Annotated in this window: 53 protein-coding genes and 1 pseudogene (2 of these 54 only partly in view); 30 read left to right on the forward strand and 24 right to left on the reverse strand. The window is 71.6% G+C overall.

Annotated features, from left to right (window positions below):
* The 3 genes from D3A59_RS06185 to D3A59_RS06195 form a co-directional block, all read right to left on the reverse strand.
* A protein-coding gene (locus D3A59_RS06185) for a TIGR03013 family XrtA/PEP-CTERM system glycosyltransferase (protein WP_119154029.1) crosses the window boundary here: on the reverse strand, positions 1-700 show its beginning. 704 nt of this gene lie to the left of the window's left edge; 700 of the gene's 1,404 nt are visible here — the first part of the coding sequence; the start codon lies at positions 698-700; its stop codon lies off the left edge, out of view.
* Positions 701-1,038: 338 nt separating this feature from the next.
* On the reverse strand, positions 1,039-1,632 hold the full coding sequence (locus D3A59_RS06190; RefSeq protein ID WP_119154030.1) for a superoxide dismutase family protein: 594 nt from the start codon (positions 1,630-1,632) through the stop codon (positions 1,039-1,041).
* 189 nt (positions 1,633-1,821) lie between these two features.
* A complete protein-coding gene (locus D3A59_RS06195) occupies positions 1,822-4,581 on the reverse strand; it encodes an HAD-IC family P-type ATPase (RefSeq protein WP_119154031.1) in 2,760 nt (919 codons plus the stop codon).
* 269 nt (positions 4,582-4,850) lie between these two features.
* On the opposite strand from D3A59_RS06195, the gene D3A59_RS06200 reads away from it, so the two are divergent.
* The 8 genes from D3A59_RS06200 to D3A59_RS06235 all read left to right on the forward strand — a co-directional run bounded on the left by D3A59_RS06200 (position 4,851) and on the right by D3A59_RS06235 (position 13,492).
* Positions 4,851-5,246 (forward strand): hypothetical protein, encoded by a 396-nt coding sequence (locus D3A59_RS06200; protein ID WP_119154032.1) that lies wholly within the window; start codon positions 4,851-4,853, stop codon positions 5,244-5,246.
* Between the two features lie 191 nt (positions 5,247-5,437).
* Positions 5,438-5,677 carry a hypothetical protein gene (locus tag D3A59_RS06205; RefSeq protein WP_119154033.1) on the forward strand — a complete coding sequence of 80 codons (240 nt, stop codon included), beginning with the start codon at positions 5,438-5,440 and terminating at the stop codon, positions 5,675-5,677.
* 325 nt (positions 5,678-6,002) lie between these two features.
* Positions 6,003-7,043, forward strand: a complete 1,041-nt coding sequence (locus D3A59_RS06210; RefSeq protein WP_119154034.1) for an SPFH domain-containing protein — start codon at positions 6,003-6,005, stop codon at positions 7,041-7,043.
* Between the two features lie 4 nt (positions 7,044-7,047).
* Complete coding sequence (locus tag D3A59_RS06215; protein WP_119154035.1) at positions 7,048-8,727, forward strand: DUF4178 domain-containing protein; 1,680 nt, start codon at positions 7,048-7,050, stop codon at positions 8,725-8,727.
* A 40-nt stretch (positions 8,728-8,767) separates the two neighbouring features.
* Positions 8,768-8,989 carry a DUF350 domain-containing protein gene (locus tag D3A59_RS06220; protein WP_119154036.1) on the forward strand — a complete coding sequence of 74 codons (222 nt, stop codon included), beginning with the start codon at positions 8,768-8,770 and terminating at the stop codon, positions 8,987-8,989.
* 12 nt (positions 8,990-9,001) lie between these two features.
* Entirely contained in the window at positions 9,002-10,582 is a 1,581-nt protein-coding gene (locus D3A59_RS06225; RefSeq protein ID WP_119154037.1) for a polyamine aminopropyltransferase, read from the forward strand.
* Positions 10,564-12,201: an FAD-dependent oxidoreductase gene (locus D3A59_RS06230; RefSeq protein ID WP_119154038.1), complete on the forward strand. Its 1,638-nt coding sequence runs from the start codon at positions 10,564-10,566 to the stop codon at positions 12,199-12,201. Before D3A59_RS06225 ends, D3A59_RS06230 begins: the two co-directional genes overlap by 19 nt.
* A 157-nt stretch (positions 12,202-12,358) precedes the next feature.
* Positions 12,359-13,492: an ABC transporter substrate-binding protein gene (locus tag D3A59_RS06235; protein WP_119154039.1), complete on the forward strand. Its 1,134-nt coding sequence runs from the start codon at positions 12,359-12,361 to the stop codon at positions 13,490-13,492.
* 16 nt (positions 13,493-13,508) lie between these two features.
* Here the strand turns inward: D3A59_RS06235 and speD are convergent, their stop codons facing one another.
* A complete protein-coding gene (gene speD, locus D3A59_RS06240) occupies positions 13,509-13,913 on the reverse strand; it encodes an adenosylmethionine decarboxylase (protein WP_119154040.1) in 405 nt (134 codons plus the stop codon).
* Between the two features lie 53 nt (positions 13,914-13,966).
* Positions 13,967-15,457 (reverse strand): M48 family metalloprotease, encoded by a 1,491-nt coding sequence (locus D3A59_RS06245; RefSeq protein ID WP_119154041.1) that lies wholly within the window; start codon positions 15,455-15,457, stop codon positions 13,967-13,969.
* A gap of 135 nt (positions 15,458-15,592) precedes the next feature.
* Here D3A59_RS06245 and D3A59_RS06250 point away from each other — a divergent pair, with 135 nt between their 5' ends.
* Both D3A59_RS06250 and D3A59_RS06255 read left to right on the forward strand, forming a co-directional pair.
* Positions 15,593-16,192, forward strand: coding sequence for a putative pterin-binding protein (locus D3A59_RS06250; RefSeq protein WP_119154042.1), 600 nt, complete (start codon positions 15,593-15,595; stop codon positions 16,190-16,192).
* Positions 16,193-16,300: 108 nt separating this feature from the next.
* A complete protein-coding gene (locus tag D3A59_RS06255; RefSeq protein ID WP_119154043.1) occupies positions 16,301-17,272 on the forward strand; it encodes an aldo/keto reductase in 972 nt (323 codons plus the stop codon).
* 12 nt (positions 17,273-17,284) lie between these two features.
* Here D3A59_RS06255 and D3A59_RS06260 read toward each other — a convergent pair whose 3' ends face one another.
* On the reverse strand, positions 17,285-18,436 hold the full coding sequence (locus D3A59_RS06260) for a hypothetical protein (protein ID WP_157991413.1): 1,152 nt from the start codon (positions 18,434-18,436) through the stop codon (positions 17,285-17,287).
* Positions 18,437-18,633: 197 nt separating this feature from the next.
* Positions 18,634-20,268, reverse strand: a complete 1,635-nt coding sequence (locus D3A59_RS06265) for a tannase/feruloyl esterase family alpha/beta hydrolase (RefSeq protein WP_119154045.1) — start codon at positions 20,266-20,268, stop codon at positions 18,634-18,636.
* A 250-nt stretch (positions 20,269-20,518) separates the two neighbouring features.
* On the opposite strand from D3A59_RS06265, the gene D3A59_RS06270 reads away from it, so the two are divergent.
* Positions 20,519-21,625, forward strand: a complete 1,107-nt coding sequence (locus tag D3A59_RS06270) for an oxidoreductase (protein WP_119154046.1) — start codon at positions 20,519-20,521, stop codon at positions 21,623-21,625.
* Positions 21,626-21,706: 81 nt separating this feature from the next.
* Here D3A59_RS06270 and cydB read toward each other — a convergent pair whose 3' ends face one another.
* The gene (cydB, locus tag D3A59_RS06275) at positions 21,707-22,723 is read right to left on the reverse strand and encodes a cytochrome d ubiquinol oxidase subunit II (protein ID WP_119154047.1); all 1,017 of its coding nucleotides are present in this window, start codon (positions 22,721-22,723) and stop codon (positions 21,707-21,709) included.
* On the reverse strand, positions 22,720-24,114 hold the full coding sequence (locus D3A59_RS06280) for a cytochrome ubiquinol oxidase subunit I (RefSeq protein ID WP_119154048.1): 1,395 nt from the start codon (positions 24,112-24,114) through the stop codon (positions 22,720-22,722). Before D3A59_RS06280 ends, cydB begins: the two co-directional genes overlap by 4 nt.
* A gap of 312 nt (positions 24,115-24,426) precedes the next feature.
* On the opposite strand from D3A59_RS06280, the gene D3A59_RS06285 reads away from it, so the two are divergent.
* From D3A59_RS06285 to D3A59_RS06310, 6 genes and pseudogenes are all read left to right on the forward strand, one after another.
* Positions 24,427-24,999, forward strand: a complete 573-nt coding sequence (locus D3A59_RS06285) for a DNA-3-methyladenine glycosylase (protein WP_119154049.1) — start codon at positions 24,427-24,429, stop codon at positions 24,997-24,999.
* A gap of 539 nt (positions 25,000-25,538) precedes the next feature.
* Positions 25,539-26,459 carry a PGN_0703 family putative restriction endonuclease gene (locus D3A59_RS06290; protein ID WP_157991414.1) on the forward strand — a complete coding sequence of 307 codons (921 nt, stop codon included), beginning with the start codon at positions 25,539-25,541 and terminating at the stop codon, positions 26,457-26,459.
* Positions 26,460-26,802: 343 nt separating this feature from the next.
* Entirely contained in the window at positions 26,803-27,897 is a 1,095-nt protein-coding gene (locus tag D3A59_RS06295) for a hypothetical protein (RefSeq protein WP_119154051.1), read from the forward strand.
* Between the two features lie 46 nt (positions 27,898-27,943).
* Positions 27,944-28,294 carry a patatin-like phospholipase family protein gene (locus D3A59_RS06300; RefSeq protein ID WP_119154052.1) on the forward strand — a complete coding sequence of 117 codons (351 nt, stop codon included), beginning with the start codon at positions 27,944-27,946 and terminating at the stop codon, positions 28,292-28,294.
* Between the two features lie 12 nt (positions 28,295-28,306).
* Positions 28,307-29,249: pseudogene (locus tag D3A59_RS06305) on the forward strand (IS5 family transposase).
* A gap of 108 nt (positions 29,250-29,357) precedes the next feature.
* Positions 29,358-30,059 (forward strand): alpha/beta hydrolase, encoded by a 702-nt coding sequence (locus D3A59_RS06310; RefSeq protein ID WP_336470407.1) that lies wholly within the window; start codon positions 29,358-29,360, stop codon positions 30,057-30,059.
* A gap of 105 nt (positions 30,060-30,164) precedes the next feature.
* Here the strand turns inward: D3A59_RS06310 and D3A59_RS06315 are convergent, their stop codons facing one another.
* Positions 30,165-31,574: a sigma-54 interaction domain-containing protein gene (locus tag D3A59_RS06315; protein ID WP_205665129.1), complete on the reverse strand. Its 1,410-nt coding sequence runs from the start codon at positions 31,572-31,574 to the stop codon at positions 30,165-30,167.
* 193 nt (positions 31,575-31,767) lie between these two features.
* On the reverse strand, positions 31,768-32,040 hold the full coding sequence (locus D3A59_RS06320) for a hypothetical protein (protein ID WP_119154054.1): 273 nt from the start codon (positions 32,038-32,040) through the stop codon (positions 31,768-31,770).
* 164 nt (positions 32,041-32,204) lie between these two features.
* On the opposite strand from D3A59_RS06320, the gene D3A59_RS06325 reads away from it, so the two are divergent.
* Positions 32,205-33,056, forward strand: a complete 852-nt coding sequence (locus tag D3A59_RS06325) for an endonuclease/exonuclease/phosphatase family protein (RefSeq protein WP_119154055.1) — start codon at positions 32,205-32,207, stop codon at positions 33,054-33,056.
* 24 nt (positions 33,057-33,080) lie between these two features.
* Here the strand turns inward: D3A59_RS06325 and D3A59_RS06330 are convergent, their stop codons facing one another.
* The 3 genes from D3A59_RS06330 to D3A59_RS06340 all read right to left on the reverse strand — a co-directional run bounded on the left by D3A59_RS06330 (position 33,081) and on the right by D3A59_RS06340 (position 35,783).
* Positions 33,081-33,899: a GNAT family N-acetyltransferase gene (locus tag D3A59_RS06330; RefSeq protein WP_119154056.1), complete on the reverse strand. Its 819-nt coding sequence runs from the start codon at positions 33,897-33,899 to the stop codon at positions 33,081-33,083.
* Positions 33,900-33,975: 76 nt separating this feature from the next.
* On the reverse strand, positions 33,976-34,761 hold the full coding sequence (locus D3A59_RS06335) for an alpha/beta fold hydrolase (RefSeq protein ID WP_119154057.1): 786 nt from the start codon (positions 34,759-34,761) through the stop codon (positions 33,976-33,978).
* A complete protein-coding gene (locus tag D3A59_RS06340) occupies positions 34,758-35,783 on the reverse strand; it encodes a M14 family zinc carboxypeptidase (RefSeq protein ID WP_119154058.1) in 1,026 nt (341 codons plus the stop codon). The genes D3A59_RS06335 and D3A59_RS06340 overlap by 4 nt, the downstream gene beginning before the upstream one ends.
* A 216-nt stretch (positions 35,784-35,999) precedes the next feature.
* On the opposite strand from D3A59_RS06340, the gene fliK reads away from it, so the two are divergent.
* Together fliK and D3A59_RS06350 are read left to right on the forward strand one after the other, a co-directional pair.
* Entirely contained in the window at positions 36,000-37,007 is a 1,008-nt protein-coding gene (gene fliK / locus D3A59_RS06345; RefSeq protein ID WP_157991416.1) for a flagellar hook-length control protein FliK, read from the forward strand.
* Entirely contained in the window at positions 37,004-37,297 is a 294-nt protein-coding gene (locus D3A59_RS06350; RefSeq protein WP_119154060.1) for an EscU/YscU/HrcU family type III secretion system export apparatus switch protein, read from the forward strand. Before fliK ends, D3A59_RS06350 begins: the two co-directional genes overlap by 4 nt.
* Positions 37,298-37,346: 49 nt before the next feature.
* Here the strand turns inward: D3A59_RS06350 and D3A59_RS06355 are convergent, their stop codons facing one another.
* The 6 genes from D3A59_RS06355 to D3A59_RS06380 form a co-directional block, all read right to left on the reverse strand.
* The gene (locus tag D3A59_RS06355; RefSeq protein WP_119154061.1) at positions 37,347-37,835 is read right to left on the reverse strand and encodes a TRAP transporter small permease; all 489 of its coding nucleotides are present in this window, start codon (positions 37,833-37,835) and stop codon (positions 37,347-37,349) included.
* 202 nt (positions 37,836-38,037) lie between these two features.
* A complete protein-coding gene (locus D3A59_RS06360) occupies positions 38,038-39,000 on the reverse strand; it encodes an MBL fold metallo-hydrolase (RefSeq protein WP_119154062.1) in 963 nt (320 codons plus the stop codon).
* Entirely contained in the window at positions 38,997-39,197 is a 201-nt protein-coding gene (locus tag D3A59_RS06365; protein ID WP_119154063.1) for a DUF2783 domain-containing protein, read from the reverse strand. The genes D3A59_RS06360 and D3A59_RS06365 overlap by 4 nt, the downstream gene beginning before the upstream one ends.
* The gene (locus tag D3A59_RS06370) at positions 39,194-40,903 is read right to left on the reverse strand and encodes an FAD-dependent monooxygenase (protein WP_119154064.1); all 1,710 of its coding nucleotides are present in this window, start codon (positions 40,901-40,903) and stop codon (positions 39,194-39,196) included. Before D3A59_RS06370 ends, D3A59_RS06365 begins: the two co-directional genes overlap by 4 nt.
* On the reverse strand, positions 40,885-42,006 hold the full coding sequence (locus D3A59_RS06375) for an alpha/beta hydrolase (RefSeq protein WP_119154065.1): 1,122 nt from the start codon (positions 42,004-42,006) through the stop codon (positions 40,885-40,887). Before D3A59_RS06375 ends, D3A59_RS06370 begins: the two co-directional genes overlap by 19 nt.
* Positions 42,003-42,539, reverse strand: a complete 537-nt coding sequence (locus D3A59_RS06380; RefSeq protein ID WP_119154066.1) for a VOC family protein — start codon at positions 42,537-42,539, stop codon at positions 42,003-42,005. Before D3A59_RS06380 ends, D3A59_RS06375 begins: the two co-directional genes overlap by 4 nt.
* A 96-nt stretch (positions 42,540-42,635) precedes the next feature.
* Between D3A59_RS06380 and D3A59_RS06385 the strand changes: the two genes are divergently transcribed.
* Entirely contained in the window at positions 42,636-43,556 is a 921-nt protein-coding gene (locus D3A59_RS06385) for a LysR family transcriptional regulator (RefSeq protein WP_119154067.1), read from the forward strand.
* Positions 43,557-43,778: 222 nt separating this feature from the next.
* On the opposite strand, the gene D3A59_RS06390 is transcribed toward D3A59_RS06385, so the two are convergent.
* The gene (locus D3A59_RS06390; RefSeq protein WP_240635965.1) at positions 43,779-44,786 is read right to left on the reverse strand and encodes an endo alpha-1,4 polygalactosaminidase; all 1,008 of its coding nucleotides are present in this window, start codon (positions 44,784-44,786) and stop codon (positions 43,779-43,781) included.
* 525 nt (positions 44,787-45,311) lie between these two features.
* The gene (lhpI, locus tag D3A59_RS06395; RefSeq protein WP_119154068.1) at positions 45,312-46,262 is read right to left on the reverse strand and encodes a bifunctional Delta(1)-pyrroline-2-carboxylate/Delta(1)-piperideine-2-carboxylate reductase; all 951 of its coding nucleotides are present in this window, start codon (positions 46,260-46,262) and stop codon (positions 45,312-45,314) included.
* Between the two features lie 244 nt (positions 46,263-46,506).
* Here lhpI and D3A59_RS06400 point away from each other — a divergent pair, with 244 nt between their 5' ends.
* The 3 genes from D3A59_RS06400 to D3A59_RS06415 all read left to right on the forward strand — a co-directional run bounded on the left by D3A59_RS06400 (position 46,507) and on the right by D3A59_RS06415 (position 48,741).
* Positions 46,507-47,280 carry a ferredoxin--NADP reductase gene (locus tag D3A59_RS06400; RefSeq protein ID WP_119154069.1) on the forward strand — a complete coding sequence of 258 codons (774 nt, stop codon included), beginning with the start codon at positions 46,507-46,509 and terminating at the stop codon, positions 47,278-47,280.
* A 64-nt stretch (positions 47,281-47,344) separates the two neighbouring features.
* A complete protein-coding gene (locus D3A59_RS06405) occupies positions 47,345-47,539 on the forward strand; it encodes an oxidoreductase-like domain-containing protein (protein ID WP_119154070.1) in 195 nt (64 codons plus the stop codon).
* Between the two features lie 1,016 nt (positions 47,540-48,555).
* Positions 48,556-48,741, forward strand: a complete 186-nt coding sequence (locus D3A59_RS06415; RefSeq protein ID WP_119154072.1) for a CsbD family protein — start codon at positions 48,556-48,558, stop codon at positions 48,739-48,741.
* Between the two features lie 49 nt (positions 48,742-48,790).
* Here D3A59_RS06415 and D3A59_RS06420 read toward each other — a convergent pair whose 3' ends face one another.
* The gene (locus D3A59_RS06420) at positions 48,791-49,114 is read right to left on the reverse strand and encodes a hypothetical protein (RefSeq protein ID WP_119154073.1); all 324 of its coding nucleotides are present in this window, start codon (positions 49,112-49,114) and stop codon (positions 48,791-48,793) included.
* 178 nt (positions 49,115-49,292) lie between these two features.
* Entirely contained in the window at positions 49,293-49,634 is a 342-nt protein-coding gene (locus D3A59_RS06425) for a hypothetical protein (RefSeq protein WP_157991417.1), read from the reverse strand.
* A gap of 281 nt (positions 49,635-49,915) precedes the next feature.
* Here D3A59_RS06425 and D3A59_RS06430 point away from each other — a divergent pair, with 281 nt between their 5' ends.
* The 6 genes from D3A59_RS06430 to D3A59_RS06455 form a co-directional block, all read left to right on the forward strand.
* Entirely contained in the window at positions 49,916-50,857 is a 942-nt protein-coding gene (locus tag D3A59_RS06430; protein WP_119154075.1) for a LysR family transcriptional regulator, read from the forward strand.
* 174 nt (positions 50,858-51,031) lie between these two features.
* Complete coding sequence (locus D3A59_RS06435) at positions 51,032-51,517, forward strand: YidB family protein (protein WP_240635966.1); 486 nt, start codon at positions 51,032-51,034, stop codon at positions 51,515-51,517.
* 126 nt (positions 51,518-51,643) lie between these two features.
* The gene (locus D3A59_RS06440) at positions 51,644-52,834 is read left to right on the forward strand and encodes an MFS transporter (RefSeq protein WP_119154077.1); all 1,191 of its coding nucleotides are present in this window, start codon (positions 51,644-51,646) and stop codon (positions 52,832-52,834) included.
* Positions 52,835-53,265: 431 nt separating this feature from the next.
* Positions 53,266-54,354, forward strand: a complete 1,089-nt coding sequence (gene hppD, locus D3A59_RS06445; protein WP_119154078.1) for a 4-hydroxyphenylpyruvate dioxygenase — start codon at positions 53,266-53,268, stop codon at positions 54,352-54,354.
* Positions 54,355-54,550: 196 nt separating this feature from the next.
* Entirely contained in the window at positions 54,551-55,093 is a 543-nt protein-coding gene (locus D3A59_RS06450; protein ID WP_240635967.1) for a shikimate kinase, read from the forward strand.
* A gap of 140 nt (positions 55,094-55,233) precedes the next feature.
* Positions 55,234-55,302: the 5' end (the start) of a hemolysin family protein gene (locus D3A59_RS06455; RefSeq protein ID WP_119154079.1), read on the forward strand. 1,257 nt of this gene lie beyond the right edge of the window; the window shows 69 of its 1,326 coding nt (coding positions 1-69); its start codon is at positions 55,234-55,236; the stop codon falls past the right edge of the window.

Raw genomic sequence — 55,302 nt, forward strand, 5'->3', positions numbered from 1 at the left:
GGATGCGGCAGGTCAGCAGCTGGTCCATCGAGACCTGGCCGCCGCGGTGCTCGCGCGTCGCGACGATGATCTCGTCGATCTGGTTGCGCGCGACGATCTCGGTGATGGTCTGGCTGCGCGGGAACATGCGCGTCGCCGGCAGGCCCGGGTGGATTTCCTCCGAGGTCGGGTAGAAGCCCACCAGCTCGCGCTCGATGCGGTGCTGGGCCGCGAGGTCCTGCGCGACGCGATGCGCCTCGGGGCCGCTGCCGACGATCAGCACGCGCGGCGCGCCGACCGCGCGGCGGAAGGCGAACATGCCCACCCGCACCACGATCAGGCTCGCCAGCAGCAGCACGACCAACCCGAGCAGCCGGCCCGCGGAGACCTGCCCCGCCACCGAATGGAACAGCACGTAGGCGATGAAGGCGCCCACCATCAGCGCCAGCAGCGCGCGCCGCACGATGCTGCCGCGCTGCACCGGCACCGAGCTGGTGCGGTAGAGGCCCACGAACGAATAGAGCAGCAGCATCACGACGGCGAACTGCGTCGCCACCCAGATCATCCCGGCATCGAGCGCGAAATCCGCATCGTTGCCGGGCACGACCTGGAATGCCGACGCCACCGCGAGCGCCGCGACGAAGCACAGGACGCTGTCGGCGAAGAGCTCAAGCAGCGTCGAATATGAAACATGGTGCTGGAATAGCCTGAATGCCCGCACTCGTTACTCCCGAAAACGTTACCCTCCCGCCCCGTCTCTCATTGCGGGGTCTCTTTGTTCCGATGCAGTTTCTTCGGGATGAGAAGGGGCCCACATCCTGCAAACGAGTGGGATATCCCCCCATTTGCGGGCAGGCGAGCAGGTGCCAATCGCGACCTTTTCGGTTGCAATTGAAAACGCTTTGCCCGTTTTTTCGTTTTCGCGCCTGAATCCCCCGATCCGGTGGATCGGCATGAGGCACGCGCGAAAGCAGGCCCGCCCCGCTTTTCGCGGAACGGGCCTGCCGTCGAATAGGGTCAGGATTCAGCCCCGGGAAAAACCTCCCGGGGAATATCGGCTCAGCGTGGCGGCGGCACCGGGCTGGAAATCACGCCGCAGGCGATGCGGGGGCCGGAATTGCCGGCCGGCTGGCTGCGGTAATCGTCGGGCTGGGCATGGATCACCAGCGCGCGGTCGAGGACGCTGGTCTCGCCGCGGGAGAGCGTCAGGCCCGACAGCGTCACGCGCATCTCGGCATTGCCCTGCGCGTTGGCCTTCAGGTTCGGCAGGTCGCCGGCGTGGTGCTCCCCGCCCTGCGGGCCATGCGGCTTGCCGGTGGGGTTGAAGTGCCCGCCGGCGCTCGTCGCGTCGGGCGCCGAGCAGTCGCCGCGCTCGTGGACGTGGAAGCCGTGCTCGGCATTGGGCGTCAGGCCGGTGACGCGCACGTGCACCATCAGCTGCCCGCCCGCCTCGTGGAAGGTGGCGACGCCGCTGGCCTGGTTGCCCTGCGTCGGCGAGATCTTGGCCATCGCGCCGGGGCCGGGCATGCCGTGATGGCCGCCGTGCGCTCCCATCGGGCCGCCCGCGCCGGCCCTGCCGCCCTGCTGCATCGCGCAGCCGCCGAGTGCGACGGCAGCGGCGGCGGCGAGCACCGTGAAGTACCTGCGTGCCATGGAGGTCTCCTGTGTCAGTCCAGCGCCGATGCTAGGCGCGTGGCGCCGCCGCCTGCCGCTGGACCGGCACCGGAGGCGGGCACAGCGCGCGTTCGTGGCAGGCCCGCCTCATCGCTCACGGCTGGCGCCCCCGTCGCGCCTGCCCGGGCGGGTGTCCGGGCCGCGGCAGCGGGGGGCCGGCGGAGCTCCTCAGGCGGGCACCGCCCCGGCGCGCCGCAGCAGCAGCTTCTCGACCTCCAGCACCAGCAGCAGCGCGACGCCGACCAGGACGATCTGCACCCCCTGCACGAGGTCGAGCGCCCGGGTGTCGAAGAGCCGCTGCATGAAGGGCGCGTAGGTGAAGAGCAGCTGCAGCGCGAACACGGCGCCGACCGCGCGCAGCACGCGCGGCGTGCCCTTGACGCCCTGCAGCGTGAACGAGGGCGACTTCAGGTAGCGCACGCTGAACAGGTAGAACACCTCCATCGCCACCAGCGTGTTGACCGCCACCGTGCGCGCCTCCTCGATCGGGGCGCCGCGCACCAGCGCCAGCTCGTACATGCCGAAGATGCCGGCGAGGAACAGCGTCGAGACCAGCACGATGCGCCAGACGACGAAGCGCGACAGCATCGGCTCGCCCACCGGCCGCGGCGGGCGGCGCATCACGTCGGGCTCGGTCGGCTCGAAGGCGAGCACCATCGCCAGCGCGATCGAGCTGACCATGTTGACCCACAGGATCTGCGCCGGCAGGATCGGCAGCGCCACCCCGAGCAGCACCGCGAGCAGCAGGCACAGCGACTCGCCGCCGTTGACCGGCAGCAGGAAGGTCACCGCCTTGCGTAGGTTGTCGTAGACGGTGCGGCCCTCCTCCACCGCGTGCGCGATCGACGCGAAGTTGTCGTCGGCGAGCACCACGGCGCCCGCCTGCTTGGCCGCCTCGGTGCCCTTGAGCCCCATCGCGACGCCGACCTCGGCCTGCTTGAGCGCCGGCGCGTCGTTCACGCCGTCGCCGGTCATCGCGACGATCTCGCCGTTGGCCTGCATCGCGCGCACCAGCCGCAGCTTGTGCTCGGGGCTGGCGCGCGCGAACACGTCGGTCCCGGCGACGACGCGGCGCAGCGCGGCGTCGTCCATCGCCTCGATCTCCGGGCCGCTCACCGCGCGAAGGCGCTCGCTCAGCTCGAGCCGGGCGGCGATCGCGCTGGCGGTCGCGGCGTGGTCGCCGGTGATCATCTTGACGCGGATGCCCGCGGCGCGGCACCGCGCCACCGCCCGCACCGCCTCGTCGCGCGGCGGATCGATGATGCCCACCAGCCCGAGCAGCGTCAGGCCCTGCTGGACGTCCTCGTGCGCGAGCGGGCGGTCGCTCGCCGGCGGCGTGCCGCGCGCGAGCGCGAGGGTGCGGCGTCCTTGTGAACCCTGTATGTTGACCTGCTCGTGCCAGAAGGCCGCGTCGATCGGCTGCTCGCTGCCGTCAGGGCCGAGCTGCGCGCGGCACATCGCCAGCACCCGCTCCGGCGCCCCCTTGAGCAGCAGCAGCCGCGTGCCGTCGGCGCCGAGGTGCAGCGTCGCCATGTAGCGGTGCTCCGACTCGAAGGGGATCGCGTCGAGGCGCGGCAGCCGGCGCACGATCTCCGCCGGCTGCACGCCCGCCTTCATCGCCAGCGTCAGCAGCGCGCCCTCGGTCGGGTCGCCGGCGAGGCTCCAGCCGCTCTCGTCGCGCTGCAGGCTCGCGTCGTTGCACAGCGCCGCGGCCTCGGCCAGCGCGCGCGCCGCGGGCAGCCGCTGCGCCAGCCGCCCGCTGTCGAGCCGCTCGCCGCCGAGCACCAGCGCGCCCTCGGGCGCGTAGCCGCCGCCCTCCACGTCGAGCGTCGCCCCGGCGAGCACCACCTGCTGCACCGTCATCTCGTTGCGCGTGAGCGTGCCGGTCTTGTCGGAGCAGATCACCGTCACCGAGCCGAGCGTCTCGACCGCCGGCAGCCGCCGGATCACCGCGTGGCGGGCGGCCATGCGCTGCACGCCGATCGCCAGCGTGATCGTCATGATCGCAGGCAGCCCCTCGGGGATCGCCGCGACCGCCAGGCCCACCGCGGCCATGAACATGTCGGCGGCCGGAAAGCCCCGCACCAGCGTGCCGAAGCCGAACAGCAGCGCCGCGGCAGCGAGGATCACGCCGGTCAGGCTGCGCGCGACCCGCTCCATCTTGCGCAGCAGCGGCGTGCCGGCCTGCTCCACCGTCTCGAGCATGCGGCCGATGCGGCCGATCTCGGTGCGCGCGCCGGTGCCCACCACCAGGCCGCGCGCCTGTCCCTGCGTCACGTAGGTGCCCGCATAGCCCATGCACAGCCGGTCCCCGATCGCCGCGGCCGAGGCCACCGCGTCGATGTGCTTGCCCACCGGCATCGACTCGCCGGTCAGCGCGGACTCGTCGACGTGCAGGTTGCGCGCCTGCAGCAGCCGCACGTCGGCCGGCAGCCGGTCGCCCGAGGCGAGCAGCACGACGTCGCCGGGCACGAGGTGCGCGGCGTCGATCTCGATCGCGCGGCCGTCGCGCAGCACCACCGCGCGCGGCGCGAGCAGGTGGCGGATGGCCTGCAGCGCGCGCTCGGCCTTGCCCTCCTGGACGAAGCCGATGACCGCGTTGAGCAGCACCACCGCCACGATCACGCCGGTGTCGACCCAGTGCCCCATCAGCGCGGTGACGAGCGCCGCGGCGAGCAGCACGTAGATCAGCAGGTTGTGGAACTGCATCGCCAGCCGCCACAGCGGGTGCGGCGGCTTCGCCGTCGACAGCGCGTTCGGGCCGTGCAGCTCGAGCCGTCGCGCCGCCTCGGCGGCGCTCAGGCCCTCGATCGCCGCCTGCTGGGCCGCCAGGGCCTGCGGGACGGAATGGGCATGCCACGAGGGGGATGCCTCGCGGGAAGGCGGAGGGTCGGGCTCGGCGACGGGGGCGATCAGGCGGTCGTTCATGGCGGGCGGTGCGGTGGAATCCCCCGGCGGCACCGGCCCGCGGCCGGCGACCCGGGAGGGGCAGGACCATTCTCCCCACGGACTGCCGGGCCGCGAATTGACCACGATCAAGCGAGCCGGCGACTCGAGCGCGCCCGCGGCCCCGCGCCGCTCGAGCCGCGCCCCGGCCCTCCTGCCCCGCGCCTTGATGCGCGGCAAGGCCTGCGCTGCCCCGAGCCGGGCCGGCTATGCTGCGGCTTCCGCCCCTGCCTTGCCGAGACCCTGCCGCCATGAACGACGCGCTGCTGTTCCACGACTCCGAAGTCCGGCTCGCGTTCGCGGACGGGGACACGCTGCGCGTGCAGTTCTCGGCGGCCCACGTGGAGCGGCGCGAGGCCGGGCCCCGCGCCGGGGCGCCGGTGCTCGGCTATGCAAGGACGCTGGAGCTGGCCTTCGCGCGGGCGGCGTGGACCGGCGCGCTGCACGAATGCGTCGGCCGGCTGGTGCAGGGCCGGCTGTCGGCTGCGGGCGCGGCGCACGCGCGGCTGCCGCTGCCTTTCGACGCCCCGGGGCCGGTGCGCTGCGAACTCGCCTTCCACAACGGCACGCTGCTCGAGGTCGAGGCGGGTGCGGTGTCCTGCCGCTTCACCGGCGACCCGCGCTTCGTCGAGTCCTACGCCTGCTGAGCCAGCGCCGCGGCGGCTGCCCGTCCCCTCGCCCCGGGAAAGTGCGCGCCGCCGCGCCGACGCAGCCCCTTGCGTCCGTGGCCGCGCCCCATGTCCCGCCTGCCCTCAGGGAGATGGACGTGTACGTGTTTGCCGCACGATCGTTCGTTCGATACAAAGAGACATCGTTTTCACGCCCGACCACGATTCCCATGCAAGCGCAGATCACCGGCAAGATGGTTCCGAACCCCGCCGCGGCCCTGCCGAGCCTCGACGAACTGCGGGGCGCGCCGCGGGAAATCATCCTGCAGTGCCTGGACACCCTCGGGAGGCTGGGCGAGCAGGGCATCCGTCCCCCGGACGGCTACCTGTTCGCGCTCAGCCGCGAGATCGTGCGACCGCGGGCCGGGGCCGACGCGGCCGGGCCGGGCGACGGGGACCGCACGGCGTGAGAGGGGCACTGCATCCAGGTGCACAGGCGCCGCTCAGCGCAGCAGGTAGACCCAGGCAACCAGGGCGACATCGGTCAGGACGAGCAGTGCGATCGAGATCTTGAGGTTCATGCCGCGCAGTGTCGGCGCGGACGGGGCCGGCTGGCAGTGACGGATTTCTCTCGCCGCGCGGCAGGCTCGTCACCGATCGTGACGCCGCTGTCAGACTTGATTCGCGCTGTAAGACCGCGCCCTCCTTCGCGTGCTGCCGTGCTGAGGAACGAGGCCGGCCCCCCGGCTTCAGTATGATCGGCGCGGCCGAAACATACCGATACACGGAGGGGGCATGGGACTGGGCGATTTCATCAGGAAGCAGTTCGTCGATGTCATCCAGTGGACCGAGGACGGCGACGACGGCGTGCTCGCCTGGCGCTTCCCGGTGAGCGGGCAGGAGATCCAGCACGGCGCCGCGCTGACGGTGCGCGAGTCGCAGCTGGCGGTGTTCGTCGACGAGGGCCGCATCGCCGACGTGTTCGGACCCGGCATGTACCGGCTCACGACGCAGACGCTGCCGGTGCTGACCTACCTGAAGAACTGGGACAAGTTCTTCCAGTCGCCCTTCAAGAGCGACGTCTACTTCTTCAGCACGCGCCAGCAGCTCGACCGCCGCTGGGGCACCAGCCAGCCGGTGACGGTGCGCGACCGCGACTTCGGCGCGGTGCGGCTGCGCGCCTTCGGCAACTACGCCTTCCGCGTCGAGGACGCGCGCCGCTTCCACACCGCGGTCTCCGGCACGCGCGAGCGCTACACCGCCGAGGACCTCGACGGCCAGCTGCGCGCCCTGATGCTGCAGCACCTCTCCGACGCGGTGGCATCCAGCGGCGTGCCCTTCCTCGACCTCGCCGCCAACCAGGTGATGTTCGCCGCCCGGCTGCGCGAGGCCGCCGCGCCCGCCTTCGCCGCGCTCGGCCTGCGGCTCGAGCTCGTCACGGTGCAGAACGTGTCGCTGCCCGAGGAGCTGCAGAAGGTGCTCGACCAGAGGATCGGCATGGGCATGGTCGGCCAGGACATGGGCCGCTTCATGCAGTACCAGACCGCGCAGGCCATTCCCGCGCTGGCCGCGCAGGGCGGCTCCGGCAGCGGCATCGCCGGCGACGCGATGGGGCTGGGCGCGGGCATCGCGCTCGGCCAGGTGCTCGCGCAGCAGCTCGGCCAGGGCCTGCAGGGCACGATGCCGTCGCTGGCCGCGGCGGCGCCCGTCGCGACGCTGGCGCCCGCGGACGTGATCGCGACGCTCGAGCGGCTCGGCGAGCTCAAGGCCAAGGGCATCCTCACCGAGGAGGAGTTCTCGGCCAAGAAGGCGGAGCTGCTGAAGAAGCTGGTCTGAGGCCTTGGCGTCCTCCCCCGCCCCGCAGCGCGCCTGGCGCGCGCTGTGCCCGAACTGCGGCGCGCCGGTCGAGTTCCGCTCGGCCGCGTCGGCGAGCGCCGTCTGCGGCTTCTGCCGCAGCACGCTGCTGCGCGACGGCGAGGCGCTGCGCCGCATCGGCACCGGCGGCGAGCTGTTCGAGGACCACTCGCCGCTGCGGCTCGGCGCGAGCGGCCGCTACCAGGGCGCCGGCTTCATGCTCGTGGGCCGCATGCAGTACGCCGGCGAGAGCGGCGGCTGGAACGAGTGGCACGCGCTGTTCGACTCCGGGCGCTCGGGCTGGCTCTGCGAGGACAACGGCAGCCACGTCTTCGCCTTCGACATGCCCGCGCCCGCCGGCCTGCCGCCCCCGGCGCGGCTCGCCGCCGGCCAGCGCCGCACGCTCGACGGCCGCTCCTGGAGCGTGGCCTCGGTGGTGCAGGCCACGCTGCGTGCCGCCGAGGGCGAGTTGCCGCGCCCGCCGCGCGCCGGCGAGCGCTTCGCGGTGGCGGAGCTGCGCGGCCCTGACGGCGAAGTCGCCACGATCGACTACGGCGACCCGCAGAAGCCGTCGTGGTCGGTCGGCCGGGCGGTGCGGCTGGAGGAGCTGGGGATGCAGGGGCTGGCCGCGGAGGCGGCCGCTCGCGAGCTCGGCGCGCGCGGCATCGAATGCCCCGGCTGCGGCGCCTCTCTCGAGGTGTCGCTCGCGAGCACGCGCACGATCGCCTGCCGGCACTGCGCTGCCGTGGTCGACCTCTCGAAGGGCGTCGGCGCCGACCTCGCTCATTACGCGCAGGCCCGCGGCGGCGGCGACGCGCCCGAGCCGCTGCTGCCGCTGGGCAGCACCGGGCTGCTCGCGCTCGGCACCCGCGCCCCGCTGCCCTGGCAGGTGGTCGGCTACCTCGAGCGCTGCGAGCCCTCGGTCGAGTCGGGCGAGGAACAGTCCTTCTGGCGAGAGTACCTGCTCTACAACCGCAAGGAGGGCTTCGCCTTCCTGGTCGAGGCCGAGGACGGCTGGAGCTGGGTGCGGCCGCTGACCGGCGCCCCCGAGGGCCGGGACCCGCGGGTCTCCTACCAGGGCGTCGACTACCGCAGGCGCTGCAGCTACGGCGCCCGCACCACCTACGTGCTCGGCGAGTTCTACTGGAAGGTGGAGCGCGGCCAGCGCGGCTTCAACACGGACTACGCGGGCGTCGGCCGCGAGCACGCACGCAAGCGCCTCAACCGCGAGCAGCGCGGCGGCGAGGTGGTCTGGTCGGGCGGCGAGACGCTCGACTCGGCAACGGTCGCCCGGGCCTTCCGCCTCGACCCCTCGAAGCTCGCCGCGTTCAGCCGCGACGTCGCGCCGCACGGCGCCTTCCGCAGCATGCCGGGCGGGCACCTGTCCTGGGCGCTGCTGCTCGCGTCGGTCCTCGTGATCGGCATGGTCGCCTGGGCACGTGCCGACCGCCCCGACTGCGGGCCGCTCGAACTGGAGGCGCGGCGTGCCGGCTCCGCCTACCGCCACTGCGTCGCCAACGGGCACGGCAGCGCCTGCGAGCCGCAGCGCCTGCAGCTCGGCGAGGCCAGCGTCGCGCACCAGCGCTGCCTCGACGCGCAGTCCCGCAGCGGCGGCGGCTCCGGCGGCAGCTGGAACAGCGGCGGCTCCTGGGGCGGCCACAAATGAACCCTTGCTCGACACTCAACCCGCTTCAGGAGGTTTTCCCATGATGGGCATCGAATGGCTCCGGCCGGAGGTCTTCTTCGGCTCCATCCTGTACGCGCTGGTCGGCGTGCTGGTGTTCTGGATCAGCTTCATCGTCATCGACCGCCTCACGCCCTACGACCTGTGGGCCGAGATCTGCGAGAAGCGCAACACGGCGCTGGCGATCGTCGTCGGCGCGATGTGCCTCGGCATCGCGCTCATCGTCGCCGCGGCGATCCACTGAGGCGCCGCCCCCTTGCAGTCCGCCCCCCCGAACCCGGCCGCGGCCGCGCCGGCGGCGGCGCGCATCGCGCCCGCCGAGCTCGCGCTGCTGGCCTCGGTCTTCGTCATCGCCGCCTGCGGCCTGGTCTACGAGCTCGCCGCCGGCGCGCTCGCGAGCTACCTGCTTGGCGACTCGGTGCTGCAGTTCTCCACCGTGATCGGCACCTACCTGTTCGCGATGGGGCTGGGCTCCTGGCTGTCGCGCTACGTCGAGCACCAGCTCGTCGCGCAGTTCCTGCGCATCGAGCTGCTGGTCGGCCTCGTCGGCGGGCTGATGCCCGCGGCGCTGTTCGTCTCGCACAGCCTGCTGCCGCCGCTCGCACAGGGGCCGTTCCGCACGCTGCTGTACGCGCTGGTGCTGCTCGTCGGCGCGCTCGTCGGCCTGGAGATCCCGCTGGTGATGCGCATCCTCAAGCGCCACTTCAGCGAGCGCTACGCGCTGCGCGACCTCGTGTCGCAGGTGCTGACCTTCGACTACCTCGGCGCGCTCGCCGTCGCGCTCGCCTTCCCGCTGCTGCTGGTGCCGCAGCTCGGGCTGATCCGCACCGGCGCGTTCTTCGGCCTGCTCAACGCCGCGGTGGCGGCCTGGGCGCTGTGGCTGTTCCGCGGCGAGCTGCGCCGCCCGCGCGCCTGGGCGCTGGCCTGCGCGGGCGTCGTCGCCTGCCTCGGCGCGGCGATGGCCGGGGCCGAGCGGCTCACCACCTGGAGCGAGGACCGCTTCTACGGCGACCGCGCGATCCTCAGCGAGAGCAGCCCCTACCAGCGCATCGTCGTCACCTCGGGGCCGGCGGGCGTGCGGCTCTTCCTCAACGGCAACCTGCAGTTCCACTCGCGCGACGAGTACCGCTACCACGAGGCGCTGGTGCACCCGGCGATGGCCGCGCACGGCGCGCCGCGGCGCGTGCTGGTGCTCGGCGGCGGCGACGGCCTCGCGGTGCGCGAGATCCTGAAGTACCCCGGTGTCGAGCGCGTCACGCTGGTGGACCTCGACGCGAACGTCACGCGCCTGTTCGCCGCTCAGCCGCTGCTGCGCGAGCTCAACGGCGACGCGCTGCGCTCGCCGAAGGTCGAGGTGGTCAACGCCGACGCCTTCCAGTGGCTCGAACAGCCGCACGAGCCCTGGGACGTGATCGTCATCGACTTCCCCGACCCGAGCAACTTCTCGCTCGGCAAGCTCTACACCACCACCTTCTACCAGCGCGTCGACCAGCGGCTCGCCGCCGGCGGCTACCTGGTGGTGCAGACCAGCTCGCCGCTGATCGCGCGGCGCAGCTTCTGGACCGTGGCGGCGACGCTCGAGGCGGTGGGCCTCGCCGTCACGCCCTACCACGCCCATGTCCCGAGCTTCGGCGAATGGGGCTTCATCGTCGCCGGCCGCCGGCCCTGGCGCATGCCCGACGCGCTGCCCGCGGGCCTGCGCTTCCTCACGCTCGAGGGGCTGCCCGCGCTGCTGCACTTCCCGCCCGACATGGCGCGGCTGCCCGCGGAGCCGAACCGGCTGTCGAACCAGGTGCTGGTGCACACCTTCGAGCGCGAATGGGGCGCGCTGCATTGAGGGCGGGCCTGACGCGCCGCGCGCTGCTCGGCGCCGGTGCCGCGGCGCTCGCGCTCGGCCCGGCGGGCTGCGGCCGCCCGCCGGCGTCCTTCGACGGCGGCTGGGTCGGCGCGGCCGCCTCGCGCGGCCACCGGCTGCGCGAGGCCGGCCGCATCGTGCCCGCCGCGGCGGCACCCCCGCGACGCGCCTCGGTGCTGGTGATCGGCGCCGGCATCGCCGGGCTCGCGGCGGCGCGCGAACTGGCGCGGCGCGGCATCGACGACGTGCGGCTGCTGGAGCTCGAGGACGCACCGGGCGGCAACAGCCGCGGCCACGCGGTCGGCGGCCTCGCCTGCCCGCTCGGCGCGCACTACCTGCCGCTGCCGGGCCCGCACGCGCACGAGGTGACCGGGCTGCTCGACTCGCTCGGCCTGTGCCGCGAGGAGGCCGGGCGCACGGTCTGGGACGAGCGCCACCTCTGCCACAGTCCGCAGGAGCGCCTCTTCATCGACGGCGCCTGGGTCGAGGGGCTGCTGCCGCCGGCCGAGCCGGGCTCGACGACCCAGGCGCAGTACCGGCGCTTCGCCGCCGCGGTGCGGCAGGCCTCGCGCGAGGCCGGCTTCGCGATGCCGACGCAGCGCGCCGGCTGGAGCGCCGCGCATGCCGCGCTCGACGCCCTCACCTTCGGGCAGTGGCTGCAGGCGCAGGGCCTCGACGACGCGCGGCTGCTCTGGTACCTCGACCACTGCTGCCGCGACGACTACGGCGCCGGCATCGACGTGGTGTCCGCCTGGGCCGGGCTGCACTACTTCGCGAGCCGCCACGGCTTCCACGCGCCCGGCGACGAGGACGCCGCGCGCGAGCCGGTGCTCACCTGGCCCGAGGGCAACGGCTGGCTCGCCGAGCGCCTGGCCGCGCCGCTGCGCGAGCGGCTGCACACCGGCCGCACCGTGCTCGGCGTCGAGGAGTCGCGCCACGGCGTCACGGTGCGCGCCTGGGACGAGCGGCTCGGGCGGCCCGAGACGTGGCAGGCCGGCCACGTGGTGCTGGCGGTGCCGCTGTTCGTCGCCGCGCGGCTGCTGGAGCGGCCGCCCGCCGCGCTGGTCGAAGCCGTGCGGGCGCAGCGGCATGCGCCGTGGCTGGTGGCCAACCTGCGGCTCGACGAGCCGCTGGCCGTCGTGCCCGGCGGCGCGCCGCCCTCCTGGGACAACGTCGCCTTCGGCGGCGACGCGCGTGCGCTCGGCTACGTCGACGCGATGCACCAGGCCCTGCGCCCGCACCCCGGCCCGACGGTGCTGACGGCGTACTGGGCGCTGCCGCAGGCGCAGCGCGCCGCGCTGCTGCAGCGGCCGTGGCGCGACTGGGCCGAGGCGGTGATCGCCGACCTCGCGCCGCTGCACCCGGACCTGCCGGCGAAGGTGCGCCGCGCCGAGCTGATGCGCTGGGGCCACGCGATGAGCATCCCGCTGCCCGGTGTGCGCGGCAGCGCCGCGCTGCGCGCGCTCGGCGAGACCGGCACCCGGGTGCGCTTCGCGCATGCCGACCTGTCGGGCTACTCGGTGTTCGAGGAGGCCTACACCCGGGGCATGCAGGCCGGCGCCGCGGTGGCGGCACGGCTCGGGGCGGCCCGCAGAGCTTGACGATCGTCAAGCTCGGGAGCGATGCGGTGCGGCCACGCGAATGCCCCAGGAGCCGAGCAGAAAACCCCAGCAAGTCACGCCGCCGTCAAATCGCGTTCATAGCGATTTCATGTTTGTTGCTTAATGTAACTCCGTCGTCTTCACGCCGGAGCCCTCGATGAGAACCCGTTATTTCCGCCATCTTTTTGCCGTGTCCGCATTCGCACTGACAGCGATTACCTCCGCGCAGGCCAGCGAGATCGTGATCGGGCAATGCGCGCCGCTTTCCGGCTCGCTGCGCGCGACCGGCAAGGAAATCGTGGCGGGCGCGCGGGCCTATTTCGAATTGGTCAATGCCGAGGGCGGCATCGCCGGGCGCAAGATCCGGCACGTCGTGAAGGACGACCTGTACGACACCGCCGAGACCGTGCGCCTGACGCAGCAGCTGATCGACAACGAGCGGGCCGTGGGCCTGATCGGCTACGCGGGCACCGGCAACGTGGCCGAGTTGCTGCGCCAGGGCGTGCTGTCGAGCCGGCGCGTGCCGCTGGTCGCGCCCTTCACCGGGGGGGAGCCGCTCAGGAAGCCCTACAACCCCTACGTCTTCCACATCCGCGCGAGCTACGCGGACGAGGTCGAACGCTTGGTGGAGCAGTTCACGCTGATCGGCCTGAAGAAGATCGCCGTCTTCTACCAGAACGACGCCTTCGGCTCGACGGTGCTGTCGAGCGTGGAGAGCGCGCTCGCGCGCCGCGAGCTGAGCCTGGTGGCGCGCGGCAGCTACGAGAAGGGCAGCGAGGACGTGGGCGCGGCGGTGGCGGCGATTTCCAGGGGCGCCCCCCAGGCGGTGCTGATGGTCGCGGTAATGCGGCCGGCCGCGGCCTTCGTGCGCGAATATCGCAAGCTGCATCCGGGAACGCAGATTTCCGGCCTGTCCGTCATCAGCGGCTCCGAATTCCACGCCGTGGCCGGCACCGATTCGGCACGCGGCATCGGCATCACGCAGGTGGTTCCCTCGCCCTTCAACGGCTCGCTGAAGGTGGTGCAGGAATATCGCGAGGCGATGCGCCGCCACGCGCCCGGCATGCCCTTCTCCCATGCGAGTTTCGAGAGCTACCTGGGCGCGCGCGTGATGGTCGAGGGCTTGCGGCGCATCAAGGGCGAAATCAACTCCGCAGCGCTGCTGAAGGCGCTGGAGGGCGTGGACGTCGACCTGGGGGGGCACCACGTCCGCTTCGGTCCGGGTGATCGCGTCGGCTCGAAGTTCGTCGAGGTCACGCTGCTGCGCGACGACGGCGCGATGATCCGGTAAGGCCGCGCCGCCGCGCTCAGGCCCCGGGCAGCCCGACCGGGGCCTGCAGCCGCCCGCGCTGCAGCCGCTGCCGCTCGACCCGACCGGGCCGCAAGGCCGCCACCAGCGCGTCGAGCAGCGCCTGCGCGCGGGCGCGGTTGTCGGTGCTGAAGTTGCAGACGTAGACGTCGAGCGTCACGCCGCGCAGCTCCGGCCAGGTGTGCACCGCCAGGTGCGACTCCGCGAGCAGCACGACGCCGGTCACGCCCGACGGCGCCCCGGGCTCGGCGGGCGCGAAGCGGTGGAACAGCTCGCCCACCGGGTGCAGGCCCGCCGCCTCGACCTCGCGCAGGCACAGCGCCCGCAGCAGCGCGGCGTCGCTCATCGCCGCGTGGTCGCTCGGGCAGCCATGGAGGTCGGCGGTGAGGTGCAGGCCGTGCATGGGCCGCGATTATCCCGGCCGCCGGCGCCCCGCCCGCGCCTCCCGGCAGCGGCTCACTGCACGATCTTCACCAGCTGCCCCGGTCTGGGCTCGCCGCTCGCGTAGACGCCGTTGAGCAGCCGCAGCTGCTGCAGCGCGTTCTCGTCCAGCGCCGACTGGCGCGCCAGCTGCTCGAAGCCGCCGCGCGGATAGGGCACGGTGCGAAGCGTCCACGGCCTTGCGGCGCTGCGGTCGGCCGCGCTCATCGGCCGGAAGGACGCCAGCGCCTCCTGCAGCCGCGGCGCCGCCTGCTGCAGCGCGGCGCGGTCGCGCGCGGCCTGCAGGAACAGGTAGGGACGGTTCCCCGGCCCGGTGACGACGGTGGCATCGACCGGCTGGGCGGCGCCCTGCGCGTTGCGGCGCACGCCGACGAAGCGCGTCGCCGGCATGCCGTTGACCGAGAAGCGCTCTGTGCGGCCCTGCTCGGGCTGGAGGACCTTGCGCAGGATCTCCTCGTGGCTGCGGCCCGCGTCGGGGGGCACCGGCCGCATCACGAGGCCAGCGCTGCCCTCGGGGCTCGCGACCAGCAGCGCGTCGGGCGCGTTGCGGATGCGCCAGCCCGCCGGCGCGGTCAGCGCGAAGCCGAGCGGCTCGTGATAGAAGTTGCGGCCCCGCGTCAGGCCCTGCTCCCGGCTCTCGCCGAAGGGCAGGCCGTCGATCATCCGCAGGTAGCGCGCGCGGCCCTCGTCCTGCGCGTAGCTGCCCTGGTAGCGGCTCGCGATCTCGGTGATCTCGTCGAGGCGCTGCTCGTTGCTCGGGTGCGAGGCGAGCCAGCTTCCCGCGTCGCCGCGCGGCTCGCGCCCCTGCGCGCGTGCGAGGTCGGCGGCGTAGCGCTCCTGGTCCTGCAGCACGCGGATCACGTCGATCATGTTCTTCGGGTCGTAGCCGGCGCGCGCGAGGTACTCGGCGGCGAGCTGGTCCGACTGCAGCTCCTGCCCGCGGCCGTAGGACGCCACGTAGCCCGCCGCCACGCCCTGCGAGACCTGCGACGCGAGGTCGGCCGCGCCGCTCACGCCGCGCCCCTCGAGCACCGCGCCGAGGATCGTGGCCGCCAGCACGCCGAGCCCGGCGGTCTGCTGGCGCGTGGCGCGCTGCGAGCCGTGGCGCGCGGTGACATGGCCGATCTCGTGCGCGATCACGCCGGCGAGGTCGGCCTCGCTCTCCATGTAGGCCATCAGCCCGCGCGTGACGTAGACGTAGCCGCCGGGCAGCGCGAAGGCGTTGACCTCGGGGCTGTCGAGCACCGTGAAATGCCACTTCAGCTCGCTGCGGTGCGAGTGCCTGGCGAGGCGCTGGCCGAGCTCGTCGACGTAGGCCTGCAGCTTCGGGTCCTTGTACTCGCCGTACTCCGCGAGGATCTGCGGATGCGCCTTGCGGCCCTCGGCGATCTCGGTCTGCACGTCCATCACCGTGCGCTCGGCCTCGCCGGTCACGGGGTTCTCGACGGTGGCGCAGCCGCCGAGCACGGCCACGGACAGGGACAGGGACAGCAGCAGGCGACGCATGACGGACCTCGATCAGGAACGGGACGGGAGCGCCCCGGACGCGGCAGCTTCCATGCCCGGCCCCCGGGAGCGTGCCGCACCGGCGCGGCACGGGCGCTATGCTGCCATCAGGCAATCCGCAGGGATGAACCCGCGATGAACAGGAGACGACAGCTCGCCGCGCTCGCCGCGCTCGCCGCGCTCGGCACGGCCACGGCTTGCGCGCGCGCCGCCGCGCCGCAGCCCGCCCGGCAGCCCGGCCCGGCGCTGCTGACGCTCAGCGGTGCGGTCGAGCGCACCAACCGCGGTGCGCTCGACCCGGCACTGGACCAGCTGATGGTCAAGCACCAGGTGAGCTTCGGGAAGGCCCGCACGCTCGACACCGCGGCACTGGCGGCGATGCCGGCCGTGACGATCCGCCCGACCCTCGAATACGACCGCAAGCCGCACACGCTCGCCGGCCCGCTGCTCGCCGACGTGCTGCAGGCGGCCGGCGCGCCGCAGCAGCCCTCGACGACGCTGCTGCTGCGCGCGATCGACGGCTACGCGGTGGCGCTGCCGCTGATGCAGGCGCGCCGGCAGCGCTTCATCGTCGCCACGCATCTCGACGGCCGCCCGCTCCCCCTCGGCGGGCTCGGGCCGCTGTGGGCGGTCTACGATGCGGACCGGGTGCCCGAGATGGCGGCCCGCCCGGTCGAGGAGCGATTCGCGCAATGTCCCTGGGGCCTCTACCACATCGAGGTGCGCAGCGACTGAGCGACGAGCCCGCCCGGGCACGAGCGCTGCCCCGGATCCGGAACCGGGAGGCGTGCCCGCGGGTCGCCCCCGGAGCATCGCAGCCCCCTCCCGCAGACCGACCTGGCCATGACGATTCCCGCCTCCTTTCGCCCCCTGCCGGACGGGCGCCCCGAAAGCCCGGCCCGCGCGGTGCTGCTGCGCGGCTGCGCGGCCGCCGTCGGCGCCGCGCTGCTGCCGGGCCCGGCCGCGGGGCGAAGCACCACAGAGAGGACGACCATGCAGCAACGAAGGATTCCGTCGAGCGGCCGGCTGCTGCCGGTGATCGGCTGCGGCACCTGGCAGACCTTCGACGTCGGCCGCGATGCGGCCGCGCAGGCGCAGCGCGCGGAGGTGCTGCGCGTGCTGTTCGAGAGCGGCGGCTCGGTGATCGACAGCTCGCCGATGTACGGCTCGTCCGAGGAGGTCGTCGGCACGCTGCTCGCGGCAGCCGGCAGCCGCGAGCGCGCCTTCCTCGCCACCAAGGTCTGGACCCGCGGGCGCGAGGCCGGCATCGCCCAGATGGAGCGCTCGATGGCGCTGCTGCGCACGCCGCACATCGAGCTGATGCAGATCCACAACCTCGTGAACTGGCGCGCGCACCTGCCGACGCTGCGGGCCTGGAAGCGCGAGGGCCGCATCGGCCACCTCGGCATCACGCACTACACGCCCTCGGCGCACGACGAGCTGGCCGCGTTGATCGAGTCCGAGCCGCTGGACTTCGTGCAGCTCGACTACGCGATCAACGACCGCGCCGCCGAGGCGCGGCTGCTGCCGCTCGCGGCCGGGCGCGGCGTGGCGGTGCTGGTCAACCAGCCCTTCGGCGGCGGCGGCCTGCTGCGCTCGCTGCTCGGGCGGCCGCTGCCGGCTTGGGCCGGCGGGATCGGCTGCACGAGCTGGGCGCAGCTGCTGCTGAAGTTCGTGCTCTCGCACCCGGCGGTGACCTGCGTCATTCCCGGCACCGCACGCCCGGAGCACATGCGCGAGAACGCGCTCGCCGGCAGCGGCGAGATCCCGGAGCGCGCGTTCTGGCAGCCGCGGCTCGCGAGCCTGGGCTTCTGAGCGGCGGCGGCCTCAGGCGCGCGGTCTCAGCAGGACCGGCCCGCGGTTGGAGATCGCCGCGATGGTGCCGTCGTTCGCAATCGCGGTCGCGCGCAGGACCACCAGGCCCTCGGGCGCATCGATCAGGTCCCGGTTCAGGTCGACGAAGCCCTGCTGCGCCGACCAGGTGAAGGCGCGGTCGGCCTGCGCGCCGCTCGAGGAGTAGCCGACCACCTGCCCGCGGTCGTTCAGCGCGATCACGCGCGCGCTGCGGCCCTCCGGCACCTCGATGAAGCGGAAGCCCGCGCCGCCCGGGCCCCAGATGAAGGGCCGGTCGCGCACCCCGCCGCCCGCGGGCTCGATCGCGTAGCCGGCGATCTGGCCCTCCTCGTTGATCTCGACCAGGCTCCAGCCGGGGAAGGACGCCGTCGTCAGGTCCTCGATCGTGCCGGAGGCGCTGCGGAAGAAGGGCGTGACGCCGCCCGACGCATTGCGGCGCACCCCGGCGATCTCGCCGCGCTCGTTGATGCTCGTCGCGTCGAGCTGCTGCCCCTCCGGCTCGAGGCGGACCACCGGCTCGGTCGGCGACCAGATCGCCGAGCCGTTGACCGTGCGGCCGACCACCTGGTTGCGGTCGTTCAGGTCGTTGAGGTCGAGGATGCCCGCCTCCTGGAACAGGTTGCGCGTGGGCTGGTTCGGCAGGGCGACCAGGCCGGCCCGCCCCGTGCCGGGCAGCAGCGCGATGCCGCCCACCGTGCCGCCGACGTTCACCGCCAGCGCCTGCGACTCGGCGGTGGTGAGGTCGGTGAAGACGCGCGTGAGGACGCCGTCCTGCCAGGTGAAGGCGCGCGGCGTGTTGCCCGCGTCCCAGTAGACGCCGGCCACGCGCCCGGACTCGTTCACGGCCCGCGGCGACACCTCCATGCCCTGCGGCGCGGTGATGTTGCGGACCTGGTTGCCGTCGTAGTGGAAGGCGCGCAGCTCGTCCGCGGAGAGCTGCATGTAGCCCGCGACCTGCCCGCGCTCGTTGATCGCTCGGGGGAAGATCCAGCCTTCGGTGCCCGCCACGCCGAGCACCTGCACCGCGTAGCGGCTGGGCGTCGTCAGGCGGATGCCGCCACCGTCGCCCCCGCCGCCTCCGCCGCAGCCGGAGAGCGCCAGCAGCGACAGGCCGGCGAACGACACCAGGAAATTCCGCCGAGCTTCTCGGTGGGGAGCGTTTTTCGGGTGAACCATGGACGAGTCTCCTTGAGATCGTGTCAAGGTAGTTTCTCGTCGCGTGTACCGGCACCCCCCGGGAAAAGGGGCCCTTCACCGGCGGGATTGAAAGCGAAGTTTTCGCCTTCGTAACCGCCGGTGCCGGCCCTCCCCCGAGGGCACGCTCAGGGCTGGCGGCACTCGAAGTTCGCCGCGTCCTCGATGCTGCCGCTGCCCTTGTAGTGGGCATAGGCCGGGTAGGCGCACAGCGGGCGGGTGCGGCCCGGGAAGACTCTCGTGCCGCTGGCGACGATCTGCTGCGGCGCCCCCCCCTTCTCGACCCAGTCCACCAGCGCGCCGAGGCCGTCCCAGACGTCGGTCCCGGCACCGCCCGAGCAGTGCCCCATGCCGGGGATCAGGAACAGCCGCGCGAGGTCCTGCGTCGGGCCGTGGGCCGTCTGCAGCCGCTGGTAGTAGTCCACCACCTCGTGGGGCGAGAAGATCGGGTCGGCCATGCCGTGGGCGAGCAGCAGCTTGCCGCCGCGGGCCTTGAAGCCGGCGAGCTGCACGTCGTCGCCGGTGTTGTAGATCGACGCATAGGCGTCCAGGCGCGCCGGGTCGGTGTCGAAATTGAAATCGAAGATGCTGAAGCCGGGATCGGGCGGCGTGAGGAACTCGTTGGCCAGCGCGTCGTTCATCAGCACCACATGGCGCGAATTGGGCGTCGAGGTGGTCGACGTGCCCAGGCGCCAGGCACGCCAGTCGTTGTCCGGATGCCCGACGCCCGGGTCCCAGGGCCAGGAGAAGTAGAGCGGCTGGCCGGCCGAGTTGCGCGGGCCCGCGAAGCTGCGGCGCAACGCGCCGACCTGGGCCGGGCTGAGGCAGCTGTCGTTCTTCGCCCCGGAGCACTGCAGCACGCCGGGGTCGAAGCCGCAGGCCGCGGGCCGGGAGACGAGGCCGTCGTTCGCCCCGTCCTGCGCGTCGCAGGCCGACAGGATGCCGTCGCGCAGCAGCTGCAGGTCGCCGTTCGTCAGCGCCTGGCTCAGCACCGGGCGGCCGTCGGCGCCCGCCGGCGCGATATCCCTGAAGGTGATGCTGTCCCAGGCCGCGGCGATCGTCGCGCCCTTGGCGACACGCATCGCCGGGGCCATCGCGAGGATGCCGTCGAAGTAGCCGGGGAAGCGCTGCGAGAACATCATCCCCTGGCGCCCGCCGCCGGAGCAGCCCACGAAGTAGCTGCGGTCGGCAGGCCTGCGGTAGTACTGGCTGATCAGCTCCTTCGCCGTCACCGCCACCTTGTCATAGCTGTTGTAGGCGTGGTCGATGCGCGCGAGCGGATCGGCGCCGAAGGAGGCCGTCGTGCCCTGGTGGCCGGCGTCGGTGGTCACCACCGCGAAGCCGCGGTTGAGCGCGTAGCGCGGCGTGGCCTGCGGGCCGACGGCGGGACGGACCACGCCGTCGTTGCCGCCGCCGCCCTGGAACAGGAACCTGCCGTTCCAGTTCTGCGCCGGCATGCGCAACTCAAAGCCGATCGCGTAGGGCTTGCCGTCCACGCCGGTGCGCGGGTTCATGGTGCCGCTGACGCGGCAATGCTCGACCAGCATCTCGCCGCTGGTGACGCCGGGGGGGCGCTGCGTGTTCGCCGCGATGGTCTCGGTGGTCAGCGTCGTGGCGGGCAGCGCCATCCTGGCGATCGCCGCGCAGTCGAGCGCCTGGGCGGTCTCGGTCGGGCCGTCGCTGCCGCCGCAGGCGGACAGCGCCGCGACGGCACCGGCGACGAGCATGCCGCCGGCGCCGCGCTGGAGAGTCTGTCGGGACATCTGGGGTCTCCTCGGGTCTCGTTGGAATTGCGCCTCGGCGCACGCCTGGGCACCCCCGCATCGTCACGGGGGACAAGCCCGGCGTCAGTCATCCGAGAGGACGACCTGCCCCCGGGGAGTGCAGCCGCCGCGCATGCTGCGGGGTATCCCGATTGCTCGCTGCGGACGAGGCCCTTCCCGCCCCGGTCCCGCTGCGGACGGGCCGAGCGCGGAGGCGGCATTCCCAACCCACGACGCGCAGGAGACCGACATGAGCACGGACCCGAACCTGAACACCGATCTCCTCTACCAGCCGATCACGCTCGGCGCGGTGCGGCTCGACAACCGCATCGCGGTCGCGCCGATGACGCGCACCAGCGCCCACCCGGACGGCCGCGCCACCGACGAGATGGCGCGCTACTACGAGCGCTTCGCCGAGGGCGGCTTCGCGCTGCTGATCACCGAGGGCACCTACCCGGACGAGGCCTGGAGCCAGGGCTACCTGGACCAGCCCGGCATCGCCAACGACGAGCAGGCCGCCGCCTGGCGCCCGGTGGTCGAGCGCGTGCACGGCGCGGGCGCGCGCATCGTGATGCAGCTGATGCACGCGGGCGCGCAGACGCAGGGCAACCGTTTCAAGACCGACACGGTCGGGCCCTCGGCGGTCGCGCCGCGCGGCGAGCAGCTCGGCATCTACCGCGGCAGCGGCCCCTTCCCGACGCCGCGCGCGATGTCGGCGCAGGAGATCCGCGAGGTGATCGCGCTGTTCTCGCGCGCGGCCGAGCGCGCCCGCGACGCCGGCTTCGACGGCGTCGAGGTGCACGGCGCCAACGGCTACCTGCTCGACCAGTTCCTCACCGACTACATGAACGTGCGCACCGACGACTACGGTGGCTCCACCGGGAACCGCGTGCGGCTCGCCGCCGAGGTCTGCGCCGCGGTGCGCCGTGCCGTCGGCCCCGACTTCGTCGTCGGCGTGCGCGTCTCGCAGGGCAAGGTCTCGGACTACACGTACAAGTGGGCCGGCCGCGAGGACGACGCGCGCATCATCTTCGGCGCGCTGGCGCAGGCCGGGGTGGACTACATCCACACCACCGAGCACCACGCCAGCGAGCCCGCGTGGGAGGGCGGGCAGTCGCTCGCGCACTACGCGAAGCAGTTCGGCGGCGGCGTGCCGGTGATGGCCAACGGCGGCCTCGGCAGCCCGAAGATCGCGGTGCGGCTGCTCGAGTCGGGCTGCGCCGACCTCGTGTCGATCGGCAAGTCCGCGCTCGCCAACCGCGCCTGGCCGAAGCAGGTGCGCGAGCGCCGCCCGCTCGAGAACTTTGACGCGCAGCTGCTGCAGCCGCTCGCGAACGTCAAGGACGTGGAGCTCTGAGCGCCGCCGGGGCCCGCGCCCGGCCCCGTCTCCTGCATGCACGAGGTGCGACCGCAGGGCGCCACCGCGCCCCGCGCGGCTTCAGTGGTAGCCCTCGGCGTGCGGTCCCACCTTGGCGCGGAAGACCCAGAACACGCCGACCGTGTAGGCGAGGATCAGCGGCAGCAGGATCGCCGCGCCGATCAGGAAGAACATCTGCGACGAGGGGTGCGCGGCGCCCTCCCACAGCGTGACGGTGGGCGGCACGATGTAGGGCGCGTTCGACATCACCAGCCCGAAGAAGGCGAGCAGGAAGATCAGCACCGCCGACACGAAGGGCAGCAGCGTGCGGCCGCGGCGGATGCTGCGCCAGCACAACCAGGCCAGCAGCAGCGTCGCCAGCGGCACCTGCGACAGGAAGTAGAAGTTCGGCACGCTGAACCAGCGCTCGGCGATGCGCGGGATCTGCAGCGGCGTCCACACGCTCACCACCCCGATGAAGAACAGCAGCGCGAAGAGCAGCGGCGTCGCCAGCCGCCGCGCGTGCTCCGCGACGTCGCCCGTGGTCTTGAGCATCAGCCAGGTCGCGCCGAGCAGCCCGTAGCCCACCACCAGCGCCAGCCCGCACACCAGGCTGAAGGGCGTGAGCCAGTCGAAGGAGCCGCCGGCGTACTGGCCATTCTCGATGCGGATCTCCTGCAGCAGCGCGCCGAGCACCAGTCCCTGCGCGAAGGCCGCGAGGATCGAGCCGACCGTGAACGACCAGTCCCACTTGCGCTCGCGCGGCTTGGCCACCCAGCGGAACTCGAAGGCCACGCCGCGGAAGATCAGCGCCAGCAGCATGATCAGCACCGGCAGGTAGACCGCCGGCATGATCAGCGCGAAGGCGAAGGGAAACCCCGCCCACAGCGTGATGCCGCCGTAGACCAGCCAGGTCTCGTTGCCGTCCCAGAAGGGGGCGACCGAGTTCATCGCCTGGTCGCGCTCGACCTCGGTCTTGAAGAAGGGGAAGAGGATGCCGATGCCGAGGTCGAAGCCGTCGAGCACCACGTAGAGCACGACGGCGACCGCGAGCACCAGGATCAGCAGGATCGGCAGCGTGTAGGAAACGTCGCTCATGTCGGGTCTCCGGTCGTCTCCTGGGCAGCCGACAGCGGCCGGTTCGGCAGGGCCTCGGTGTCCTTCTTCGGGTACTTCGGCCCCTTCTTCAGCAGGCGGTAGATGTAGAGGATGCCCACCGAGAACACGACGCAGTAGACCAGCACGAACAGTGCCAGCGAGGTCGCGACGGTGCCGGCGGAGATCGGCGAGATGGCGTCGCGGGTGCGCAGCACCCCGTAGACGATCCAGGGCTGGCGCCCGACCTCGGTGACGATCCAGCCGGCGATGATGGCGATGAAGCCGAGCGGCCAGAACTGTCCCACCGCCTTCAGGTACCAGCGCGTCGTGAAGAGCTTGCCGCGCCACCACAGGAAGGCGCCGGTGAAGCCGGTGGCGATCAGCAGCAGCCCGATGCCCACCATGATGCGGAAGCTGAAGAACACCGGCGCCACCGGCGGGCGCTCGTCGCGCGGGAAGTCGCGCAGCCCCTTGAACAGCCCTTCCCACTCGTGCGTGATGATGAGCGCGCCGAGATTGGGGATGCCGATCTGCATGCGGTTGCGCTCGGCCTCCTCGTCGGGCCAGGCGAACAGGATCAGGTCGGCGGGCTCGTTGCCCTCCCAGTGCGCCTCGATCGCCGCGACCTTGGCGGGCTGGTGCTGCTGCGTGTTGAGGCCGTGCAGGTCGCCGACGATCAGCTGCGCCGGCGCGAGCAGCGCCAGCATGCCGAGCCCCATGTGCACCATCGTGCGCGCCTCGCGCTCGAATACGCCCGCCAGCACGTAACGCGCACCGGTCGCCAGCACCACCAGCGAGGTGGTGAGGTAGGTGGCGATCATCATGTGCGTGAAGCGGTAGGGGAAGCTCGGGTTGAAGATGATCTCGTACCAGCTCACCGGGTAGGTGATGCCGTCGCGCAGCTCGAAGCCCGCCGGCGTGTGCATCCAGCTGTTGGCCGCGAGGATCCAGAAGCCCGAGATCGCGGTGCCGAGCGCGACCATGATGGAGGCCAGCGTGTGCAGCCACGGCGGCACGCGGTTCCAGCCGAACAGCATCAGGCCGAGGAAGCTCGCCTCGAGGAAGAAGGCGGTCAGCACCTCGTAGCTGAACAGCGGCCCGATCGTGTTGCCGACCACCTGCGCGAAGCGGCTCCAGTTGGTGCCGATCTGGTACTCCATCACGATGCCCGAGACCACGCCCATCGCGAAGGACACCGCGAAGACCTTGGTCCAGAAGCGCGCGAGCGTGTGGTAGTGCTGCTCGCCGGTGCGCAGCCAGATCACCTCCAGCGTCGCGATGAAGGCCGACAGCCCGATCGAGAAGGCCGGGAAGATGATGTGGAAGGCGACGGTGAATCCGAACTGGATGCGCGCGAAGAGCGCGGCCTCGATGCCGGCGAAGGTGTCCATCACGTTCCTCTTGCTCGGGTGGGATGCGAAAGGGCCGCCAGCCTCGCCCGCCGCGCGGGCGCACAGGGCACGGGTCCGCGGGCGCGGCCCGGCCGCGAGGGATGTGAAAGCCTCGCTTCAGCGTGGCAGGAAATGCATGGACGGAAGCGGTGCGGCATTCGGACCCCGGTGCGACGAGCTCGACACCGGCAGACGGGAGCATTTTTCCTGCCCGCTACGGGCGGCGACGCGACGTTCCCGCCCCGCCGGACGCGGACCGCCGCTTGCCTGCGATGCGGTGTCCGCCTCGCCCGGGGAGCCACCCCGCCGTCCATGAAGCCATCGCCGACGACCACCGCACTCGACTTCTCCGCGCCGTCCTGGGAGGTGGCTCGCCGCCTGATCGGGGCGACGCTGCTGGTGGACGGCGTGGGCGGGCGCATCGTCGAGACCGAGGCCTACGACCGCGAGGACCCGGCCTCGCACAGCCATGCGGGGCCGACGCCGCGCAACGCCTCGATGTTCGGCCCGCCGGGGCATGCCTACGTCTACCGCTCCTACGGCATCCACTGGTGCCTGAACCTGGTCTGCCGCGAGGAGGGACATGGCGCCGGGGTGCTGATCCGCGCGCTCGAGCCCACGCAGGGGCTGGACGCCATGCGCGCGCGACGCGGCGTCGAGGACCCGCGGCTGCTGTGCTCGGGCCCGGGTCGGCTGGGACAGGCGCTTGCCATCACGCGCGCGCACGACGGCCTGCCGCTGGACCGCCCGCCCTTCCTCGTGCTGCCGGCCGAGACGCCCGCCGACGTCGTCGTCGGCCCGCGCATCGGCATCTCGAAGGCGGTGGACCTGCCGTGGAGATTCGGGCTCGCGGGCTCGAGGTTCGTGAGCCGGGCGTTTCGCTGAGACCGGGGGAGGATGGCCGGGCAGGCGCGCCGGGCGCCGCCTGCCGGGGACGCTCATTCGCCGCCGGGTCATTTGACGTCGGCGCGAGGCGCATCGTCATTTCATTACGCAAATGCCGAGGCCAAGCCAGAACAGAAGACATGAATACCCATGCCGACAGCAATTGATGTGCGACGACAAAACAGAACAAGGATGCCGCTTAGTAATCAACACGCCACGCTTACCCGCCCTTTGCCGCGCCCCAAGGCGGGAAGGCCGGCCCGATGCAGGCAAGACAAGGTCGGAGTTGCCAAGACAGGATCCCGGGGAGCCGGGTGTGTTAGGCTGCAAAAGCATTCTCGCCAGAAATCAAAAGGGTTGCACTCGGGTCTCCGGCCCAGACGTCCATCCGGTGCAGAATGCTGAAGCTCTGGCGGTTTCCCATTTTCGCGAGCAAAGCGTGAATTCGGTCGACCTATCCGGGCACACCGTGCCAAGGTCTTGCGCGTCACCGAACCGAATCCTGCCTCCTCACAAAACACCAATCGACGAGTTTCCCCATGAATCTCAAAGAAATTATCGGCGCAATTTCCACCTCCGACACCGCCAGAATCAAGAGAGCCAGAATCCACCAAGGATGGTGGCGAGCCTTCGTCCTGAAACAGGATCCCGGGAAACATCCACGTGACAAGGCAGCCACGATATGCAGCACGCTGCCCGATCAAACCGCAGGCACCTGCAACTTCATCACGGAAGAAATCGGAAGACTCGCCGAAAGCACGGCGCTAGAACACAACAACTTTAAGAACTCGGCCGGAATCATGGAGATCAATCGCCTTAAAACCAACCTCCTTTCCAGCCAACCGCTGTGCTTCAATTTCTTCGGCCTTCTGGCACTCGACCACGAACTCGGACTAAGAACTGCGCAACATTTCTTCCCGGAAATAACCGGATTCTCGGGGGTCAGGTTCGAGTATGCACCATCACCAAGGCAGATCTACACCAACGACAATTCGGCGTTCGACGTTGCCCTCGAGGTCTCCATTGAGGATGAACGCGGCTTGATTGGGATTGAGTGCAAATACACCGAACCATTTTCCCCGGAAGAATACCGGTCGCCTCGGTACGAAGAAATATACAACTCCAGCAGCAACTTCATCGCGAGCTATGATGTTCTGACACAAAGCAAGTTCAACCAACTCTTCAGGAATCAGCTGATAGCCGAGTCGCTGCTGCAAGCCGGCGACTATCAGTTCACCAGAACAGCTCTTTTTTGCTCCCCTGAGGACGTGGAAGCAAAAAATACCGGCACGGCGTTCGGATCAATGATAAAGAGCGGCTTCAAGATCATCGATTTCTTCGAGTACATCACCGCCTTGCAGAAAATGGACCTCGATCCGTCTCAGCGCAAAAACACAATGATGCTGTGGGCCAGATACATGGCACACGAACTGAGTCAGGCAGCATCGACGGAATATTAAGACGAACACGGGTTTTCAAATGACCAAGGCCACCCGTGGTGCCTTCCGCAGTCGACTCGGACCGGACCAGGAGGGACAGCACGCTTGAAAATGGCGGGCTCCCTCGCCGGACATGCCCCGTGTGGCGCCCCTGTCATCTCGGCGAGGTCATCGCCGACGCCGGCATTGGCCGCCCGCCTCCCCAGGGAAGTGAAACGGTGAAGCCCGCAACCCGGGTATGCCACCTGCGGCAGCCACTGCCGCAATGCCTACAAGGCTGCGCCGGCTCGACCGGACTGCAGACATCTCAGTTGCCAGGCAAGCGAAAGAACACGCCTCATCCCAGTCCGAACGGAATCCCGACATGTCCTTGCTCCATGCTCTTCGCCTGAAGCCCTACTCGACGGCGATCGGCATCCACGTCTCGCCGCAGGCAGCCGGCTTCCTGGATCGCCTGTCGTCGCGGCAGTACCTGCAGGCCGACGTCGAAGTCCAGGCGGCCGCCCCGGTGGTCCGGGACGAGATCGTGCAGGGGCTGGCCGCGTCGGAGAAGGGACTCTACCTGGCCGTCGAGTGGGTCAAGCACAACGCCTTGTCGCCCTACCCGAACCTGTGCCTCGGCGCCTGCCTGATGGTGCGGGCCTTCAGGAACCCCCACCTCCTGGACGAAATCGCATCGGCCGACACCTTGCCGAAGCCGGCGCACGATTCGCTGAAGAAATCCCGCGACGCCTTCGCGCGGGCGATGCTGCGCGGCCCGGAGCTTCCCGATCCCCATGCCTGGATGGTCTGGCTCGAGTTGCTCGCCCGGGCGCCCAAGGAAGAGCTTTACAGGCAGTATGCAGCTGCCGTTTCCAAGGATTATCTGCACTGGCCCGCGCACCGGAACTACTTCTTCACGACGACGGAACGCCACGGAGGAAGCAGGGACGAGATGCTTTCCTTCGTCCGCGAGGCCACCACGCACACGCCGCCCGGCGCACCCATCCACATCCTCACGGCCTGCGCCCACAACGAGCTCTTCCACTCCGCCGCCCGGAAGTCCGGCCTCAAGCCGGCCGGCGCGCTCATGAAGCGCAAGGATTTCGCGGCCTCGGTCTCGAACGCATTCCGCCTCTGGCTCGCCGGCCCGCCCGAGAAAGCCGCGAGCCTGGTCAAGCAACACAGCGAAAACGTGGCGTTCTACGGGCTCAACCAGTTCGCGGCAGCCGCCTACCTTGCCGGCGCCATCCCGGAGGCGCGGTTCGCGATCGAGGCCCTGGAGGGCCGGATCGACCGCTTCCCCTGGGCCTGGATGGCGCAGGATTCCAGGGAATCCGCGAATCCGGCCTTTGCCTTCGACCGCATCTGCCGGGAGCTGGACATCGACCCGCGGAAATACCTGAACCGTCGCCCGCGGACCGATCCTGCGGCCAAAGCGGCCCGCTCCCCCGGGAGCCGCAATTGGGCCGGCAGATGATCCGGTCCGCCGCTGACAGAAGGACTCTCACCGGAAAGGTTCGCCCATGAAGAAGATTCTCAGCATCGACGGCGGCGGAATACGCGGCCTCATTCCAGCGCTCGTGCTCGCGGAGATCGAAAGCAGGTTGAACCGGCGCGCCGCCGAATGCTTCGACCTGATCGCCGGCACCTCCACCGGCGGCATCCTGGCGCTCGGCCTCGCGAAGGACGACGGCCGGGGCAAGCCGCAGTACGCCGCGAGCGAGCTCGCGAAGATCTATCACGAGCATGGACCGGAGATCTTCTCCAGGTCGCTCATGAGAAAGATCCTCACCCTCGACGGGATGATCAACGAGATGTACAGCCGGCTTTGTTGCACAAATGGCAGCGAGGGCGCCGGGCGGGGCGTGGCTTGACAGCGAGAGGGCGTGACGAAGCAAGACGACAAGGCGGCGCGCCGCTACAAGACAACGAACTGGGCTCAGTACAACGCGGCGCTGAAGGCGCGGGGCTCGCTGCTGGTGTGGCTCGACCGGGACATGCAGTGGCTGGCCGAGCCGTCGGGCAAGCGAGGGCGTAGCCGAACGTTCTCGGAGGCGGCCATCCAGTTCTGCCTGAGCGTGAAGTGCCTGTTCGGCCTGGCGCTGCGTCAGAGCATCGGCATGGTGAGCAGCCTGCTCAAACTCGCGGGCCTGGACAGGCCTGGACTGGCCGGTGCCGGACTTCAGCACGCTGAGCCGGCGACAGAAGGACCTGCAGGTCCAAATCGGCTACCGGGCCAGTCCGGCGTTGCACCTGCTGGTGGACAGCACCGGCGTGAAGATGCTCGGCGAGGGGGAATGGAAGCGCAAGAAACACGGAGCCGACTACGCCCGGCGCTGGCTGAAGGTACATATGGGCATCGATGCGCAGACCCTGGAGATCCGCGCCATCGAGGTCACAGACAGCTCGGCGGGAGACGCGCCGATGCTGCCCGCGCTGCTGCAGCAGATCGACGGAGCCATTACCAGTGTCAGCGGCGACGGCGCCTACGACACACGCGGCTGCCATGAAGCGATTGCGCAGCGCCAGGCCGCAGCCGTGATCCCCACGCGCAGTAACGCGCGGTTGTGGAAGAAGCTGACGGCGGGTGCACTGGCCCGCAACGAGACGATGCGCGCGATCCAGCGCCTGGGGCGCAGCATCTGGAAAACCTGGAGCGGCTACCACCGCCGCAGCCTCGTGGAGACCAAGATGCGCTGCCTCAAGTTGCTGGGCGAGCGCGTCATGGCCCGAACCTTCGATCGCCAGGTGGCCGAGTTGCAGGTGCGCGCCGCACTGCTCAACCGCTTCACCCAGCTCGGCCGGCCGAAAACGGTGGTCGTGGCATAACTCCGTCCGGGGTCAGGGGAATCTCGCTCTCAATCTATTTGCGCAACAAAGCCGGTCAAGCCCAACCTGATCGCCTTCCTGCCCGAGAAGCCCAACGGCACCGCGCTGATCGCCGCGCCCGGCGGTGCCTACCTGCGCGAGGTGCTCGACAAGGAGGCGGTGGAGGTCGCGCGGCTCTATGCGCAGCAGGGCATCACGGTGTTCGTCCTGACCTACCGGCTCCCCGGGGAAGGTCACGAGAACGGCAAGGACGTGACCCTGCAGGACGCGCAACGCGCGGTCCGCGTGGTCCGCGCCCATGCGAAGGAATGGGGTCTGGACGAGAACCGCATCGGCTTCATGGGCTTCTCCGCCGGCGGGCACATGGCCTCGATGCTGGGCGCGAAGTTCGCGCAGGAGGTCTACAGGCCACAGGATGCCGCGGACCGGCTCAGCGCCCGGCCCGATTACCTGATGCTGCTCTACCCGGTGGTGTCGATGCAGGACGGCGTGACCCACGCCGACACGAAGAAGGCCCTGCTCGGCAGCAACCCGGGCAAGGCGCTGGAGGATCAGTATTCGGCCGACCTGCACGTCACCCGCAGTGCCCCGCCGACCCTCCTCATCCTCGCGGACGACGACACGGACGTGGTGCCCGAGAACTCGATCCGTTATTACCAGGCGCTCAAGCGTGCCGGCGTCCCTGCCGAGATGCATATCTTCGCGCAGGGAAAACATGGCTTCGCCGTGAAATTCACGAAGGGCCTGCCGGTCGCGGTCTGGCCGGAAACCGGGCTGTCCTGGATGAAGGCCGTCAAGATGATGCGGTGATTGCCGAGGCGCCCCCCGGTGGTTCCGCGGCCGGTCCGGACGGCTCGGGGGCATTCGCTTTCGTTCGGCGAGGCGGGGGCGGCGCGGGTTTGCGCCGTCGAAACCTCAAGCCCTGAACGCGGCCAGCTTCTCGTAGAGCGTCGCGCGCGAGATGCCGAGCAACCGGGCCGCGGCCAGCTTGTTGCCGCCGGTGACGCGCAGCGCCGCGTCGATCGACTCCCGCTCCAGTTCCGCGATCGCCTCGGGCAGCGGGCGCAACGGCCGGGCGGTTGCGCACTGGCCCTGCGGCGCTGCGGCGGGCGGCTCGGGCTCGGCTTGCGGCGGCCGCGTCCGCTCGTCGGCCTCCGGCAGCACCGCGGCGAAATGCTCGGCGCCCAGGCGCAGCTCGTCCGTCAGCATCGACGCCTGCTCCAGCACGTTGCGCAGCTCGCGGATGTTGCCGCGCCAAGGATGGCGGCGCAGCACCCGCAGGGCCTCGGGCGTGACCTCGCGGTGCGGCATGCCGCTGCGGCGCGCGATGTCGTCCTCGAGCGCCTCGACGAGCACGTCGAGGTCGGCGAGCCGCTCGCGCAGCGCCGGCAGCCGGATCGGCACGACGTTGAGCCGGTAGTACAGGTCCTCGCGGAAGCGGCCCTCGGCGACGAGCCGCGGCAGGTCGCAGCTCGTCGCGGCGATCACGCGCACGTCGGCCTTGATGACCTGGTTGGAGCCGAGCGGCTCGAACTCCTGCTCCTGCAGCACGCGCAGGAGCTTCGCCTGCATCGCCAGCGGCATGTCGCCGATCTCGTCGAGGAAGAGCGTGCCGCCGTCGGCGAGCCGGAGCTTGCCGTCGCGGCCGCGCCGCTCGGCGCCGGTGTAGGCGCCGGGCGCGACGCCGAAGAACTCGGCCTCCAGCAGCGTGTCGGGCACCGCGGCGATGTTGACGCCGACGAAGGCCCGCGCCGCGCGCGGCGACGCGGCGTGGATCGCGTGCGCGAGCAGCTCCTTGCCGGTGCCGGTCTCGCCGAGCAGCAGCACGGTGCTGTCGGTCTGCGCGACGCGCCGCGCCTGGCGCTTGACCTCCAGCACCTGCGGGCTCGAGCCGATGATGCTCGCGAAGGTGTGCTTCGGGCGGCGCTGCGCGGCGAGTTGCTGGCGCGCGTCGTCGAGCTCGCGCTGCAGCCGCGCGAACTTCTTCATCAGCGGCTGCATCGTGCTCTCGGGATGCGCCATCAGCACCAGGCCGAGCGCGCCGATCACCTCGCCCGCCTCGTCGCGCAGCGGGATGCGGCTGACGAGGAAGGTGCCGGCGCGGTTGGTCAGCAGGTCGACGAGGATCGCCCGCCCGGTCTCGATCACGTCGCGCATCAGCGTGTTGGGCACCACCTCGTCGATCGAGTGGCCGACGAAGTCGCATTCGCGCTCGAAGCCGAGCGCGGGCAGGAAGCGCTTGTAGCCGTCGCTGATCCACACCACGCATCCGGCCCGGTCCACCACCAGCATGCCCTCGGCGGTCTCGGCGAAGAGCTGGAACATCGAGCGTGCGGTGAGCTCGAGCACGCTGCGCGCGTCGCGCGGCAGGTCCGGCGCACGCACGAAATCGTCGAGGAGGGGGGTCTCGGCTTGCACGCAACGATGGTATCGCCGACCCACCACCGCATGAAACCAGCAGGCACGCTTGTTACAGGGCCTCCGGCATCGGGACCGGGCGCGCGGAAGGGCCGGTCGTCTACGGGGCGGGCGGCGGCAGGCGCCGCGCCTTCCTGCGGGACTGGCACTGCCAGTAGCCGGCAGCCATCGGGCTGTCGGCCGGCACCAGCCGCTTCTCGCCGCAGGCGGCGCAGCGCGGCCGCTCCCAGGCCTGCGACAGCGGCAGCCCGTAGTGGCCGCAGGCGGCGCACACCAGCGTTTTCGGCCGCCCGTCCTTCGGCGTCCAGAAGAGGGCCCAGCTCACGGCACCCGACATGCCGAGCCTGGCCAGATCGTCCAGCCCATCCTGCATGCAAGCCTCGTTCGGTTAGCTTCGTAAGCGAACGATAGCGAATCGCGGCCCGTCGGCGAACGGGAAGTCGCGCCTCGTCCCCCATCCGGTGGGGGAGGGCGGAAGCGCACGGGAGGCGGCCCGCCTGTGGCGGCGGGGGCGTCGGCGGTGCACACTCGGCGTCCATGAAGCTCATGACTTGGAACATCCAGTGGGCGCGCGGCGCGGACGGCCGGGTCGATCCGGCACGCATCGTCGCCGAGGCGCGCCGCATCGCGGACTTCGACCTGCTCTGCCTGCAGGAGGTCTCGGCCGGCTACCCGGAGCTGCCCGGCAGTGACGGCGCCGACCAGTTCGCCGCGTTCGCGGCGCTGCTGCCCGGCTACGCCGCGGTGGAGGGCGTCGCGGTCGACACCCTGCATCCGGGCGGGGGGCGGCGGCGCTTCGGCAACATGATCCTGTCGCGCCTGCCGGTGCTGCAGGTGCTGCGCCACCACCTGCCCTGGCCGGCCGACCCCGGCGTGCGGAGCATGGCGCGCCTCGCGCTCGAGGCGACCGTGGACTCGCCCTTCGGGCCGCTGCGCGTGACGACCACGCACCTGGAGTATTTCTCGGCCCGGCAGCGCCTGGCGCAGACGCTGCGCCTGCGCGAGCTGCACCGCGAGGCCGTGGCCCAGGCGCGCAGCGCGCGTCCCGGCAGTGCCGCCGAGGGCCCGTTCGAGCCGGTGCCGCGCGGCCTGCCCTGCGTGCTCGCGGGCGACTTCAACTTCCGCCCCGACGCGCCGGAGCGCGGCCGGCTGCTGCAGCCCTTCGACGACGGCACGCCGCGCCTGCACGACGCCTGGGAGCTGCGCCATGGCGATCGCGCGCATGCGCCGACCGTCGGGCTGCACGACAAGGCGCAGTGGCCGGGCGAGCCCTTCGCCTGCGACTTCGTGTTCGTCAGCGAGGACCTGGCGCCGCGCGTGCGCGGGCTGAGCGTGGACGACGCGAGCCGGGCCTCGGACCACCAGCCGCTGCTGCTCGAGCTCGGCTGAGCCGGGCCTCCGGGCGGCGGCGCCTCAGGCGCCCACGAAGCGGCGGCGGTAGGCCGGCGGCAGGTCCTGCATGCGCAGCATCATCGGCAGGTCCGCGGTGTTGAAGTCCGGGTCCCAGGCGGGCGCGCCGAGCACGCGGCCGCCGCACTTGAGGTAGCCGCGGATCAGCGGCGGCGGCTCCGCCGGCAGGTCGCCGCGCAGGTCCTCGAGGGGCAGCGGCAGGCGCGGGCGCACGCCGTACTCGATCGGGGCGAGATGGGTGTGGCGCAGCCGGTTCCACAGGCTCGCCGCCCAGTGCCCGCCGTCGTGCAGCGGCATGCTGGCGCAGCCGATCACGTGCCGGAAGCCGTTGCGCTCGACGAACTCGGCCAGCATCGACCACAGCAGCATGATCGCGCCGCCGGTGCGCCAGCCGGGATCGATGCACGAGCGGCCCAGCTCGACCATGCCGGCGCGCAGCGAGCGCAGCCGCACCAGGTCGAACTCCAGGTCGGTGTAGAAGCCGCCCACCAGCCGCGCGGCGCTCGGCGTGAGCACCCGGTAGGTGCCGACCACGCGCGCCGGCTCGTCCCCGGCGGGCAGCGTGCGCACCAGCAGGTGCTCGCAGTAGCGGTCGAACAGGTCCGCGTCGTGCCCCGGCGGCGTGCCGGCCGGCGGGCGCAGCCGCGCGCCCATCTCCTCGGCGAAGACGCGGAAGCGCAACTGCTGCGCCAGCGCCACCTCGTCCTCGTGCCGGGCCCAGACGGCCTCGAGCCGGGGCGGCGCGACGGGGCGCGTGTCGAGGAAGCGGGCTGCCGCGGGGCCGCCGGCACGGAGGGAAGGGGCGAGGTGGGGCTGTTCCATGCGCCCATGCTCGTGCGCGTCCGTGATGGCGCGGTGAAACAACGATGACGGATCGGTGACCGCGCCGGCCTCGGCCTCATCCGGCCCGCAGGCCGCCCGGGCTGATCGCGTCGTCCGTCCCGAGCTCCGCCCACCAGCCCGCGATGCGCTCCGCGACCCAGGGGCCGTCGTCGAGCGGCAGGTCGTGCCCGGCGGCGGGATGCTGGCAAAGCGCCAGGCCCCAGCGGGCGGCGAGCGTCTCGGAGCAGCGCGGGTCGACCAGCCTGTCCCCGAGCGAGCCGAGGACCAGCATCGGCACGGCGGGCGGCGCGGGCGGCGCGCGGAAGCGGGCCGCCGCGACGAGCTGGCGCAGCGCATTCAGGCGCGAGACGGGCCGCTCGCGCCGCAGCGCCGCCCACTGCCCGACCACCGACGGATCGGCGAGGCGGCTGGTCAGCCCCAGGATCTCCGCCTCGCGCGCGTGCGGCTCGTGCCCGGCCAGCACCCTCAGCAGCGCGGGGTAGCTCGACGGGCGCAGGCGCTGGTGGAAGGGGTTGAAGGGCCGCAGGCTGGTGTTGATCAGCACGCAGCCGGCCAGCTCCCGCGGGTGGGCGGCGGCCCAGGACACCGCCACCATCGCGCCGAGCGACATCGCGACCAGCGCGCAGGGGCCGTCCTCGCGCAGCGCCCGCAGCCGCTCACGGCAGTGCGACACCATGTCCTCCACGCGCCAGGGGCTCGCCTGGCGGTGCAGCGTGCCGTTGCCCGGCAGGTCGAGGCAGACGATGCGCCGCGGCCGCAGCCGGCGCTCGAGCTGCTGCGGGAACGCCCCCCAGTGGCCCGCCTCGCGCGTCAGCCCGCGCAGCAGCACCCAGGTGCTCATGCCGCGCCGCCCCCGTACCAACGGGCCAGCGCGAGCCGGCGCTGCCGCTCCCGCTCGGCGCCGAGCGGCTGCCAGGCCTCGTGGCTGCAGGCCGCGCGCCCGACGAAGTCCAGCCAGCCGAGGTGGCGGCGCAGCACGCGCGCCTCGCGGTGCTCGACCAGCGGGTTGAACAGGCCCTCGGCGCTCAGCAGCTGGCGCGGGTTCTTCTTCACCCACAGCCAGGAGCCCATCTCCAGCGTGAGCGGCAGGTGCACGCGCCGCGGGTCGGCGCAGGCCTGCCGGTACAGGTGGTCCCAGAGGTCGCCGTGCGTCAGGTACTGGCGGCTCTGCGGCTCGAACAGGTAGCGGTGGTGCGGCTGGCTGCGGTCCTGGATCTCGCACAGCGCGTGCATCTCCGCCAGGTGCGGGATCGGCACGCGCGTGTGCGCATAGGGGAACCAGATCCGGTCGCGCAGCCCGAAGCCCGAATGGCAGTCCACCGCGACGCTGAAGCGGTGGCTCAGCAGCTCCTGCTCGACCACGCGGCACAGCGCCTGGCTCTCGGGCTGCATCGGGGCGCGGCGCGGGCCGCGGTACCAGGGCAGGCGGCGGCTCAGGCGCTGGCCGCCGACCAGGAAGGCGACACGCTCGCCGGAGTCCACCGGCGCGTTGCGCATCAGGTCCACGCCCTGCGGGTTGCAGCGCGTGCCGCGCCACAGGCCGCCGGGGTTGACCACCGGCATGAAGACCATGCGCATGCGCTCGAGCTGGCGCTGCAGCGTCGCGTCCCAGTGCAGCCGCGCCAGCACGCTGCGCAGGAAGCCGAGCACCACCGCCGCGCCGATGCGCTCGAGCCCGTGCACGCCGCCGAAGTAGCCTGCCGCCGGCGCATCGGGCGCGGGGTTGCCGAGCGTGATCGCGTACACCGGCAGCCGGCGCCCGTGCGCCTCGACCTCGCAGAGCACGCGCGCGCGCGGCGCGCCGTCGGCGCTGTCGACGAGGCGCTCGAGTTCGACGAGTTCGGCGGGGTCGCGACGGTGCATGCGGGGTCCTGCGGGCGGGGGGCGGGGTCGGGAATCCCGCAGCGAAGCAAGTCGCCGGCCCGTTGCCGCCGGCGGGGTGCGGCTGGGGAGACGATGGACGCTGCCCGGGCCTTCCCGCAGAATCGGCCGGGTTCGGCGGCAATTTCTGCCGTCCCCGCATCCCCGCGTCCCCGCGCGGCGCACCGGCCGGCACGGAGCGCCGGGCCCGAAAAGACCATGCCCCTTCTCCCCGGACTTCCCGGTCGCCCCCCGGGCACGCCCGCCGTCTCGCCGCAGGAGCGCGTGCTCGCGGCCGAGTCGCGCCTGCGTTTCGACCGCCTGCCGCTCGGCGCCGCGCTGCAGGGGGAGGTGGTGCGCCGGCTCGGCGACGGCAGCTCGCTCGTGCGCGTCGCCGACGTCGTGGTCCGCATGCGCCTGCCCGAGGGGGCTGGGGCCGGCGACACGCTGCCGATGAGGCTGCTTTCACGCGCACCCCAGCTCGCCTTCGGGATCGGCAGCGCGAGCATCGCGGCGCTCGTCGTGTCGGCGCAGCAGGCGCTCCTGGCCGGGACCCCGGCGCCGCTGCCGGCCGGCGCGCAGCTCAGCGAGGGCGCGAAGCTGGTGCAGGCGGCGCTGCGGCATGCCGGGACCTCGGCCGTTCCGATCGGCGCCGCGGCCGCGCTGGTCGATTCGCCGCAGGCGCCGCCCGGGGAGCTGGCGCAGGCGCTGCAGGGGCGGCTCGCGCGCAGCGGCCTGTTCTACGAGTCCCATGTCGCGCGCTGGGCGCAGGGCCGCTACCCGCTGCCCGAGCTGCGGCAGGAGCCGCAGGCGCAGTCGCCGCCGCTGACGCCCGCGAACGCCGAGGCGCAGCCGGCCGCGCTGGAGCGCATCGCGGCGCAGCTCGCCGTGCTCGAGCAGGGGCGGCTGGCCTGGCAGGGCGAGGCCTGGCCGGGGCAGCAGATGCACTGGTCGGTCGCGCGGGACGAGGAGGAGCGCGAGGCGGCGCGCGAGGGCGGGGCCGAGCCCGTCTGGCAGAGCCGTCTGCGGATCGCGCTGCCGCGGCTGGGCGAGATCGACGCGTCGCTGCAGCTCGCCGGCGGTCGGCTGCGGCTGCTCATCGACGCGGGGCAGGCCGATGCGGCCGAGCTGCTGCGCGGCAGCGCCGGCGAGCTGGCCGAGGCGCTGCGCGAGGCCGGCATCCCGCTCGATCACCTGGCGATCCGGCGGGCGGGGGACGGGCCATGAACCGGGCCGACAAGCCGCCGCGGGCGGTGGCGATCGCCTACGAGGCCGGCTCCAGGGCGCCGACGGTGGTGGCCGAGGGCCAGGGCGAGATCGCCGAGCGCATCATCGCGACCGCGAAGGCGCACGGCATCGCGATCCACGAGTCGCGGGAGCTGGTCGCGCTGCTGATGCAGGTGGATCTCGACGACCACATCCCGGAAGCGCTCTACCTCGCGGTCGCCGAGCTGCTGGCCCACCTGTACCGGCTCGAGCAGGGCCTGGACGAGCAGCGGCGGCCGCCGGCGCGTTGAGGCGCGGCCGGCCTGCGGCGGGCGCGGCGTACCCGGCAGGGCGCCGCCCTCACTCGGCGGTGTCGATCGTGCCGGGCTTGTCGTGGCGTGCCGCCTGGCACAGCGCGATCACCAGCGTGAGCGCCAGCCCGGGGGCCAGCACCGCGTAGGTGATCCACATCGGCAGGCCGAGGATCATCGTCGTCTCTGAGGCCTCGCGCACCGAGACCGCGCCGACCGCGGTGCGCCAGGCCAGCAGCGCCATCATCAGCGACAGCAGCGTGTAGCCGAGCATGTCGAGCTTGCGCTGCACGCCCTCGGACGCCCGGGCGGTGAAGAAGTCGACGATGATGTTGCCGCCGCGCAGCTGGCACCAGGGCAGGCACAGCGAGATGCACAGCGCGATGCCGAACTGCGTCAGCTCGATGTCGCCGGGGATGGGCGTCATGAACAGCGCGCGGCCGATCACGCTGGCCACCGTCATCAGCGCGACGAGGCCGGCGCAGAAGACGCCGAGCAGCGCGAACCAGCGCGCGAGCGTACGGAGCACGGAGAACATCTCATGACCTCCCGGGGCAGCCCGTGAAGGCGCCCCTTGTACGAAGCTTGTACGAACCCTGCACGAAGCGCAAGCCGCTGCCGCGCAGCGGACCTGCGGCGGCCTTGTCTGCCGCTGCCCCGCCAGGCAAGCAGATCGCGTGCCTCCTGCGGCCCCTGGCAGCCGCGCTCCCACCTCCGGCCTGCGGCAGGCTGTTCGTCGCTCAGCCGCGCAGCGTCTCCCACAGCTCGCGGTCGCGCTCGGCGGTCCAGACCACCGGGTGCTCGATGCCGCGCAGCTCGTCCCAGGCGCGCGAGACGTCGAAGGGCAGCACGTGCTGGAACACCGGCCAGTCGCCGAAGCGCGGCTTCATCGCGGCCTCGGCGCGCTCGTAGGCCTGGCGCAGGCTGCAGCCCTCGGCCTGCGCCGCGCGCACCGTCTCGACCAGGGTCGACAGGAAGGCCTTCGTCAGGTCCACCGCCTCGGCGGCCGCAGCCTCGTTCGTGAGCGCCGCGCCCCGGCCGGGCACCAGCACGCGCGGCTTCAGCGCCCTGACCGCGTCGAGCGTGCCGAGCCAGTCGCCCAGGTAGGCGTCGCCGGCGTAGACGCCGCAGCGGTTCTCGACCACGTCGCCCGAGAACAGCACGCCGCAGTCGGGCAGCCAGCAGACGGTGTCGCCCATCGAGTGGCCCCGGCCGAGGCACAGCAGCCGCAGCTCGCGCGTGCCGAGCCAGAAGCTCATCTCGCGCTCGAAGGTGACCTGCGGCACCGTCAGCCCCGGCACCTCCTCGACGCCCTGGAACAGGCGGGGGAAGCGCCCGACCTCGGAGTCGAAGTCGGCCTGGCCGCGCGTCCGGATCCAGTCGTGCGTGCCGCGGCTGGCGAAGACGGCCTGCACGTCCTTGAACGCGCTCGCGCCCATCACCCGCACCGCGTGGTAGTGCGTCAGGAAGATGAACCTGACCGGCTTGTCGGTGACGGTGGCGATGTCGGCGAGGAACTGGCGCGCCATGCGCGGCGTCGGGCGCGTGTCGATCGCGACCACGTACTCGTCGCCGACGACGAAGCCGCAGTTCGGGTCGAACTCGCTGATGTAGCCGTAGACGTTCGCCGCGAGCTCGACGATGCGGGGCTTCTGTTCCTTCACGTCGCTGGCGGAGGCGAACGAAACGGTGCTGCTGCTCATGGGGTGGGGTCCTGTGCGGCCGCGCGGGCCGCGTCGATGCATCGGAGAAGGGTGGCCTGATCGCCGAGCTGGTTGGCCAGCAGCAGCACCAGGCGCGCGTTCAGGTCGGCGCTGGCGGCCTCGTCGAGGCCCTCGTGGGCGCTGACCCAGGCGTGGTAGAAGCCGTCGGGGTCGGGGATGTTGGGGTGCGTCTTCATCGTTCGGCGTGTCCTGCGGAGGCGGGCATCGCGGTGCGCAGCGCGGTAACCGCCGCTTCGACCGTGGCGTCGGGGATCAGCGCGGCGCGGTAGGCGTCGGGGCGGATCAGGCAGAAGCTGCCGGGCCCGGCCTCGAGGTGGCGCGCGAGCGTGCCGGCGCGGTCGAGCAGCGTCGGCAGCGCGGGGTCGCCGTCGCAGGCGTACAGGCAGACCGGCAGGCCCTCGAGTTGCGCGCGCAGCCGCGCCACCGCGCCGGCCGGCGGCGAGAACCAGATGCCGACGAAGCGGGTGTCCTCGCGCAGCAGGTCCATCAGGCTGCGCCGCGTGCCGTTGGCGAAGGTGAGCGGCAGGTTCTGCACCGTGCGGCCGCCCTGCGGCAGGCAGGGGGCCGGCGGGTAGGCGTTGGCCACCGACATGCGGCCGGTGTTGACGAGCGGTCGCGCGAACTCGTGGCGGCGAGCAAGGTCCACCACCGCGCGGCGCAGCCGGTGCTCGGCCGGCGAGCGCGGCGCGAGGAAGCGCGCCGAGCGGCTCGTGACCTGCAGGTTCTCGACTGCGGCCGGCCGGCGCTCGGCGTGGTAGCTGTCGAGCAGTGCGTCGCCCGCGTGGCCCCTCAGCACCAGCGCGAGCTTCCAGCCGAGGTTGGCCGCGTCCTGGATGCCGGTGTTGCCGCCGCGCGCGCCGAAGGGGCTCACGACGTGGGCCGCGTCGCCGATGAAGAAGAGCCGGCCGTGGCGGAACTCGTCGAGCAGGTGGTCGCGGTACTGGTAGGGGCCGATCCAGACGAACTCGAAGTCCACGTCCTCGCCGAGCTGTGCGCGCAGCCGGCTGCCGGCGACCTCCGGGCGGCTGATCGTCTCCGGGTCGGCGTCCTCGGCCATCTGGTAGTCGATGCGCCAGACGCCGTCGCCCATCAGGTGCTGCCACACGCCGCGGCCCTCGTTGAAGGGCGCGTCCACCCAGGTCCAGCGCTCCACCGGCAGCGGCTTCGTGAAGCGCACGTCGGTGATGCACCAGCGGTCGGTGCTGCGCGAGGCGTGCGCGTCGAGCCCGAGCGCGGTGCGGATCGGGCTGTTCGCGCCGGTGGCGTCGATCAGGTAGTCCGCCTCCAGCACGTAGTCGCCCGCCGGCGTCTCGACCGACACGCGCACGTGCTCGCCTCGCGGCTCGACGCTCGTGACGCGGTTCTTCCAGCGCAGGTCCGCGGTGCCGATCTCGCGGATGCGGTCCACCAGGAACCACTCGACGTAGAACTGCTGCAGGTTGATGAAGGGCGGCTGCGCCGAGACGCTGTTCGCCTGCAGGTTGAAGCTGTAGACCTCGCTGTCGCCGGAGAAGGTGCGCCCGACCGACCAGGTGACGCCCTTGTCGCGCACGCGCTCGTAGATGCCCAGGCGCTCGAAGATCTCGAGGCTCTTCTGCGCGTAGCAGATGCCGCGCGAGGAGGCGCCGCGCACGCCCACCGTGTCGTCCTCGTCGAGCAGCACGGCCGGGATGCCGCGCTGCGCGAGGTCGCAGGCGAGCGTCAGCCCCGAGGGGCCGGCGCCGACGATCACCACCGGGTAGCGCCTCGGCCCGCCCCCGTCCAGGTCCGGCGGCGGCACGAAGTCCCAGCGGGGCAGCTCGTAGGGCGGTGCGAAGCGGTAGGTCGATGCCACGGCTCGGGTCTCCTGTTCTTCCTCGGCGCTCACAGCGCCCGCGCCCATTCGGCAATCCGGTCCGCTGCCTGCCCGACGAGGCGCGGCTGGCCGGCGAGGTAGTGGTTGCCGCCGGGAATGTCCACGTTGCGGATGCGCTCGCCGCCGGCCGCGAGCCATGCGTCGCGCGTGCTCGGGAAGGTGGACTGGTCGCCGGTGTAGGTCAGCAGCAGTGCCGGCACGCTCGTGCGCGCCAGGTTGCTCGGCCCGTCGGCCTGCGAGGCAGAGGACCACTGCGACAGGAAGGCCGTCAGCGAGGTGGTGCGGCCCATCGAGTTGGCCGCGTAGTTCACCGCGCGTGCGTCGCCCCAGACGCTGCCCGGCGCACGGTCGTTCGCGTCGAGCGACAGGTCCAGGCAGCGCGGGTCGGCGTGCGTACGGTAGACCGTGAAGGCCTGGTCGCGCGGCGCGCCGGGCGTGGCGCGTAGCTGGCGCAGCCGGCCCCACACCCAGGCCTCGATGCGATCGCGGCGCGCGCGCTGCGCGGCCTGGAAGCGGGCGAGGAAGTCGGCGGAGTAGGGCGGGCCGTTGTCCGGGTGGTACATGTCCAGCGCCGGGTCGGCCGACAGCGCGTCGTGCTCGTCGATCACCGACGGGTCCACCCATTGCAGGAACAGCTTCGAGCGGCCCTCGTGCGCGGCGCACAAGGCCAGGCCGTCCACCGGCGGCAGGTCCTCGGGCACGAGGTGGGTCGGGTCGCCGTCGACCAGGTGCGTCGCGGTGAGGCGCTCGGCCTGCGCCTGGTAGAAGCTGGAGAGCGCGGCGCCGCCCGAGTTGCCGATCAGCACCACGCGCTCGTAGCCCTGCGCGCGCAGGAACTTCACGCCCGCGCCCAGGTCCTGGATCACGCGCTCCATCAGCAGCACCGTGTCGTTGCCGACGTAGCGCGAGTTGAGCCCCATGCAGGCGACGCCGCGCGCGGCCAGCGGCTGGATCAGGTAGTGACCCATGAAGTTGCTGGTCGGGTGCATCACGATCGCCGCCACCCGCTTCGGGCCGGCCGGCTCGGCCCAGGCGCCGTAGATGCGCGGGCGCAGCATCTGCAGGCCGGACTGGCTCTCCATCGCCGCGCCGGGCTTCACGTCGATGACGGCGAGCTTCAGTTCGCTCATCGCGCCGCCTCCGCCGCCTGCTGCAGGCGTGCGCGCTTCTCGCGCGTCCAGTCCTGCACGTCCTGGTGCGCCTTCGCCGCGAGGCGCTGCATCTCGGACTCGGGCACCGTCGGCGTGGTCAGTTCCAGCCGGATGCCGTTCGGGTCGAAGAAGTAGATCGACTCGATGATGTGGTGGTCGGTGATGCCGAGCACCTCGACGCCGGCGGCCTCGAGCCGCGACTTCGCTGCCAGCAGCGCCTCGGTCGAGTCGACGCGCAGCGCGAGGTGGTTGACCCAGGCCGGCGTGTTGGGCGAGGGCTCGGCCTTGACGTCGTCGCCCAGGTCGAAGAAGGCGATGAAGGAGCCGTCGGCCATCCGGAAGAAGATGTGCACGTAGGGGCAGTGCTCGCCGGTGCTCGGCACGCGGTCGGCGCGGATCACGTGCACCAGCGGCAGCCCGAGCAGGTCCTCGTAGAAGTGGCGGGTTTCCTCGCAGTCGCGGCAGCGCCACGCGAAGTGGTGCAGGCCACGGATGGGCACGGCTGGTGTCATGTCTGGCAATCGCTTGGGGTGGTGCTGTGCCCCATTAGAGCGATGCCGGATCTATGATTCAATCGAAATATATTCATCCATCCATGAGGTGACCTCATGAATCCGAGCCTGCGCCAGTTGCGTGCCTTCGTCGCGGTGGCCGAGGCGGGCAGCTTCACCGAGGCGGCGCGCCGCCTGCACCTGACCCAGTCGGCGCTGAGCGTGCTGGTGCGCGAGCTCGAGCGCGAGCTCGGCGTGCGGCTGCTCGACCGCCACACCCGGCAGGTGCGGCTGTCGGACGCGGGGCGCGAGTTCGAGCCGCAGGTGCGGCGGCTGCTCAGGGAGCTCGAGGCCGCGGTGGAGGGCGTCGCGCAGCTGCGCGACAAGAAGCGCGGCTCGGTGCGTATCGCCGCCCCGCAGCTGATGGCCTGCACGCTGATGCCGCGCGTGATCGCCGCCTATGCGCGACGCTTTCCGGAGATCCGGGTGCGGCTCGCCGACACCGCGCCGGAGCAGATGCTCGCGCGGCTGCAGGACGGCGAGGCCGACCTCGCGGTGGGGCCGGACCTGGTGACCGAGGGCGAGGTGAGGCGCGAGCCGCTGGTGCGCGACCGGCACTGGCTGATCTGTCCGCCCGGGCATGCGCTGGCGCGCGGGGAGAGCGTGTGCTGGCGCGAGCTGGCGCCGCACCCGCTGATCGCGCCGACGCGCGACTTCATGCGCCGCGTGATGCCGGAACTCGCCGCGCACGAGCCCGGCCTCGAGGTGCAGCCGGTGCACGAGGCCTCCTACATGAGCACTGCGCTCGGCATGGTGCAGGCCGGGCTCGGCGTGACGGTCTGCCCGACCTACGCGGCGCCGCTCGTGCGCGCCTTCGGCCTCGAGATGCGTGCGCTGGTCGAGCCGGTCTTCTATCGGGAGGTTTGTCTCTACATGCCGGCGGGCCGCTCGCTGTCGCCGGCGGCGGACAGCTTCGCGGAATTCCTGTCGGAGCACGTGAAGGGCGAGGAGGCGGGGCGGGATGCCGCGTGCTCGTGACGAGCTTTTCCCCACCGAGGCTGCGCAGAGGGTCGAACGGCCTGATGTCGCCAACCCTAGCCCGGGAACCCGGCTGAAGGGAGGCGGTCATGACCGCTCGTGACGACAGGAAGTGCCGGCAGGCACGGCGACAGCGGTGGCATCCCCTGTCGCCGTGCCCGGCATCCACGCTTCGTGGCGCGGTTCTTCAGCCTCGTTCAAGCGTGGTGCTGAAGCGACGCTTCAATCGCAGCTGTACCGGAAAGCTCCATTCAGATCCAGCGGCAATATCAGGGACCTGATGCCGATAGACCGGCTGATAGCACACAGTTGAGCTCGCCGGGTGGCATCCGTCACATATATGCTGGAGTATTCTGCATTGAATACCGGCTTTCCTTTGGATATGAAAACGCTGTAGCTATTGCACTCGTTGTACTGGTGGCATTGCTCGTTGACCGCGAAGTCGAAATGCGGCTCGAGTTGATTGACCAGTTCCACCGCATTCTTCAGCGCCACCTTCAGTCCTCTCGCCCGTGCTTCTGCGGCGATGAATTGTGCGTAGTTGATCTGCGTGTTGCTCGTCAAGGGGAAGCCGGGATTGTTGACGTAGGCGTCCATGTTGTCCGGTTCCACGCCGTCACAGCCCTTGCTCACAGCCAGGTCCAGTCGAGCTTTCATGATTTCTCGAACATTGGTGGAGCGGGTATCCAGCCAACGCTCTCCCGCCCAGCCGGACAGTGCGTTTCCTTGATCGAGGGAGGTGAAACGAGGATAGTCCGGCCGCCAGTTTTCGGAGCTTCCGGCCGAGAAGTAGCAGACAACGGCAATACCCCTGCTTTTCAATCCGTCGATCGTGGACTTGGGCGTGTCAAACAGATCGATGTCGTACATGCGAACGTTGTACGACGTGTTGATGGGGCCGCTGAGTTGCCATTGCCATGTATCGCTGACCTGCGGCTGCCATTTCGTGGGGGCCGGAGCAGGGGCCGGAGCGGGAGCAGGAGCGGGAGCAGGAGCAGGAGCAGGAGCGGGAGCGGGAGCAGGAGCAGGAGCAGGAGCAGGAGCAGGAGCAGGAGCAGGAGCAGGAGCAGGAGCCGGTTTTGGCTTCTTTCTCATCGGCGCTTCATTTGCCTCCTGCGCGGACATGTTCGCCATATCCGGACCTGTCGAGGCCTCCTCGCCACCACCACCGCAACCGCTCAGAAGTAGCAGAAAAAACGCATACAGCAAGGGTGTCTTTTGATTCTTCATTTGAATATTGAAAATCGATTTGTCGGGATTCTCCGGTCTGCATCCCGCGACCTTCAGTGCGAATTCCCGTGGCGGATCGCCGGCAAGGCGTCCGGACGACTGCAAGGAAAACCGGCTTCCGAGGGGCTGGCTTGCGACGAGAATGAATTCTGTGGGTTTTACTCCTCCAGCCGTAAGAACATGAAACCAGACGGAAAGATTTCTCTGTGAAGGCGGTTAACGGTTGGTTTCAAGCCGGCGATTTTTTGGCTGCAAATCGAGAATTAATGCCGAGGACGCGCCTGCTTGGTGTGCGGTGCGGCAGGAAAATGTGTGGAATATTTCCGCGGTATTAATTCACGCGGTGCGGCAGAGGGAACGCGGCTCGGTGGGCCTCGGACTGCGGCTCACGACAGCCCCGGAACCTTTTCAGACAGGGGTGGTCGGGACTGCTCGTGAAGCGAGCATCGATCGGCCGGACGTGGTGGCGGGAGCTTGAGCCGCCGATTGCGGGGCCCGGGCACGCGCCCGGCGTTGGCGCGGCGCCTAGGTTGCGGCGGGATCGGTCGGATCCCCCGCCACCAGCATCGCCGCGGCCAGGTCCTCCAGCGCGTTGCCGACCGACTTGAAGACGGTGCGCTCGGCGGCGTCGCGCCGGCCCGGCGCCTGCCCGCGGCACAGCGCGGCGAGCGTGCCCTGCACGTCGCCGGCAGCGAACACGCCGCGCGCCATCGGCCCGAGCAGCTCGCCGCTCTTGACCAGCGCCTCCCCGGTGTCGACGTAGAGCCGCGCGCCGCGGAAGCAGTCGTCGTCGGCCTCGCGCATCGCGGGCGTGAAGCTGCCGATCAGGTCCAGGTGGCTGCCCGGGCGCAGCCAGCGGCCGAGCACCAGCGGCTCGCTCGCGAGCGTGGCGCAGCTGACGACGTCGGCAGTAGCCGCTGCGTCGCCGAGCCGCGTGGCAGCCTGCGCGTCGAAGCCCTGGCCGCGCAAGTCGTCGGCCAGCGCCTGCGCCGCCGCCGCGCTGCGGGCCCACACCGACACGCGCCGGATCGGTCGCACCACGCGGTAGGCCGCCGGCAGCAGCCGGGCCACGCGCCCGGCGCCGACGACGAGCAGGTGGGCGGCGTCCTCCCGCGCGAGCCACGAGGCCGCGAGCGCGGAGGCCGCCGCGGTGCGGCGCGAGGTGATCTCGTCGCCGTCGAGCAGCGCGGTCGGCGCGCCGGTGCGGGCGTCGTGCAGCACGACGGTGGAGTGCAGCCCGGGCAGTCCCAGCGCCGCGTTGCCGGGGGCGATGTTCACGATCTTGACGGCGTAGGCCCGGCCCGGCAGCCAGGCGGGCATCAGCAGCGAGGTCACCGCGCCGCCGCCCGGCACCGGGATCTCGTGCACGTGCCGCGCCGGCACCTCGCACCCCTGGGCGAACAGCTCGCGCAGCGCGGGGATCAGCCGCTCGAAGGGCAGCGCCTCGCGGGTCTGGGCGGCATCGAAGATGCGCATGTCCGTGTCCTTGCGGGTTCGCAGGCGAGCAGGATACCCCGCCGCGCCTCGCGCTCGCGGCGCCCTCGGGACGGTGGCCGCGCCCTCGTTGGCGGCCTCGCCGGCACTACGGGACAGGCCCTATTGCGCCTCCCCAAGGGAGGGGTCGCGCAGAAAGAGGGACAATAGCGGGTTCTGCGGCGCGGCACGCCTTCCGGCGGGCCGGCGGCCCACCGATTTCCCACTGCTTTCGACAAACGAGCTTATGAGCGCCTTCAACGAGGAGCGCGTCCTGAGTGTTCATCACTGGACGGACCGCCTGTTCACCTTCACGACCACCCGGGACCAGTCGCTGCGCTTCAGCAACGGTCACTTCACGATGATCGGTTTGCGGGTGGACGGCAAGCCGCTGCTGCGCGCCTACAGCATCGTCAGCGCCAACTACGAGGAGCACCTCGAGTTCTTGAGCATCAAGGTGCCCGACGGCCCGCTGACCTCGCGCCTGCAGCACATCAAGGTGGGCGACACCATCATCGTCGGCCGCAAGCCCACCGGCACGCTGCTGATCGACTACCTGCTGCCCGGCAAGCGCCTGTACCTGCTGTCCACCGGCACCGGCCTCGCGCCCTTCATGAGCATCATCCGCGACCCGGAGACCTACGAGAAGTTCGAGCAGGTCGTGCTGGTGCACGGCGTGCGCCAGGCCGACGAGCTGGCCTACCACGACCTGGTGGTCGAGCACCTGCCGCAGCACGAGTTCCTCGGCGAGTTCGTCAAGGGCAAGCTGCTGTACTACCCGACCGTGACGCGCGAGCCCTACCGCAACATGGGGCGCGTGACCGAGCTGATCGAGAACGGCAAGCTGTTCGAGGACCTGAAGGTCCCGGTGATCGACCCGGCCAACGACCGCGTGATGATCTGCGGCAGCCCCGCGATGCTGCGCGACCTCAAGCACATGCTCGAGCACCGCGGCTTCAAGGAAGGCAACACCACGCGCCCGGGCGACTTCGTCATCGAGCGCGCCTTCGCCGAGCAGTGAGGAGCCACGGCGGCGGGGCGGCCCTGCGTCCCGCCGCCGCGAGCCGCTCGCGCGGAGCCCTGACATGAGCATGAGCCCTCCCGACAGCGACGACGATCCGCCGCCGCTCGAGCCGGTGCCGCCCGGCGACAACGAGTGCTGCGGCAGCGGCTGCGACCCCTGCGTCTTCGACCTCTACAACGAGGCGCGGCGGCGCTATCTCGCCGACTTGCAGGCCTGGCAGCAGCGCCAGGACGCGAAGGCGAACAAGCCCGGCTAGCCCTGCAAGCCGCAAGGGCGCGGCACCGCCGCTGCCCGGCTCCGGCGAATCCCTCCGATTGCCCCGGGGGCCGAAAGGCTCGCCGGGACGTTTCGCGCGCCGGTTCTGCGTGACCCACCTCGTGCCGGCTCATCGCCTCGCCACCACCCGCGACAACTTGCGAAGGTGGGCTGCCCGATGGGCTGCGAGCCGCACGAGACCCCGGGCTTGCCGGGGGAGGGCGCAGCGGGCGTCCCCCGCGATTCGCATTGCACCTCCGGGCACTTCCTGCCATCGGCCCGCAGGCCGAGCGGTCTCGGGAGCCCCGTCATCCCCGGCAGGTTGGAGGACCGCACCCGCACAGGCCCCTCCTGCGCCGCGCGCCGGGCAGGAGATCGACCGCCGCATTGCCGAACTTCAGCGCGAGGTGATCGCCCCGCGTGCGCCGGAGCGTGATGCAGTCCACGAAGATCCCCCGGGCGTCGCTCCGCTCACCTGAATGAAGGGGTGGGAGTGCCCCGGCCCGTCCCTAGGATCCGGCCATCGGCGCTTGAACAGGGAGGGGCAGCCATGGCGGTGCTACAGGAGTCTTGGAGGGCTGCGGAGGAACTGCAGGCCTCGGCCTTGGCCAGGAATTGCGTGATGGAGGCCCTGCGGGAGACCTCCCCTTCCGCGCGCTGGAGCGAAGTGGAATCGGCGGCTTGGCTGCTGGCGGCCCGCATCGGGCTGTCGACTTCCTGCTCGTCCATGGGGCACGTCGCGCTCGATCGGGAGATCGAGAAACTGCTGCGGGAATGGGCCCCCCGGCCCGGTAGAGCCCGGTCGCCGCAAGGCCTGGGCGGGCAAGGGTCAGGGCCGCGAACGGCGGTCTGACGTTCGGCGCCCTCGGCATGCCGAGGGCGGCGCGGCCCGGCATCGAGGAGGTCCGCTTCACAGGTTTTTCCAGGCGCGGGCATGCGGATTGCAGCGGTTCTGTCGGGAGTTGCGGCCCGACAGGCCGCAGCATCCGTCTCACCCATTTCTGCCAGGAGTTCACCATGAACAAGGACCAGATGAAGGGGCGCCTCGATCAGGCCAAGGGCAAGGCCAAGGAGGTGACCGGCAAGGCGACCGGTGACCGCGAGATGCGCGGGGAAGGCAAGGCCGACCAGATGAGCGGGAAGATGCAGGGCAAGGTCGGCGACGCCAAGGAAAGCGTCAAGCGCAAGATCGACAAGCTCTGAGTGCGGCCGGGACCGCCGGCAAGGAAGTCCCGGAGAGAAATCCGGGGCCCTATCTGCTCCCCAGGGTTTCGAGGAGCCGCCGCACGTAGGCGCGGGCGGCCGGGAGGTCGCATTTCAGCAGATGGCCTTCCCGATCGACCTGTCCCGGGATGAATCCGCCACGGATGAGCGCCTCGTAGAGATCGATCTCCAGCCCGCAGCGGCGAAGCTGCGAGAGTGCCCCGTCGCTGTCTCCGTCCGGCACCTGCTCCAGCAGGTCGAGCAGGCAGTTGCGAATGCTGGATTCCCGCGCCCCGATCGCGACGCGGTGGTCGAGAGCCGCGCCCGGCTCCTGGTCCGAGGGCTGACGGGAGGCACGCACGCGATCGATCATCGACTCCATCTCCAGGCAGGCAAAGGCAGGAGAACGGCCGCGCTGCCGCAAGCTTGACCCCGAGAGCTTTGCAGGCGTGCAAGCAAGGTAAGCGAGTGCGGCTGCCGGCGCTGCGGCCGGGTCGGTCCTGCCTCGCGCGGATCTCCCGGAGGCGGGAACCGGCCGAAGGCCCGCAGGCTCAGCGCGATTCGAGCTTCCGCAACTGCGCGAGCGCGCAATGAACCGCCTCGGGTCCCGCCTTGTCGACGATCTCCTCGCAGACACGCCGGGCATGCGGGGTGGATCCCGCCGCCGAGAGCGAGTCGATCAGGTCCGCCGCCTTGGCAAAGGTCAAGCCCCGGGCGAGGGCCGCGTTCAGCAGGTCGTAGAAGCCGCTGCGCGCCTGCATGACATGGCGCGGGGCGGCATGCGGGGGTGGGCAGTAAGCCAGCAGGCCGAGCGCCAGCAGCACGGACGCGGGCCGCAACACCAGTTCGCGTCTGTGCTTGCCAATGGCCCCTGTGAGATCTTCTGCGGTCATCGGAGGTGGCTTCCAGGGTGAGGGCGGACGGGCAATGCCTTCTGCGACTCGTCCGCCGCGATGCAGGAGGCGGGCCTTGCCGCCCGGCCCCCTGAAGGGGGTCCGAGCAAGAACGGTTCCCTCGCCCCTTCGTGCCGCCCCGGGAAGCGAGCGGCGCTCCCGCCGCCAGCCGGGGAGGAGGATCGCGTTACGACGATTCGGAGACAGCAGGCGGGGGCCGCGGCGGCGTGCCGCACAATGCCCGCGCCGGCCGCCGCGGCGCGGCCGCTCTCCCGTCCCCCATGCTGCTGAACCTGCGAGAACTCCGGGCCTTCAAGGCCATCGTCGAACACGGCTCGCTCGGCCGCGCCGCCGAGGCGCTGAAGCTGACGCAGCCGGCGCTGACGCGCATCCTCAAGCGGCTCGAGGAGCAGCTCGACGTGCCGCTGTTCGAGCGCCATGCCGGTGGCATGACGCTCACCGAGTACGGCAGCGCGCTCGAGCCCTACGCCAGCCTGCTGCTGGCCGAGTCGGAGAACGCGGTGCGCGAGCTCAACGCGATGCGCGGGCTCGAGAAGGGCGTCGTGCGGGTCGGCGCGGTGTCGAGCGCGGTCGAGAGCTTCCTGCCGCGCGCCATCGAGCGGCTGCTCGCGCAGTGGCCGGGGCTGCAGGTGCGCATCGTCGAGGGCCTGTCGGACGAGCTCGCGCTGTGGCTCGCCAAGGGTGAGATCGACCTGGCGATCTGCTTCTCGATGCCGGAGACCGCGGAGCTGGCGCTCGTCTCCGAGAGCGAGTGGCAGGAGGGCTGCCACGTCGTCGCGGCGGTCGATCATCCGCTGCGAGGGCGCGGGCCGCTGCGGCTCGCCGACCTGGAGGGCCAGCGCTGGGCGCTGCCGCCGCGCCGCATGGGACCCCGCGAGGAATGGCACCAGCTCTTCCTGGCGCAGGGGCTCGTTCCGCCCCCGGTGGCCGCCGAGGCGCGCTCGATCAACGCGCTGCGTGCGCTGGTCGCGGGCGGCGGCTTCCTCGGCTGGATGCCCCGGCTGCTGCTCGGCGAGCAGCAGGGCCTGCGCGGCACGATCGACGTGCTGCCAGTCGAGGGCGCCTGCACGGTGCGGCACTTCGCCGTCTACCGCCGCCGCCACGGCACGCTGTCGGCAGCGACGGCGCAGATGCGCGACGAACTGCGGCGGCAGGTTCAGGCGCTCGGGCCGGCGATGCGCCCCGGGGGCATCGAGACCTGAAGGGCGGCGCGTGCAGGCGGTCCGGCGCCGGGTACGGCGATTGCACGATTGCCGACCAACCATCTTGAGAGGACCGTAGCCATGGGCTTGCTCGATCAGATTCTGGGGGGACTCGCCGGCGGCGCCGCCGGAGGCGGTGTACCGGGCGGTGGTTTCCCGGGCGGCGGTGCGCCGATGGGACAGGCACCCGCGGGCGGTGGCACGAGCCACGTGCTGATGGCCTTGCTGCCCGTCGTGCTGAGCATGCTGGCGAACCGGCAGCACGGCGGCGCCGGCGGCGGCATGGCCCCCGGCTGGGGCGGCGGCACGGGCGCAGGCCTGGGCGGCTTGGGCGGGAGCATGGGGGGACTGGGCGGCCTCGGGGGCCTCGGCGGCCTGCTCGAGCAGTTCTCCCGCAGCGGCTACGGCCAGCATGCGAACTCCTGGGTCGGCACCGGCGCGAACCAGCCCCTGCCCCCGCAGGCCCTGTCCGAGGTGTTCGGGCCCGGGCAGATCTCGGAGATCGCCACCCGGGCCGGCGTCAGCGAGGACGAGGCGCGGATGGGACTGTCGCAGCTGCTTCCCGAGGTGGTCGACCAGCTCACGCCCGAGGGCCGGCTGCCCGAGCAGGACCAGCTGCTCTCCCGCATCGGCGACTACGAGCGGCGCCTGCCGCGCTGAGCGGGCGGCACGACGCGCGGGGCGGGGCTGCGCCCGGGAGCGGCCCCGATAGACCTGCGTCGGCCGGGCACATTGCCGCCGCCCTAGACTGCGGCGGCTTCTGCCACGACGCCTCGCCCTCCCCACATGCCTTCCTCCTTCGCCCGGCCGGTCCGGGCCGTGCGCCTGCAGTTCTTCATCAGCGGCTTCCTGTTCGCGACCTGGGGCGTGCACGTGCCGACCGTACGGCGCCACTACGGGCTCGACGAGCAGGCGCTGGCGCTGACGATGCTCGCCGCCGGCGTCGGCGCGCTGTGCGGCCTCGCCTTCGCCGGCCGCTGGGTCGGCCGCTTCGGGCCGCAGCGCGTCGCCTTGCTCACGGGCACGGTGGCGGCGCTGGCCCTCGCGGCGCTGCTGGCCAGCGCCTCATGGCCGGTGCTGCTGCTGACGATGGGAGTCTTCGGCCTGGCCGGCAGCGTGTTCGACGTGGCGATGAACGCGGGCGGCTCGGCGCTCGAGCACGCCAGCGGCCGCAGCCTGATGAGCCGCTTCCACGCGTTGTTCAGCTTCGGGGGCATGGCCGGCGCCGCCTTCGGCAGCGCCTGGCTCGGGCTCGACGCCCCGCCAACCGCGCATCTCGCCGCCGTCGCGCTCGCCGCATGCGCTGCCTTGTGGTGCCACGCCGCGCGGGTGTCGCTTCCGCTCCCGCCGGCGCAGGACGCGTCCGCCGCGGGCAGGGAGGCTCCCGGTGCGGCGCGCGGCGTGCTGTGGACGCTCGGCCTGCTGGCCGCGCTCGGGCTGGTGGCCGAAGGGGCGATGTACGACTGGTCCGTGCTCTATCTCGAGAGCGAGCTCGGCAGCGCACCGGCGCTGGCCGCGCTCGGCTACGCCAGCTTCTCGGTCGCGATGGGCTTGGCGCGCCTCGTCGGGGACTGGGCGCGCAGCCGCTGGCCGGCGCACCGGCTGATGACGGCCAGTGCGCTGCTCGCGGCCTGCGGCATGGCGGTCGCGCTGCTCGGCCGGCATCCGGTTCTCGCGCTGGCGTGCTTCGCGCTCGTCGGCCTCGGCCTCGCCAACGTGATCCCGGTGCTGTTCAGCGCCGCGTCGCGCCTGCCCGGCATCTCCGCGGCGCACGGCATCGCCGCGGTGTCCTCGGTCGGCTACGTCGGCTTCATGGCCGGGCCGCCGGTGATCGGCTTCATCGCGCAGCGGAGCTCGCTGACGGCAGGGCTCTTCACCGTGGTCGTCTTCTCGCTCCTGCTGGCGATGGCGGGGGGCAGGACGCTGCGCCCCCGGGCCGTCCCGGGCCGCTGCGCGGGCTGCCCCGCGCAAGGCTGAGCCGCGCATCGCGCCAGCCGCTCCTTCCCGGTGCGAGCCTTCCGCGCGGCGCCTTGCCCGCGCCGGCTTGCCGTGACGTGGGCGCGCGCCCGGGTCCTTCGCCGGGTCCTTCGTTTTCCCCGAAGGAAGGATCGCGGCCGATGGCCGATACTCCCCGGGTGATCGCTTCCGCCAAGACGACGCCTGCCCGCCCTGCCTGCATGCCGGCCGGGGATCCCGACTGCGCCCCGTGCGGCGCGCGGCACGGGCTCGTCCACCCATGACGATGCGCATGCGCCGATCCACGCCCCGCGGCAGCCTCCTGTTCATGGGAGACCATCTCGCACGCAGCGTGCGCGGCCTCGCCTGTGCCCCTCCGGCGGGTCGATGAAGCCTTTTTCGTTTCGTCCGACCCAATCACCGATCCACCGATACCGATCCGGAGCACAGCCATGGCTGACCTTTTCGACAACCCGATGGGACTCATGGGATTCGAGTTCGTCGAGTTCGCATCCCACACGCCCGGCGTCCTCGAGCCGATCTTCGAGAAGATGGGCTTCACCGAGGTGGCCCGCCACCGCTCGAAGGACGTCTCGCTCTACCGCCAGGGCGACATCAACTTCATCGTCAACCGCGAGCCCCACAGCCTCGCGTCCTACTTCGCCGCCGAGCACGGCCCCTCGGCCTGCGGGCTGGCCTTCCGCGTGCGCGACTCGCACAAGGCGTATGCGCGCGCGCTCGAGCTCGGCGCGCAGCCGGTGGAGATCCCCACCGGTCCGATGGAGCTGCGCCTGCCCGCGATCAAGGGCATCGGCGGCGCGCCGCTCTACCTGATCGACCGCTTCGAGGACGGCAAGTCCATCTACGACATCGACTTCGAGTTCCTGCCCGGCGTCGAGCGCCACCCCGTGGGCCACGGCTTCAAGGTGGTGGACCACCTCACGCACAACGTCTACCGCGGCCGCATGAAGTACTGGGCCGACTTCTACGAGCGCATCTTCAACTTCCGCGAGATCCGCTACTTCGACATCCAGGGCGAGTACACGGGGCTGACGTCCAAGGCGATGACGGCGCCCGACGGCCAGATCCGCATCCCGCTCAACGAGGAGTCGAAGAAGGGCTCGGGGCAGATCGAGGAGTTCCTGATGCAGTTCAACGGCGAGGGCATCCAGCACATCGCGCTGCTCACCGACGACCTGATCGCGAGCGTGGACCGGCTGCAGATGGCCGGCATCCCGGTGATGACGGCGCCCAACGACGTCTACTACGAGATGCTCCAGGAGCGGCTGCCCGGGCACGGGGAGAACGTGAACGAGCTCAAGGCGCGCGGCATCCTGCTCGACGGCAGCACCGAGGGCGGCGGCAAGCGGCTGCTGCTGCAGATCTTCTCGCAGGCGCTGCTCGGCCCGGTGTTCTTCGAGTTCATCCAGCGCAAGGGCGACGACGGCTTCGGCGAGGGCAACTTCAAGGCGCTGTTCGAGTCGATGGAGCGCGACCAGCTGCGCCGCGGCGTCCTCAGGGTCGAGGAAGCCGGCGCCTGAGCCGGCGATCTTCCGCGTCCCGCCCTCCCGGCGTCGTCCCCCCGGCGCCGGGGGCGGCTTGCCGCGAAGCCTGGGCCGGCCGCATCCCGCCGGCCCGGTTCCGTCGCCGGCCGGGGCAGAATGGAGGGTTCCGCGGCGCAAGTCGCGGGGCACGCCATGCCCCGCGGCGCCTGTCGCCCGCAGCTCTCCCGTGTCCATGTATCCAACCCACATCAGCCTGGTCGGCATGCCGGGCGCCGGCAAGACCTCCATTGGGCGGCGCCTCGCGCGCGAGCTCGGCCTGCCCTTCCACGACAGCGACTGCGAGATCGAGCGCTACATCGGCGGCTCGATCCGCGACTTCTTCGAAGCGCAGGGCGAGGACGCCTTCCGCGAGCTGGAGCAGCGGGTCGTCGCCGAGCTCGCAGGCGGCGCCGCCTGCGTGCTCGCCACCGGCGGTGGCACGGTGCTGCGGGCCGCCAACCGCGAGCGGCTCAAGGCGGCCGGCACGGTCGTGTACCTGCACGCGACGCCCGAGGCCCTGTTCAGGCGCCTGCGCCAAGACACGCGGCGGCCGCTGCTGCAGGTCGCGGATCCGCTGCAGCGCCTGCGGGAGCTGTTCCGGCAGCGCGACCGGCTCTATCGCGAGACCGCGCACGACGTGATCGACACCGGGCACGCCTCGGTCGGGCGCGCCGTCCACGAGCTGCTGGCGCGCTTCGAGCCCTGCCGCACCGCCACCGCCGCTGCCGAATCGTAGGACGGCGCCGGGCCGGGCCCGGTCCTTGCCCGGCAACGGGGTCCCCGGAGCGGCGGGTCGGCGACTGGAGCCGCAGCGTGCCGGAGGATGTGCCCCGTCAGGGGGAGACCCTCGGCCCGTGGCCGCGCCCGCATCCGAACATGGAAATCGCCCTACTCGTCGCCCTCATCCTGCTCAACGGCGCATTCGCGATGTCGGAGATCGCGCTC

The organism is Caldimonas tepidiphila (genome assembly GCF_003569765.1).
Lineage (GTDB): Bacteria > Pseudomonadota > Gammaproteobacteria > Burkholderiales > Burkholderiaceae_C > Caldimonas > Caldimonas tepidiphila.

Coding starts and splice junctions, on each gene's coding strand:
- D3A59_RS06190 (WP_119154030.1), bottom strand. CDS start 1,632: ATGGCACGCAGGTACTTCACGGTGCTCGCCGCCGCCGCTGCCGTCGCA.
- D3A59_RS06195 (WP_119154031.1), bottom strand. CDS start 4,581: ATGAACGACCGCCTGATCGCCCCCGTCGCCGAGCCCGACCCTCCGCCT.
- D3A59_RS06200 (WP_119154032.1), top strand. CDS start 4,851: ATGAACGACGCGCTGCTGTTCCACGACTCCGAAGTCCGGCTCGCGTTC.
- D3A59_RS06205 (WP_119154033.1), top strand. CDS start 5,438: ATGCAAGCGCAGATCACCGGCAAGATGGTTCCGAACCCCGCCGCGGCC.
- D3A59_RS06210 (WP_119154034.1), top strand. CDS start 6,003: ATGGGACTGGGCGATTTCATCAGGAAGCAGTTCGTCGATGTCATCCAG.
- D3A59_RS06220 (WP_119154036.1), top strand. CDS start 8,768: ATGATGGGCATCGAATGGCTCCGGCCGGAGGTCTTCTTCGGCTCCATC.
- D3A59_RS06230 (WP_119154038.1), top strand. CDS start 10,564: ATGGGGCGCGCTGCATTGAGGGCGGGCCTGACGCGCCGCGCGCTGCTC.
- D3A59_RS06235 (WP_119154039.1), top strand. CDS start 12,359: ATGAGAACCCGTTATTTCCGCCATCTTTTTGCCGTGTCCGCATTCGCA.
- speD (WP_119154040.1), bottom strand. CDS start 13,913: ATGCACGGCCTGCACCTCACCGCCGACCTCCATGGCTGCCCGAGCGAC.
- D3A59_RS06245 (WP_119154041.1), bottom strand. CDS start 15,457: ATGCGTCGCCTGCTGCTGTCCCTGTCCCTGTCCGTGGCCGTGCTCGGC.
- D3A59_RS06250 (WP_119154042.1), top strand. CDS start 15,593: ATGAACAGGAGACGACAGCTCGCCGCGCTCGCCGCGCTCGCCGCGCTC.
- D3A59_RS06255 (WP_119154043.1), top strand. CDS start 16,301: ATGACGATTCCCGCCTCCTTTCGCCCCCTGCCGGACGGGCGCCCCGAA.
- D3A59_RS06265 (WP_119154045.1), bottom strand. CDS start 20,268: ATGTCCCGACAGACTCTCCAGCGCGGCGCCGGCGGCATGCTCGTCGCC.
- D3A59_RS06270 (WP_119154046.1), top strand. CDS start 20,519: ATGAGCACGGACCCGAACCTGAACACCGATCTCCTCTACCAGCCGATC.
- cydB (WP_119154047.1), bottom strand. CDS start 22,723: ATGAGCGACGTTTCCTACACGCTGCCGATCCTGCTGATCCTGGTGCTC.
- D3A59_RS06280 (WP_119154048.1), bottom strand. CDS start 24,114: ATGGACACCTTCGCCGGCATCGAGGCCGCGCTCTTCGCGCGCATCCAG.
- D3A59_RS06285 (WP_119154049.1), top strand. CDS start 24,427: ATGAAGCCATCGCCGACGACCACCGCACTCGACTTCTCCGCGCCGTCC.
- D3A59_RS06290 (WP_157991414.1), top strand. CDS start 25,539: ATGAATCTCAAAGAAATTATCGGCGCAATTTCCACCTCCGACACCGCC.
- D3A59_RS06295 (WP_119154051.1), top strand. CDS start 26,803: ATGTCCTTGCTCCATGCTCTTCGCCTGAAGCCCTACTCGACGGCGATC.
- D3A59_RS06300 (WP_119154052.1), top strand. CDS start 27,944: ATGAAGAAGATTCTCAGCATCGACGGCGGCGGAATACGCGGCCTCATT.
- D3A59_RS06315 (WP_205665129.1), bottom strand. CDS start 31,574: ATGTTCCAGCTCTTCGCCGAGACCGCCGAGGGCATGCTGGTGGTGGAC.
- D3A59_RS06320 (WP_119154054.1), bottom strand. CDS start 32,040: ATGCAGGATGGGCTGGACGATCTGGCCAGGCTCGGCATGTCGGGTGCC.
- D3A59_RS06325 (WP_119154055.1), top strand. CDS start 32,205: ATGAAGCTCATGACTTGGAACATCCAGTGGGCGCGCGGCGCGGACGGC.
- D3A59_RS06330 (WP_119154056.1), bottom strand. CDS start 33,899: ATGGAACAGCCCCACCTCGCCCCTTCCCTCCGTGCCGGCGGCCCCGCG.
- D3A59_RS06335 (WP_119154057.1), bottom strand. CDS start 34,761: ATGAGCACCTGGGTGCTGCTGCGCGGGCTGACGCGCGAGGCGGGCCAC.
- D3A59_RS06340 (WP_119154058.1), bottom strand. CDS start 35,783: ATGCACCGTCGCGACCCCGCCGAACTCGTCGAACTCGAGCGCCTCGTC.
- fliK (WP_157991416.1), top strand. CDS start 36,000: ATGCCCCTTCTCCCCGGACTTCCCGGTCGCCCCCCGGGCACGCCCGCC.
- D3A59_RS06350 (WP_119154060.1), top strand. CDS start 37,004: ATGAACCGGGCCGACAAGCCGCCGCGGGCGGTGGCGATCGCCTACGAG.
- D3A59_RS06355 (WP_119154061.1), bottom strand. CDS start 37,835: ATGTTCTCCGTGCTCCGTACGCTCGCGCGCTGGTTCGCGCTGCTCGGC.
- D3A59_RS06360 (WP_119154062.1), bottom strand. CDS start 39,000: ATGAGCAGCAGCACCGTTTCGTTCGCCTCCGCCAGCGACGTGAAGGAA.
- D3A59_RS06365 (WP_119154063.1), bottom strand. CDS start 39,197: ATGAAGACGCACCCCAACATCCCCGACCCCGACGGCTTCTACCACGCC.
- D3A59_RS06370 (WP_119154064.1), bottom strand. CDS start 40,903: ATGGGCGCGGGCGCTGTGAGCGCCGAGGAAGAACAGGAGACCCGAGCC.
- D3A59_RS06375 (WP_119154065.1), bottom strand. CDS start 42,006: ATGAGCGAACTGAAGCTCGCCGTCATCGACGTGAAGCCCGGCGCGGCG.
- D3A59_RS06380 (WP_119154066.1), bottom strand. CDS start 42,539: ATGACACCAGCCGTGCCCATCCGTGGCCTGCACCACTTCGCGTGGCGC.
- D3A59_RS06385 (WP_119154067.1), top strand. CDS start 42,636: ATGAATCCGAGCCTGCGCCAGTTGCGTGCCTTCGTCGCGGTGGCCGAG.
- D3A59_RS06390 (WP_240635965.1), bottom strand. CDS start 44,786: ATGAAGAATCAAAAGACACCCTTGCTGTATGCGTTTTTTCTGCTACTT.
- lhpI (WP_119154068.1), bottom strand. CDS start 46,262: ATGCGCATCTTCGATGCCGCCCAGACCCGCGAGGCGCTGCCCTTCGAG.
- D3A59_RS06400 (WP_119154069.1), top strand. CDS start 46,507: ATGAGCGCCTTCAACGAGGAGCGCGTCCTGAGTGTTCATCACTGGACG.
- D3A59_RS06405 (WP_119154070.1), top strand. CDS start 47,345: ATGAGCATGAGCCCTCCCGACAGCGACGACGATCCGCCGCCGCTCGAG.
- D3A59_RS06415 (WP_119154072.1), top strand. CDS start 48,556: ATGAACAAGGACCAGATGAAGGGGCGCCTCGATCAGGCCAAGGGCAAG.
- D3A59_RS06420 (WP_119154073.1), bottom strand. CDS start 49,114: ATGATCGATCGCGTGCGTGCCTCCCGTCAGCCCTCGGACCAGGAGCCG.
- D3A59_RS06425 (WP_157991417.1), bottom strand. CDS start 49,634: ATGACCGCAGAAGATCTCACAGGGGCCATTGGCAAGCACAGACGCGAA.
- D3A59_RS06430 (WP_119154075.1), top strand. CDS start 49,916: ATGCTGCTGAACCTGCGAGAACTCCGGGCCTTCAAGGCCATCGTCGAA.
- D3A59_RS06435 (WP_240635966.1), top strand. CDS start 51,032: ATGGGACAGGCACCCGCGGGCGGTGGCACGAGCCACGTGCTGATGGCC.
- D3A59_RS06440 (WP_119154077.1), top strand. CDS start 51,644: ATGCCTTCCTCCTTCGCCCGGCCGGTCCGGGCCGTGCGCCTGCAGTTC.
- hppD (WP_119154078.1), top strand. CDS start 53,266: ATGGCTGACCTTTTCGACAACCCGATGGGACTCATGGGATTCGAGTTC.
- D3A59_RS06450 (WP_240635967.1), top strand. CDS start 54,551: ATGTATCCAACCCACATCAGCCTGGTCGGCATGCCGGGCGCCGGCAAG.